Origin of the sequence: Streptomyces sp. NPDC000345 (assembly GCF_042898825.1) — a bacterium.
In the GTDB taxonomy this organism is placed as follows: Bacteria; Actinomycetota; Actinomycetes; order Streptomycetales; family Streptomycetaceae; genus Streptomyces.
In genome coordinates this window covers 23,741-79,472 of the sequence record NZ_JBIAZE010000025.1, presented here as the reverse complement: position 1 = coordinate 79,472, position 55,732 = coordinate 23,741, and the positions used below count along the sequence as shown (strand labels likewise).

Here is a 55,732-nt window from a genome sequence, read left to right as displayed (position 1 = left end):
ATCGGGGAACGCGTAGTAGACACGGTCCGGGTCGCTGGTGAGTTCGACGCGGGCGAGAGGGAGGTGGCGCAGCGTCACACGGCGGGCGACCTCCCCCTCCTCGACCGCCAGGAGGGGCGCGGCCCGCTCGAGGTGGACGTCCTCCAGGAAGTCCGGAAGGGCGGCGTCGGCGCCGGTCAGCTCCGCGGTGCGCCACTGCCCCTTCTTCAGCTTGCTGAACGGCGGGTACACCGGCGGGATCTCGTCGACGGAGGGGGTGTGGGTCACGACGCCCTCGGTCCACACGGTGAAGCGGCCGGTGCCGCCGCACTCCTCGTGCCGGAGGCGTTTCGCCCCCTTGCACGCGCCGCACCCGGCGAACCCGGTCCCCTTGCAGACGGTGCAGGTGATCTGTCGTTCCCCCAGGCACTTCGGGCAGGCCACGTCCGGTCGCCGGCAGCGTTTGCAGGCGGCCCGTTCCCTGCCGTCCTCGGGGCGGGCGCGGGCCGCCCGGGGGCGGCGGGTGCGCGGATGGCCCGTACCGTCGCACTCCCAGCACGCGTCGGGGCCGCCGTGGCACGCGTCGCACTCGAGGTGACGGGGGCAGGCACGGCCGCCCCGGCCGGCGCAGGCCGCGCAGTCCTTCCTGCCGTCCACGCAGTCACCGCACGGCTCCTGCGCGAGGGAGTCCTCCCGGACGAGTTCGAGCCGCCGGGGGGTCGCCGGATCAGCGGGCGGCTTCACCGGGTACGCGCCGAGATCGGTGTACGTCGGCCGGTTCGCGAGGCCGCTCGGCCGGCCCTTGACCCGCCGTCCCCGCTCCACCCGCCGCTCGATCGACCGCACGATCCGGCACGCGAACACCGACTGCCAGGACAGCGCCGCGGCGCCCGGCACGGTGAGCCGGGTGGTGACGCCGGGCCGGGACACCCGCCGTTCGACGGCCCGGAGCACCTCTTCGTCGGACGGCGCCGTGGCCAACGCAGCTCCCCCCTCGCCGACGGGTGACACACGTGGGAAGAGCAGGGTAGGAGGCCCCCCGGCCGGCGACAAGGGGGCCTTGGTCCGCCTACGCGGCGCGCGGCTCCCGTACGACCACGACGCCGCCCGGGGGCACCGGGACCGAGCCGTCCGTCACCGGTGTGCCGCCGAGGAGTTCGACCGCCTGGTCCGCGACGGCGACCCGCGCCCCCGCCCCGCCGTGGTCGATCAGGAAGAGGTAGTCGGCGTCGGCGCCCCGCCGCCGCACCGCCTCCACACCGGGCGGCAGCACTGCGTCCACCACCGGCCGCACGCCCGACTCCGCCCTGATCCGGTCCAGCAGCGCGGCCAGGGTCTCCGGGTCCGGCAGGGTGGCGACATACCAGGCGGTGCCCGTGCCGTAGCCGTGACGGGTGATCGCCGGGCCACCCGCCAGGGGGCCTTCGGTGTACGAGGACACGACCTGCGCACCGGCCGGCCGGACCCGCTCCGACCACAGCGAGCCGCTGCCGCCGGCGTCCAGGCCGACCGTCTCGCCGGGCAGCAGCGGGAACAGCTCGTCCGTCCGCACGCCCAGCGCCTCCCGGAACGCGCCCGGGTAACCCCCGAGCCGCACATGGCAGTTCTCGTCCACCGCCCCGCTGTGGAAGCCCACCACCAGCGTGCCGCCGCGCTCGGCGAAACCGGTGAGGTTCGCGGCTCCCGCGTCGTCCACCAGGTACAGGCTCGGGGCCAGGACCAGGCGGTACGCCGACAGGTCCGCGTCCGGGCGTACGAAGTCCACGGCGACGCCCGCCCGCCACAGCGGCTCGTACCAGGAGCGGACCAGCTCCAGGTACCGCACCCGCTCGCTGGGCTGCGAGGGCATCTCCAGCGCCCACTTCGCGTCCCAGTCCCACACGATCGCCGTCTCGGCGGTGCCCGTGCTGCCGCGCACCTCGGCCAGTGCCCTCAGGTCCGCGCCCAGCGCCACCACGTCCCGCCAGATCGCGCTGTCCGTGCCCGCGTGCGGCAGCATCGCCGAGTGCCACTGCTCGGCGCCCGCCTTCGCCGCCCGCCACTGGAAGTACGCGATGCCGTCGGCGCCGCGCGCCACATGGGCGAGCGCGTTGCGCCGCAACTCGCCCGGTGTCTTGGCCCGGTTGACGGGCTGCCAGTTCACCGCGCCCGTCGAGTGCTCCATCAGCAGCCAGGGGCCGCCCGCGAGGGAGCGCACGAGGTCACCGCTCAGCGCGATGTCGATCTCCGACTCGGGGTCGGTCGACCGCAGGTAGTGGTCGTTCGAGACGATGTCCAGCTCCGGCGCCCAGCGCCAGTAGTCCAGCGCGTCGAAGTTGTACATCACCATGAAGTTGGTCGTGGCCGGGACGGCCGGTGCCGCCTCCGCCAGGATCTCCCGCTCGGCCTTGTACAGCGACAGCAGCTCGTCGCTGCAGAAGCGGCGCCAGTCCAGCCGGTGGGTCGGGTTCGGCACCGCGCCCGTGGCGCGCGGCGGGACGATCTCGTCCCAGTCGTAGTACCACTGGCTCCAGAAGGTGGTGCCCCAGGCGTCGTTGAGCGCCGCCAGGTCGTCGCCGTACCTGGCCCGCAGCCAGCGGCGGAACGCCTGCGCGCTGGTGTCGCAGTGGCACTCCGCGTTGTGGCAGCCGTACTCGTTGTGGATGTGCCACATGACGACGGCGGGATGGCCGGCGTAGCGCTCGCCGAGCGCGCGGACGATCCGCAGGACGGCCTCGCGGTAGGCGGGGCTCGACGGGCAGAACGTCTGCCGGCTGCCGTACGACAGTCCGCGGCCGTCCCGGTCCACCGGCAGTGCCTCGGGGTGGGCCTTGAAGAACCAGGCCGGCGGGGCCGCCGTCGGGGTGGCCAGGTCGGCGGCGATGCCGTGGGCGTACAGCATGTCGAGGACGCGGTCGAGGCGCGAGAAGTCGTACTCGCCCTCGGCGGGCTCCAGCAGCGCCCAGGAGAAGATATTGACGCTGACCATGTTCACCCCGGCCTCGGCCATGAGGCGCACGTCCTCGGCCCAGACCTCCTCGGGCCACTGCTCGGGGTTGTAGTCACCGCCGTACGCGATACCGGGGACCTTCAGCGCGCGCTCCATCACTCGCCTCCCGACAGCAGACGGCGCGTGGTGTCCACGCCCCACACGTCCAGGGAGAGCAGCCGGTCGCTGGACGCCATCAGGCCGCCCGTCGCCTCCACGTGCGCCGCCCACCGCTCCCGGGTCTCCACCGCCGGACGGGCCATCAGGCAGTCGGGGTCGTTGATCCAGAGACGGCCGTGCTGCCACTGGCGGGCGGCACCGGTGAACTCGGCGGCGTCCTGCCCGGGCCGGCTGTGATCGCCGGCCTCGGGGCGGCGGTGCGGTGCCGTGTCGGAGCTGACCCGCATGGCGTCGAACAGGCCGAGCGAGGGGAGGACCGGAGCACCGCAGCCCAGGAGGTAGGAGTCCGGGCCGATGGCCTCCCGGATCAGCGCGACGCCCTCACGGTACGCGGTGAGCGCGTCGACGGACGCGTGCCGTACGCCGTCCAGCGCGCCCGCGTAGAGGAAGTCGACCTTGAAGTAGTCGTAGCCCTCGGCGCGCAGGGTGCGGAAGACGTCCGTGAGGTACGCCGCCGCCCCGGGGTGGGTGGTGTCGAGGACGCGCAGGTCGTGGCCCCAGTTGCGGCCGGCGTGCGCGAAGCCGGCGTCGGCCGAGCGGACCAGCCAGTCGGGGTGTCCGGCGGCGAGGTCGCTGCCCGGGTCGACCAGGAAGGGTGCCGTCCAGATGCCGGCGCGGCGGCCCCGGGCGCGGATGGCGTCCGCGATCTGCGCGCGGGAGCGGAAGCGGCCCGAGAGGGTGAGCCAGTCGCCGAGCGCCTTCTGGTAGCCGTCGTCGATCTGGACCACGTCGACGGGCAGGTCGAGGGTGTCCATCGCGCGGAGGTTCTCGTGGATGTCGTCCTCGGTGACCTCGGTGAAGTACTCGTACCAGGAGCACCACACGGTGGGCGCCGGGCGGGGGGCCGCGAGGCCGAGGCCGGTGGCCCAGTCGGCGAGCAGCGCCTGGATGTCCGTGCCCGTGTACTCCTTCACCGGGCCGTCGGCGCTGATCTCCGCCACCGGTCCGGCCGGCACGAGGCGGATCGACGGCACCTCGCGCACCGGGTCCGGGGCGGCCCACAGGCGGACCGGTGAGCCGTCGCCGGGGTCGAGGGCGAGCAGGCCCTCCCCCTGGAAGACCCCGGCGGGGACGGTGACCCCGGGGCGGTGGCAGACGGTCGCCCAGTTGGCGTTGGCCGGGCGGTGGGGGCGCGCGTCGAGGGCGTACGCGCCGCTCGGGCTCCAGGACTGCCAGCCTTCCTCGTGGACACGGGCACGCCGCGGGTCCACGGGGACGGAGGCCACCGGGGTGAAGGGGTGGTGCACGGGGGTCTCTTTCGCGAAGGGGGGCGTCAGCCCTTGTTGGCGCCGAGGGTGAGGCCGCTGACGAACTGGCGCTGGAGCGCGAAGTACACGATCAGGGTGGGGATCGCGGTGAGCAGGGCACCGGCGGCGACCAGGTTGGGGTCGGTGAAGTACTGACCCGAGAGGTTGTTGAGGGCCGAGGTGATCGGCATGTTCTCGCCGGTGGAGATCAGCACGATCGCCCAGAAGAAGTCGTTGTAGATCCAGATGGACAGCAGGGTCGCCAGGGCGGCCATCGCGGGCCTGCACAGCGGCAGCACGATCTGCCAGTACAGGCGCCACACGGAGGCGCCGTCGACGAGGGCGGCCTCGGTCAGCTCGTGCGGGAGCATGCGCATGTAGTTGCTCAGCACGAAGGCGCAGAAGCCGGACTGGAACGCCACGTGGATGAGGACCAGGCCGAGCGCGGAGTCGTAGAGCTTGCCGCTCATGGTGATGCCGGGCAGGTCGATGAGCAGGTACATGCGGTACAGCGGGGTGATGATCACCTGCTGCGGGAGGAGGTTGCCGGCCGTGAAGACCAGCAGCAGGAAGAGGTTGACCCGGAAGTCGAAGCGGCTGACGTAGAAGGCGACCATCGACGACAGCAGCAGTGTCAGCAGCACCGCAGGGACCGCGATGAGCAGCGTGTTCCCGAAGTAGTGCAGCATGTCGGACTGCTGGAAGGCGTTGGTGAAGTTGTCCGGGCTGAGTTTGTCGGGCCAGGAGACATAGCCCTTCTCGCTGGTCTCCGCGTAGGGGCGCAGGGCCGCGAACAGCGCCCACAGCAGCGGGGCCAGCCAGGCCAGGGCCGTCACGACGAGGAAGGCGTGCAGCAGGATCCGGGCGGGGCGCACGGGTGTGCGCTTGGTCAGGGTCACGGTGGTGCTCATGCGCTCCGCTCCTTCCGGAAGGTCGAGATCAGGTAGGGGATGATCACGGCGAGGGAGATCACCAGCAGGACCACGGCGATCGCCGAGCCGTATCCGATGCGGCTGGACTCGCCGATGATGTTGTTGGTGACCAGGATCGAGAGCAGTTCGGTGCCCTGGGCGCCCTTGTTGAAGACGAAGACCAGGTCGAAGGCGCGCAGCGCCTCGATGATCGTCACCACGAGCACCACCGTGTTCGTGGGGCGCAGGGTCGGGAAGATGACGTTCTTGAACGTCTGCCACTCGTTGGCGCCGTCCAGCGAGGAGGCCTCGCGCAGGGACGGATCGACGCCCTTCAGGCCGGCCAGGTAGAGGATCATCATGTAGCCGGTGTGCCGCCAGCAGGCGGCGACCAGGACGGCCCACAGGTTGAGGTTCGGGTCGCCGATCCAGTCGATGTAGTGGCCGGGCCTGTTGGCCCCGATGATGCTGTTGATCAGGCCGGTGTCGGGGTTGTAGACCAGCTGCCAGACGAACCCGGTGACCGCGAGCGAGACCACGACGGGCAGGAAGAACGCGGTCTGGTAGACGCGGCTGAAGCGGATCTTCTTGTCCAGCTGGACGGCGAGGAAGAGCCCGAGCGGGGTCGGGATCAGGATCAGCACGACGAACCAGACGACGTTGTGCTGGACGGCGGGCCAGAACTGCGGGTTGTTGGTGAACAGCTCCTTGAAGTTGTCCAGCCCCACCCACGTGATGGAGTCGAAGCCGATGCCGTCCCAGGTGGTGAAGGCAAGGGCGATGGAGGCGAGGGCCGTGACCCAGACAAGGGTCACGTGCAGGATCGTCGGCACACCGGCCATCAGGCCGAGCGTGAGCCGGTCGCGGCGGGTCAGCAGGCGCCGGTGGCCCTGCGCGACCCGCTTCTTCGGGGATGCGGCGCCCGGAGGCGGCACGGCGGCCGCCTCCTGGGTCTTCGTGGTGTCGATGCTCATGTCGCTGGAAGGACCCTCGCTCACGAGGATGCGAAGATCGTCTTCTTCTGGCGCTCGATCGAGGTGAGCAGGCTGTCGATCCCCTTGGGGTCGCGGACGAACTTCTGCAGGGCCGGCTGCATCACCGTGGAGGTGAAGTCCGGGCGGCTGTCGCGGTCCATGAACTGCGTGAGGCTCTTCGCCCCGCTGATCATGTCGTACGCCTTCTTCTGCAGGGCGGTGTACGAGGAGGTGTCGGCCTTGCTGGAGGCGGCGACGACGCTGGAGTCGGCCTTGAGGTAGATCGACTCGGCCTCCGGGGTACCCAGGTACTCCAGGAGCTTGGCGACACCCTCCTTGTTCTTCGGGCTCTTGCTGACCATGAAGCCGTCGGTGGGCGCCTCGACGGTGTCCTGGCCGAACTCCGGGTTGATCTCCGGGAAGGCGAAGAAGTCCAGGTCGTCCAGGTCTGCCTTGTTCGTGAACTGCTGCGCCACGAAGGAGCCCAGCAGGTACATGCCCGCCTTCTTCGACACCAGCGTCTGGGCGGCGTCCTGCCAGGTGCGGCCGAGCGAGCCCTCCTGGTGGTACGGCAGCAGCTCGGCCCAGTGGTCGAAGGCGGCCTTCACCTTGGCGTCGGTCCAGGAGGCCTTGCCCGCCATCAGCTCGACGTGGAAGTCGTAGCCGTTCAGCCGGAAGTTGATCTGGTCGAAGGTGCCCATCGCCGGCCAGGCGTCCTTGTCGCCGAAGGCGATCGGGGTGAGCCCGTCCTTCTTCATCTGCTTGCACAGGGCGACGAGCTGGTCCCAGGTGGTGGGGACGGTGTAGCCGTGCTGCTCGAAGACGCTCTTGCGGTAGAAGAGCGCCCAGGGGTACGTGTACAGCGGCACGAAGTAGTACTTGCCGTCCGCGCCCTTGCTGAGCTTCTTCATCGCGTCGGGGAAGTTGTCCCCGATCTTCGCCCACACGTCGTCGATGGCGGTGGTGAGGCCCTTGGCCGCGAAGAACTGCATCCGGTAGCCGGCGAACCAGTTGAACACGTCGTCCGGGGTGCCCTGGAGGTAGGAGTTGATCTGCTCCTGGAACGTGTTGTGGTCCTTGGTGTTCACGTCGACCGTGATCCCCGACTGCTTCTTGAAGGCCGCGTAGATCTCGGCGAAGGCCTTCTTCGGGACCGCGTCGGACGCGTTGGAGCCGAGGGTGACCGTCTTCGGGTCGGAGGAGGTGCCGCTGCCGCCGCAGGCGGACAGCAGCGGTATGCCGGCACCGAGGACGGCCGCGCCGCCTATGCCGCGCAGGAGGGTGCGGCGGCTCGGGGAGGGGAGGGCGAGGCGGCCGGAGGGGGAGAGGTCGTGCATGTGCGGCTCCTGACAGCAAGGTTCGGCCATGAGGGCTGGCTGAAGACTTCCGGTCTTAATCGACCAGAAATCAACTTGACCGAACATCGGGTGGCGCAATAACAGCCGTATGTCCGGTCATGCGTCAAGAGCAGTCGGCTTCATTTGTCGAAACGTAATCGACACACCTTGATCGTCCGATTGATCACCTACGACCGACTCCCTTGATCACTTGAGGGCCGCGAACGCCTTCGAGAACGCGGAGTCGCCCTGGACGATCGAGCTGCAGGTGGCGTCTGCCTGGTTCTTGGCCCCGCCGGGGCACTGCCTGTCCCGCGTCGCCGACCACATCGACAGCCACGCGAGCCCCTTCGACTTCGCGAAGGCGACGAGCTGGGTGGCGTCCTCGACCTTGAAGACCTCGGTGGCGACGTCGTTCACCCCGATCATGGGGGTGACCGCGACCGCCTTCCAGGCAGCGCTGTCACTCAGCCCGAACACGCTCTTGACCTGTGCCTGCGTCGCGGTGGCCGCCTGTTCGGCATATGTGCCCATATCGCCGCTGTAAGCCGGACCGTAGTCCATGGCCATCACATTCACAGTGGCGACCTTCACACCGTTGGCCTTCGCGGTGGAGAGCAGACTCACTCCGTCCTGGGTCAGACCCTCGGGCATGACGGGGAGGGTGAAGGAGACGTCCAGCCCCGGATGCTGCTGCTGGAGCTTGGCGACGGCCTGCGCCCGGCGTGTGTTCGCCGCGGCGTTCGGCAGCGCCCCGCCCTCTACGTCGAAGTCGACCTTGGTGAGCCGGTAGGCGTCCACGACCTTCCCGTACGCCGCCGCCAGCGCGTCGGCCGAGGAGCAGGTGGTGGCCAGCTCCGAGCCGCTGGCGCCACCGAAGGAGACGCGGACGTCGCCGCCCTTGGCCCGCAGCGCGCCGATCTGGGACGCCACCCCGTCGGACGCGAGGTCGGTCACCCCGCCCCACTTCGGCGTGCAGCCGCCGCCGTCGGTCACGAAGGCCAGGTTGTAGTCCTTGACGCCGGTCGCGGCGGCGCTCGCGAGAAGGTCGAAGGCGGGGTGGAGGGAGGTGTCGACGTAGGGCGCGAAGCCGGCGGAGGCGGTGGTGCCCGTGCCGGGCCCGGCGCTGGTGCCGGGCCCGGGCCCGGGGTCGGCGCTCGTGCTCGTGCTCGGCGCGGGAGAGGCGGTGACCGTCCGGCCCGGCGTGGGCGTCGGGGACTGCGTGGGCCGCCCGCTCGGCTCGGGCGTGGCCCCCTGGTCCGCCGAGCACGCGGCCCCGTCGACGCGACAACCCACCGGATCCCCGGCCCCGTCGACCACGAACCCGACGGTGACCGACTCCCCCGCGGCCAGCCCGTCGGTGTCCCACTTCGGCGGGGTCACCGTGACGTGCCGGCCGCTCACCCGTGACTCGCCGTTCCAGAGAGAGCCGAGTCCCGAGCCCGACGGCAGATCGAACTCCAGCTTCCAGTCCGCCTTCGCGCCACCGCTGTTGTTGGTGACGACGTACTGCGCGGTGTACCCCGTGGACCAGTCACTGGTCCGGGTGTACGCGGCGCCGACCCCGGCCGCCTGCGCGGTCCCGGCGACGAGGACGGCCCCGCCGCCCACGACGGCCGCGGCGACGGCACCCCCGATGACCTTGTTCCTGCCACTGATCTTGCGCCGATGCGTGCTCATGACGTGCCTGCCTTCACTGCTCAGGGGTGGGGTGCGGCAGCACGCTAGCGAGCCCGAAGGGGGCAAAACGCCTGATACGGGCGGGGGTTGGGGATCTTAGGGCGCGCTTAAGCAAGGCATCGGGGGCGGTTAAAGGTCGAGCCCCGTCAGGCGTCCCCGGACGTCCAGCCGTTCCCGCCCGCGGGGTTCACGCGCATCGCCATCGAAGTCGATCTCCCCGCGCCGCTCTCCGGCGTCACCGGACCAGTACCCGTCTGCGGCGGCGGACGGTGCCCCGGTGTCCTCTGCGCACGGGCTCGCGGCCGTCCAGCTGTATCCAGATCCGCACCTCGGTGCCGCCCAGCACCGACGAGCCGATGCGCACGTCCCCGCCGGTGGACTCCGCGAGGCGGCGGACGATGTCCAGGCCGAGGCCGGTCGAGCCCTCGCTGCCCGAACCGCGGCCGCGGGCCATCGCCGCCTCGGGGTCGGGGATGCCGGGGCCCGCGTCGGAGACCAGGACGATGACCGCGTCCTCGCCGTTGTGCACGTCGACCGCGAAGGCGGTGCCCTCCGCGGTGTGGCGGAAGACGTTGCCGAGGAGGGCGTCCAGGGCGGCGGCCAGGTCGGCGCGGGCCACGGGTATGCGGACCGGGCGGTCGACACCGGCCGTGCGGACCTTGCGGCCCTCGTCCTCCGCGAGCGCCGACCAGAACGCCATCCGCTCCCGGACCACTTCGGCCGCGTCGCAACCGGCGCCGGGCCCGAGGGCCGTCGTCTGCGGCTTGGCCTCCCGAGCCGTGCGGATGATCGCGTCGACCTCGCGCTCCAGCTGGGCCACCGCCGTCCGGGTCTGCTCGGCCGCCGGGGAGTCGCCGAGCGAGGCCGCGTTGAGCCGGAGCACCGTCAGGGGGGTGCGCAGACGGTGGGACAGGTCGGCCGCCAGCTCACGCTCGTTCGCGAGGAGTTGCACCACCTGGTCGGCCATCGCGTTGAACGCCACCGCCGCCAGGCGCAGTTCGCTCGGGCCCTCCTCCGGGACCCGGGACCCCAGCTTCCCCTCCCCCAACTCTTGCGCCCCCTCGACCAGTCGTCGCGCCGGCTGCACCATCCGCACGCCCAGCCGGTCGGCGACCGCGACCGAGCCGACGACCAGCGCGACCCCCACGGCGGCCAGCACCGCCCACGCCGTGCCGACCCCGTTGGTGACCTCGGACTCGGGGACGTACACCTCGATGACCACGGTCCCCAGGCTCAGCGCGACCGGCTGGAGCAGCGCGGAGCCGCCGGGCACCTCGGCGGTGGAGACGCGGCCCAGCTTCCGCACGGCGGCGATGTCGGCGTCGGCGGCACGCTGTCGGCCCAGGTCGACGGCGGTCCGGCCGTCGCCCGCCGGCAGGTGCACGGCCATCCCGTCGTCCGAGCCGGCGGAGGCGACCACCCGCTCCAGCTGGTCCCGGTCGGTGGTGATGGACAGGGCCGGGACCAGCACGGCGGCCTCCCGCTCGGCGTTGGAGAACGCGCGGTCGCGGGCCATCTCCTTGACGACGAGACCGAGGGGGACGGCGAAGGCGACCACGACCATCGTGGTGACCGCCAGACAGACCTTGACCAGTGCCCATCTCATCGCGCCGGCCCCGCTTCCCCCGGTGGTTCGAGCTTCACGCCGACGCCCCGCAAGGTGTGCAGATAGCGGGGCCGGGCCGCGGTCTCCCCCAGCTTCCGCCGCAGCCAGGACAGATGGACGTCGATGGTCTGGTCGTCGCCGTAGGACTGCTGCCACACCTCGGCGAGCAGCTCGCGGCGCGGGACGACGACACCCGGGCGGCCCGCCAGGAAGGCCAGCAGGTCGAACTCGCGGCGGGTGAGGTCGAGGCGTACGCCGTCCAGGTCGGCCTGGCGGCGCAGCGGGTCGACGGTCAGACCGCCGACCCTCAGGACGCTGGAGGGCGCGGCCTCCGCGGCGCCCGACCGAGACCGCCGCAGGACCGCCGCCATCCGCGCCGACAGGTGCTCCACCGAGAACGGCTTGGTCAGATAGTCGTCCGCGCCCGCGTTCAGCAGGCGGACGATCTCCGTCTCGTCGTCGCGTGCGGTGGCGATGATGACCGGCACGTCGGTGAGGCCGCGCAGCATCTTCAGGGCCTCGGAGCCGTCCAGATCGGGCAGTCCGAGGTCCAGGATCACCACGTCGAACCGGAAATGGGCGACCTCGCGCAGCGCCTCCAGCGCCGTCCCGACGCTGCGCACCAGGTGCGAGGCGTCGGTCAGATGCCGGATGAGCGCCGAGCGGACGAACTGGTCGTCCTCGACCACGAGCACACTTGCCATGCGCCGCACCGTACGCCATGCCGAGGAGCCCGGCCGGGGCCTGTGGACAACTCCCCTTCCGTGGACGACCGGTGGGCCGCCCCTGCGACACCCGTGGGGCGGGTGAGGCAAGATGGCCGCGATGCGCAGAGGACTCGTACACGTACTGGCCTGGTCGCTCGCCACGGGCGCGGCGGTCACGCTGTCGTGGTGGGGTGTCCACACGGTGATGGCGGGCACGGCCTACGACCCTCCGCGGGCCCTGCCGCTGACGGCGGGGGAGGCGACCTCGGCCACCCGGAACTCCGGGCCCCTGCCCTCCCCCAGCGCCAGCCCGTCCTCCTCGCCCACCCCGTCCCGGTCGGTCCCGTCCCCGAAGCCGAGCCGCACGCCCGTCGCCCCGGACCCGTCGGAGAGCGCCTCCTCCGGCACCGTCAAGAGCTACGAGACCGACGGCGGCCGGGTCGTCCTCGACCTGGACCGGACCTACGCGACCCTCGTGTCCGCCACTCCTGCGGCCGGCTGGTCGGTCCAGGTGTGGAAGACGGAGTCCTGGATCCGGGTGGACTTCTCCTCGGGCGCGCAGCGGGTCTCGGTCTTCTGCACCTGGCACGACGGTCCGCCCCGGGTCGACGTACAGACGTTCTGACAGCCGGAACCCAACAAAACCCACCACGCCGGGCCCGCCGGCCGGGCCCGCCCCGTGTCTTCGGTACGGTCCGCCGGACAGTCGTCGGTGCGATACCGCCGGACAAGCCCTAGCGGAACACCGACGGCGGTGGCGCCGGGGAGGCGACCGCGGCGGCGTCCGTCACCGGGACGGCACCCCCGGTGAAGTCGGTCAGTGCCCTGCCGTGCTCGACCCGGCCGGGGTGCGGGTCGGAGGCGGCCCGGCGGGTCAGTTCGGCGACCGGCAGGGGGAGGTCGGAGGCGAGGAGCACGGCGTTGCCGAACCGTTTCCCCCGGAGCACGGTCGGGTCGGCGACCAGGGCGAGCTCGGCGAAGCGGGCGGCGGCCGTGGCGATCTGGCCGCGCAGATGGGCCAGGGGCGGGCCGTCGGCGACGTTGGCGGCGTAGAAACCGCCGGGCTTCAGCGCCCTGCGGACCTCGTCGAGGAACTCGGCCGAGGTGAGGTGGGCGGGGGTGCGGGCGCCGCTGAAGACGTCGGCGACGACGAGGTCCGCCCATCCGTCCGGCACCTTGCCGAGCCCTTCCCGCGCGTCGGTCGACCGGACCCTGATCCGCGCCCCCGGGTCCAGGGGAAGTTCCCGGCGCACCAGCCGGACGAGGGCCGCGTCCCGCTCGACGACCTGCTGGGTGGAGCGGGGGCGGGTGCCGGCCACGTACCGGGCGAGCGTGAACGCGCCGCCCCCGAGGTGGACGACGTGCAGCGGCCGGCCGGGGGGTGCGGCGAGGTCGACGACATGGCCGAGACGGCGCTGGTACTCGAAGGAGAGGTACGCCGGGTCGTCGAGGTCGACGTGCGACTGCGGCGCACCGTCGATGAGCAGCGTGAAGGCGCGCGCCCGGTCCCGGTCGGGCAGGAGCTGCGCGAGTCCGCCGTCGACGGCCTCGACGACGGCAGCCGCGTCGGCGCCGCGCTCACGCCGGGTGTTCCTGGACTTCGCCATGGGGGCATCTTCGCAGGCGGCGGGGTCTCCGCGCGCACCCCCGGCGGAGGTCCGGCGCCCTGCGTCTGCGGCCCTGCGTAAGTGGGGGAGCCGGCCCGCGGGCGGGCTCACCGGCAGCTGTCCGCCGCCTCGATCATCCGTGCCGCCTCGCCCAGCGCCCGCCGCAGCACCGCCGGGTCCGTCGCGAGGTCCGCCTCACCGGGCGGCACCAGCCAGTCCGGGCCCTCCACCGGGGGCCCGGGGTCGGGTCTCAGCCGGTGCCCGTCGGTCTCCGTGCAGATGCTCCCCGGGACGTCCCAGGCGGCCGCGGTGCCCAACGGCACCAGGAAGCAGAGGGTGTCGTCGCCGTCGTCGTGCAGGACCGGTCCCACCGTCTCCCCCGCGCCCCGGCGCAGGATGTCGACCGCCTCCAGCCCCTGCCGGGTCGGCACCGTCACGAGGTCGCACCCCGTGCCCGACGGCACCGCCGCCGACGGCGTACGAGGATCGTTGCTCTGGCTGGTGTCCATCCCGGCCTCCACCGCGCAGCCCGCTTGTCGTCCACAGCATTCAACGCACCACCGCGTCAACGGCTACGGCGGAAGTCAGCCACAAAGGATGGCAGTTCATGGCAGATCCGGGATGAGAAATCCGGTTTGTAGCCAAACACAGCATGGCGGGCCGAACGCAGCAGGTACGTTCTTGCTCGCCGGACATCAGGGTGATCACCGCCGAAATGCGGTGAACTCATCCTGATCCCGGCATGGTTCGACGGTTCGCACGAGAGGACCCGGCCATGGCGTCGTCAACGGTGACCCCACCCCGGCCCAACCGGCCACCACGGCCCAACCTCGCCTTCCGGCACCTGCGTGGACAGCGCTCGCCGGCCGAGTTCGCCGCACTGGTACGACGGGCCGCGCGCGAGATCGGCGAGCGGGTCAGCTGCGACGCGCGCTACATCGGGCGGGTCGAGGCGGGGGAGATCCGCTGCCCCAACTACGCGTACGAGCGGGTGTTCCTGCACATGTTCCCCGGCCGCACGCTCACCGACCTGGGGTTCGCGCCCCGCGCGTCGGTCCGCGGACGCGGGGCCCGTGGCGCCGACGACGCGCCCTGCGCGCACCTCACGACCCCGGCGCTCACCCTCGGTGAGGCGCGGGAGGCCGGTGAGACAGGCGGGGCGTGCGAACCGTATGACACGCAGGACCCGTACGACACGCACCACAACCACGAGGAGAGCGACGTGCTGCGTCGCGCATTCATGACCGGCGGAGGCGCCACGGTGGCCGCCGCCTCGCTGGGCCCGCTGGGGCTCGGGCTCCCCCACTCCCGGCTTCGCGCGAGCGGGGAGACCCCCTTCGCCCCGGCGGCGGAGCGCCGTGCGCGCCGCGTCGGGTCGAGCGAGGCGGGCGCCCTCGAAGAAGCGGTCCGCAGGATCCGCCTGCTGGACGACCGGCACGGCGCCGACGGCCTCTACCGGCGCGCGGCCGCCCCGCTGCGCGCGGCCTACGCACTCCTCGACGCCGGCACCACCCGGCAGGCCACCGCCGACCGGCTGCACTCGGGGGCCGGGGAACTCGCGATCTCCGTGGGCTGGCTGGCGCACGACTCGGGCCGCTTCGACGACGCCCGCTCGCACTACGCGGAGGCCCTCGCCACCGCGCGGGTGACCGGCGACGAGGCGCTGGAGGCGCACGCGTTCTGCAACACCTCGTTCCTCGCGCGCGACGCGGGGCGCCCCCGCGAGGCGGTGCGCGCCGCGCAGGCCGCCCAGCGCGTCGCACGTCCCCTGGGCTCACCGCGTCTGATGTCGCTGCTCGCGCTGCGCGAGGCGGGCGGCTGGGCCGGGCTCGCCGACCGGGCCGGCTGCGAACAGGCCCTGGTCCGGGCGCACGCCCTCTACGAACGGGGCTCCTTGGACACCGATCCCGAGTGGATGAGCTTCTACGGCGAGGCCGAGCTGGCGGGTCTCGAGGCGCAGTGCTGGTCCACGCTGGGCGACTGGACGCGTGCGGCACGGCACGCCAGGCGGGCGGCGGATCTGCAGGACCCGCACTTCACCCGCAACATCGCGCTGTACACCGCCGAGCTGGCGGACGACCTGGCCCGGGGCGGCCGGCCCGACGAGGCCGCGGTGGCCGGGATGCGGGTGCTGGACCTGCTGGGCCAGGTCCAGTCGTCGCGGATCCAGGGGATGCTGGCGGGCACGGCGAGGGTGCTGGCGCCGCACCGGCGGGCGAGCGGGGTGCAGGAGTTCCTGGAGAGACACGCGTCGTCGCCGCGTCAGGCGTGACCGCGGGCAGCCGGGCCGCTGGGGCGAAGGGGTGCCCCTCCGGGAGAGGCGCGGCGGCACCCCGCCGGCGCGGGCAGACGAACCCGACCCCCCGGCGGCGACGAGTGAGCGTCCGTCACCCCGCCAGGTGCCCCGAGTCGTTCCAGCTCTCGATGGCCGGCTCTCCGTAGGCCCACCCCAGCACCGACAGCGACGTCGGATTCAGCCGGATCCGCGCCGCGAAGTCCAGCGGCAGCCCCAGCCACCGCGCCCCGATGGACCGGAGGATGTGCCCGTGCGCGAAGACCAGGACGTCCCGGTCGGCCGACCGCGCCCAGGCGACGACCTCGTCCGCGCGGGCGGTCACCTCGGCCAGGGACTCCCCCTCGGGAACGCCGTCGCGCCAGATGAGCCAGCCGGGCCGGGCCTCCTGGATGCGGGCCGGGGTCATGCCCTCGTACGCGCCGTAGTCCCACTCCATGAGCGTGTCCCAGCGCTCGGCCCGCTCACCGAAACCGGCGAGTTCGCACGTCTCGCGCGCGCGTGCCAGCGGGCTGGTGCGCACCTCGACGTCCGGGAGCCCGTCGAACGGCGCCCGGTGCAGCCGCTCGCCGAGCAGTTTCGCCCCCCGCCGCCCCTCCTCCAGAAGGGGCACGTCGGTCCTGCCGGTGTGCTTTCCGGACAGCGACCACTGCGTCTGTCCGTGCCGGGCCAGCAGGATGCGCGGTGCCATGGGGGACCTTTCCGGGGAAACCCTGGGACGGATCAGGGAAGAAAACAGAGGCGGAACCCCTCCATCATCGCTCACCCTGAGACGGGGCAACCCGGCGGGCGATCCCAGCGTCTTTGAGGGCCGGGGGCGCCCCGAGAGGGCGCGCACATACGCCGTAAAGTGACACGTCCCGCGCCACGGGAACCGCAGCGACCAGTCAGCGACACGAAGGGGGAGGCGATCGGATGCCGCAGACCGAGACACCGGGCACCGAGGCGGCCCCGAGGATCCGGCTGCGGTGGTGGACCGAGCTGCCCCTGATCCTGCTGGTGTACGCCTGCTACTCGGCGGGCCGGCTGCTCGCGCGCGGGGACGTCGGCACCGCCGTCGACCACGGCCTGGCGATCCTGCGCATCGAGAAGGTCCTGCACATCAACGCCGAGCACCCGCTGAACCGCCTGTTCCGAAGCGAGGCGTGGATCGGCGTCCCGGCCGACTTCTGGTACGCGTCGCTGCACTACCTGGTGACCCCGGTGATCCTGGTCTGGCTGTTCCGCTCCCGCTCCCTGCACTACCGGGCGGCCCGCACCTGGCTGATGGCGTCCACGTTCATGGGGCTCATCGGCTTCACCCTCCTGCCCACCTGCCCGCCCCGCCTGCTCTCGGCGGAGCACGGCTTCGTGGACACGATGGCCCAGTACAGCTCGTGGGGCTGGTGGGGAGGCGAGGCGAGCGCACCGCGCGGGCTCGGCGGGATGACCAACCAGTACGCGGCCATGCCGAGTCTGCACGTGGGCTGGTCCCTGTGGTGCGGAATCATGCTGTGGCGCCACGGCCGCACACGCGCGGCGAGGACGGCGGCCGTGCTCTACCCGCTGCTGACGACGATCGTGGTGATGGGCACCGCGAACCACTACTTCCTCGACGCGGTCGCGGGCGCGGCCGTGATGGCGGCCGGGCTGCTGCTGACGCCGCTGGTGACGCGGACCTCGGACCGGCTCCGGACGGCGTTCGCGGCCCGTGTCCCCGCCCTCTCGGCGTCCCTCTCGGGAGGTGCCCCGTCCCCGGCCGCGGCCGCCGTCACGGTGGACTCCCGGGGCACACCTGCCTCGATTGTCAGTGGCGGATGCCAGACTTCGACGGGTGAGCGAATTCCATGGCAGCGCGAGTCACGGTTCGGGCCAGGAACCGACCCGGGTGCCTCCCCCTCGGACGCGGGGGACGGCGCTCCGGCGGCGGCTCGCTGAGCTGCGCGGCCCCGACGTACCGGCCAAGGCGCTGGACGCCCGTGCCCTCGCGGCCCTCGCCGCGAACCCCGGCTGCAAGCGCCGCGCCATCCTCGACGGCGCCGGGGTGAACAAAGCGGCGCTGGCGGGGGCCCTGGGCTCCCCGGCGGCCTTCGGACAGTCCCAGTTCGCCCTCACCCGGGGCAACGCGTTCGAGGCGAAGGTGAAGGCGGACGGCGGCGCGGAGCTGCTGCGGCTGGTCCACGAGCGGCTGGACCCCGGCGCCGAGCCGCCCGCCACCGCGAGCACCCCCGACCTCGCCGCCGCGGGCCCCGAAGGCCGCACGGCGCGTACGGCGCTGGCGCTGCGCGAGGCCACCGAGCACGCCCTCGGCACCTGGACGTTCCTCGACCACCCGATGCTCGCCCTCGACGTCGCCGGCTCCCCGGCCTTCCTGGAGCCGGACGCGGTCGTGGTGCACCCGGACGGCAGCTGGACGGTCGTGGAGATCAAGTCCTTCCCGATGCTGGACGGTTCGGCGGACCCGGCGAAGGTGGGCGCCGCCGCCCGCCAGGCCGCCGTGTACGTGCTGGCCCTGGAGGAGGTCGCCGCCCGCCTCGACCCGGCGCCCAAGGTCCGCCACCGGATCCTCCTCGTCTGCCCCAAGGACTTCTCCAACCTGCCCACCGCCTCCGCCGTGGACATCCGCAAGCAGCGCGCGGTCACCAGCCGCCAGCTGGCCCGGCTCACCCGCATCCAGGACATCGCCGACGCCCTCCCCCAGGGCACCTGCTTCTCCCCCGAGCTGCCCGCCGAGCAGCTCACGGCGGCCGTCGAGTCCGTGCCGGCGACCTATGCGCCGGAGTGCCTGGCCGCCTGCGAGCTGGCGTTCCACTGCCGAGACCGCTCCCGCGGGGCCGGCGCCGTGACCACGCTGGGCCGCTCGGTCCGCGCCGACCTGGGCGGCCTGACCACCGTCGAGGACGTCCTGGCCGCCGCGCGCGGCGAGAGCGGCGACCCGGACGACCCGGCGGTGGCGGCGCTCCGGAGAGCGGCCGCGCTGCGCGCCGAGGCACTGGGCCGTGTGACGGCGGGAGGTACCGCCCGGTGACCCTCGCCGTCCGTCGCCGGGGCGCCCGCCCGGAGGTGCCCCCGTGTCGCTGATCGCCACCCTCGCCCGCCTCGAGGCCGTGGCCACCGGCCGCGCCCAGCCCGCCGCCACCGTCCGGCACCGGCATCTGTCCGGCCGGCCGCTGGTCCTCGTGCCGCTCACCACCGCCGGTGAGGCCGGCGCCCCGCTCGGCGCACTGGTCGGCACCGACCGGGACGCGCCGCGCCTGCTCGTCGTACCGCAGCCCCGCGACCGCGACCTCAGGTTCGCGTTCCTGGCCGAACTGGCCGACGTCGTCCTGCCGTACATCGACTCCCACGCCGAGGCCGTGGAGGCCGCCGAGCGCAACGAGACCGACCCGGAGACCGGCAAGCGCGTCAAGGTCGAGGTCGAGCTGTGCGCCGACGCCCCCCAGCTGATCGTCCCGAGCCGCGCGGGCGTCGACTACGTACGCCTCCTGGGCCGCTCCATGCGCTTCCGGCGTACGGCGGAGCAGGACCCGGAGACGCCGCATCCGGCGCCTCCGCGCGTGCCGCTGCTCGGCCGGTGGCTGACGCACTTCGGGGAGCGGGCCCGGGTGCCCGGCTCGTCGCTGCTCCTCGCGCTCACCGAGGTGCTCGGCCGGCACTGGGCGACCGGGCAGTCCACCCTGGAGGACCAGCACCTGGGGGCGCTGCTCGCCTGGATCGACCCGCCGGAGGGCGAGCGGGGCGATGAGGCCGCCCAGCGGGCGGAGCTCGCCCGGGACGCCGCCGGGCAGTTGCTGTGCCCGCCGGCCGGTCCGGCCACCGACCCGGCCTTCGACAACAAGCTGCTCGCCCCGGCCATCGAGCGCTATGACCGCGCGCGCACCGCCCTCGCGGCCGCGGAGGACGGCCTGGAGGCCGACGGCCGGCTGGGCGCGCTGACCGCCGCCGAGCAGGAGATCCGTGACCTGGTGCTGAGCCGGACGCTGCCCACCTGGGAGGCGGTGTGGCGGGGCCTCGACCTGCTGCGGGAACTGCCCGAGGGGGCGCATGTCGAGGAGCGGTGGACGCGCGACCGCTGGTCGTTCACCGGCCACCGCGACCGGGTCGTGGCGGGGGAACCCCCGCAGCCGCGCCGCGACGACGCGGTGACCGCCGCGAACAAACTGGCGACGCGCGAGCGTGAGCAGGCCCGGCTCGAAGCCCAGGAGGCCCTGGACGACCCGCTGGTGATGGCGGGGCGGCGGCTGGCCGGGGAGGCGTTCGCGGGCGAGGTCGTCGACGTCGTCATGGCGTACAGCGAGAGCAAGCGGCCCAGCCCGCGCCCGCTGGTCACCGTCCGCACGGACGACCGGCCGCATCTCGGGGAGCGGGCGAAGGTGTACCGGTCGCTGGGCGGGAAGCCGCAGGCGGCCGAGTTCGTGGAGCAGGCGGACGAGGGCCTGGTGGTGCTGCGCGTCGTCGACAGGATGGGGCGCGGCAAGGAGCCCGAGGAGGGGTCGGTGCCCGAGAAGGGCGATCTGCTGTGCTTCACGCTCTTCGAGCACGAGCAGCGCGGCGGCGCCCGGCTGCCCGACCCGGAGGAGACGCCGTGGACGCACGGCGGACCGCCCGGCGAGCAGACGCCCGAAGCCCCCGACTCCGTCACCCAGGAGGACCTGCTGTGACCACCGAGGCCGTCTTCGACCCCGGTACCGCCGCGACCCGCGCCACCGACGCGATCCTGCGCGACACCTTGCACGGCACCGCGCGCGGGGTGGTCGTCGACTCCCCGCCGGGCGCGGGCAAGTCCACGCTCGTCGTCCGGGCGGCACTGGAACTCGCCGACGCGGGGCGCCCGTTGATGGTGGTCGCGCAGACCAACGCGCAGGTCGACGACCTGGTGCTGCGGCTCGCCGAGAAGAGCCCCGAGCTGCCGGTGGGCCGGCTGCACAGCAGCGACGCCGACCCGTACGACAAGGCGCTGGACGGGCTGCCGCAGGTGAGGAAGTCGGCCAAGGCCGGGGAGCTGGCCGGCCTTCCGGTCGTCATCTCCACGGCGGCCAAGTGGGCGCATGTGAAGGTCGACGAGCCGTGGCGGCACGCGATCGTGGACGAGGCGTACCAGATGCGGTCGGACGGGCTGCTGGCCGTGGCCGGGCTGTTCGAGCGGGCGCTGTTCGTGGGCGACCCGGGGCAGCTGGACCCGTTCGCGATCGTGGGCAGCGAGCAGTGGGCGGGCCTGTCGTACGACCCGTCGGCCTCGGCGGTGACGACGCTGCTGGCGCACAACCCGCAGCTGCCGCAGCACCGGCTGCCGGTGTCCTGGCGGCTCCCGGCGTCGGCGGCCCCGCTGGTCTCGGACGCCTTCTACCCGTACACCCCGTTCCGCAGCGGCACCGGCCACGGCGACCGCCGACTGGCCTTCGGTGTCCCCTCGGACGGCTCCGGTCCCGACCGGGTGATCGACGAGGCGGCGGAATCGGGCTGGGGACTGCTGGAGCTGCCCGCGCGGCACACGCCCCGGACGGACCCCGAGGCGGTACGGGCGGTGGCGACGGTCGTACGGCGGCTGCTGGACCGGGGCGGCGCGGCCGTCTCCGAGCGCTCGCCGGAGCCGACGCCGCTGACCGCCGGCCGGATCGCCGTGGGCACCGCGCACCGCGACCAGGCGGCGGCCGTGCGGGCGGCGCTGGCCGAGCTGGGCGTCCAGGACGTCACGGTGGACACCGCGAACCGTCTCCAGGGGATGGAGTTCGACGTCACGGTGATCCTCCACCCCCTCTCCGGCCGCCCCGACGCCACCGCCTTCCACCTGGAGACGGGCCGCCTGTGCGTCCTGGCCTCCCGGCACCGGCACGCGTGCGTCGTGGTCTGCCGGGCGGGGGTGAGCGACCTGCTGGACGACTATCCGTCGACGGAGCCGGTCCAGCTGGGCACGCTCGTGAAGTTCCCGGACGGATGGGAGGCGAATCACGCGGTGCTGGCGCATCTCGGGGAACATCGCGTGGCGTGGAAGCCTTGAGACTCCGGGGCCGACGGCCTCTTGCGCCACCGGGGGACAATGGAAGGCGGTCGGCATCCGAACCGTACGAGGAGGAGAAGACATGGCGGAGCCCACGCCGCGTCGGAACGAACCGCGGCTACGCCCCGCGCCCCTGCTCTTCGAGCCGGCGGAGGCGGCCGGTGATCCTGAGCACTTCTTCGATCTGGAGTCGATCGACGACCCGGGCGCGCTGCTCGCGCGCGCGACGGAGCTGACGGTGGCGTTCCAGGCGGCGGCCGACCGGGCGGTGGAGTTCCAGGCCGTCGCGGCGGCCCAGCTCGCCGATCCGCGCCGGTTCGACCGGCTGACACCGGCGGACATCGCCGAGCGGGCCGAGTGGACCGAGGACTACGCCAAGAAGATGGTCGAGTTCGGCCGGGATCTGCTGCGCGGGGACGTGGAGGGCCGGGGGCACGTCGACCCGGTGTGACGTGTGGGACGCGTGGGACAGGGGTGACCGCACAACCTCACCCGGCATATGCCAGGCGGGCAAGATACTCGCCCTCCCGGCCCCCTGTCCCGCTTTTCGGCAACTCTCGGGAATCGCCTCCTCACAGCCGGTAGACCGGTCGGCATGAGCAGCGCATGTGTCACCGCGGACGGCGCCGTCTGGCTGGCCTCCGCCGGAACGTATCCGCGCAGCACCCTCGCCCTCTGGGACGAGCGGCCGCACGCCCCGGTCGTGCTGCCCTGCGGCTCGGTGTTCGACGTCGTCAGCGCGCCCGCGATGTTCGGGCGGCTGATGCTGGACCGGCTGTGGGACGAGGGGCCGGGCTCGGGACCGGTGGCGGCGTTCCGCGGGCGGATGCTGATGTTCGCCGCGCCGGGCACGGCCCAGCGGCTGCCCTCCCTGCTGGATTGGGAGGAGTGGGGCGCCCACGGCCGGCGGGACGGCCGTACGGGATCCGTGCCGCCGCTGCTGTGCCACGGCACCGGGGACGCGGTGACCGTGCCCGCGCTCACCCCGGCGCGGGAGCACGGCCCCACCCGCTGGGTGGTCGCCCCGGACTGCCGTCAGCCCTGGCTGCCGGGCCCCGAGGTACTGCTCTGGGCGGCCGTCCGGGCGGCCCGCGCGGCCGTGCGGATATCGATTTTTCCTCCCGCCGACCAGGATGCTAAGGTCTACGACGTCAGCAGGCGCCGCTAGCTCAGTTGGTTAGAGCAGCTGACTCTTAATCAGCGGGTCCGGGGTTCGAGTCCCTGGCGGCGCACAGACGGCAAAGGCCCCTCGCGAAAGCGGGGGGCCTTTCGCATGTCTAGGACCTGGGCCCGGTGATCTTCACCGTCCAGGCTCCGGAGGGGGTGCGGTCCTCCACTTCCACGCGCACGTCGTCGCCCGGGACCGTGAAGGTCTCGCCGAGGGCGACCGGGGCGTCGGCGAGGGGCGGATAGACGGAGGACTCCCAGCAGGCCTCGGTGCCGGGGTGGGCGTCGATCACCTCGACCGGACCGCGGCCGGACTGGGCGTCGCTGCTGACGCGGTAGACGAGGATGCCGGCGCGGCAGGCCGCGTGGTCGTTGCCGACGGGCCCGCGCGCCTCGAAGGCGAGGGCGGTGCCGGGGCCGGTGCGGACCACGGCCAGTTTGACGCCGTCGCCGAGCCCGAACGCGGGTGCGCCGGAGGCGTCGGCGACGGGGACGCCCGGTCCGGCGCCGAGCGGTTCCAGGGTGAGCCGGGTCGGCTCCGCGCTCCACACGCACACCACCTGGCGCGGCGCCAGCCAGCCCAGCTTCCACTTGTGCCAGGCGAAGAGATCCGGGGCGAGGCCGAACTGGCTGCCCATCAGGTCCCAGTCGCCGACGTAGGTGTCCCAGTCCCCCTTGCCGTCGACCGGGCGGTGGTAGAGGTCGGGCAGGTCGAAGACGTGCCCGGTCTCGTGGGCCAGCACGAGCCGGTCCGGGGGGTGCTTCTCGAAGACCGTGACGACACGGCGGATGTCCGTGCCGTCGGCGTGCAGGGGCACCTCCAGGTTGACGACCTTCGTGGCGTCCGAGTCCACGCCGGGCGCGTCCGGGTCGGCGACGAAGTACACGACGTCGTAGCGGGAGAAGTCGACCTCGCCGTCCGCGGCGGCGAGGGCGTCGTGCAGGTAGGCGGCGCGGCGCTCGGCGTTCCAGTCACGCTGTATGGCGTACGCGGTGGACGGCTTCGGCATGCCGATCCAGTGCTGCAGGGGGTGCGCGCGCAGGGCGAACCTGCCGTAGGAGGCCTCTTCGAAGAAGCGGCTGGTGGCCGGGAAGTGGTCGGCGGCCAGTTCGGCGGGGGTCGTCGCCGGGGCCCCGTCCGGGAAGGACAGGAAGATCATCACCGCGTCGAGGGCGCGGGTGGGGCGCGGGTAGGCGGTGTTCCAGGTGTCGAGGCCCTCGGAGTGGTGGGCGTCGGTGCGCTCCAGCGCGCAGGGCTCGGTCGAGAAGGGCTCCGCGATCGAGGGGCCGGTGCCCAGGGAGATCGCGGCGAGCGCCGACAGGGTGGTGCACATGGCCGCGGTGGTGCGCAGCCGGGGGCGCGGGAAGAGTCGCGGCACTTCGGACCTCCGGGGGCGGTTCACGGGACACCGCCCTCAGCCTGTGGGAATTTGTCCCACTACGCCCTGTTTGCCTGCCCCGGAAGAGTGAGGAGGGGGAAAGCGGGCATCAATTCCGACACCCCCGGAATTCTCACGGAACGTCACAAGCGGTCGGCCGCCCGCAGAACCGGTCCACCTGCGGGCAGAAACGATCTGTCAGAAGGGTGGGGTGTTCCGGGACACTGGGCAGTGGCTGCGCAACTCCGGGGGCAGCATCTATGATCGGCACACTTTCCTGCCAGGACAGCGATCGAGTGCACTGCGGGAGCGAGCGGTGAGCGGAACGTCCGAAGGGCCGACGCCCGCGGCAGACCTCGACCGGTCCGCCGTCACGGAGCGTGACAGTCAGGCAGCTACTTGTGCGGAGAGCCTGGAGGGATCCGACCCCCCGGCCTACCGTTCCGTGTTCGCGGCTGCGCCCCTCGCCATGGCCCTCGTCGATCGCGAGGGCCAGGTCGCGGATGCCAACCAGGCGCTCGGCGACCTGCTCGGCGGCGAGGGCGCGGGCCTGGTCGGGCGGGTCGCCGCCGATCTGCTCGACCTCGCCTCCGACGCCCGCACCTGGCACGCCTATCGCGAGGTGCTCGGCGGCCGGCAGGCGAAACTGCGCTGCATCCGGCGCCTGAAACACCCCGACGGGCGCTCGCTCTGGGCGCAGGTCACCGTGTCCCCGCTGGACGACGGCATGCCCGGGGTGCTGCTGTCGGTCGCCGACGTCAGCGACCGCCGCGACCTCGAGGCGAGGCTGCGGCACCTGCAGATGCACGATCCGGTGACCCGGCTGCCCAACCGCACCCTGTTCTTCGAGCGGGTGTCGGCCGCGCTGGAGGCGGAGTCGTACGAGCAGAGCGGAACCGGCCGGATCGGCCTGTGCTATCTCGACCTGGACGGCTTCAAGGCGGTCAACGACACTCTCGGCCATCGTGTCGGCGACCGGCTGCTCGCCGCCGTCGCCGACCGGCTCACGGACTGCGCCAAGGAGGCCGGGCAGAACCGGCCGAGCGTGCCGCTGGTGGCCAGGCTGGGCGGCGACGAGTTCGCCCTGCTGGTGGAGGACTCCACGGGCACCGAACAGCTCGCCGACCTCGCCGAGTCCGTGCTGAAGTCGCTGCAGGCGCCGTTCGACCTGTCCGGGCAGCGTATGAACGTCTCCGCGTCGATCGGGGTCGTCGAGCGGCACGCGGCCGGGACCACCGCGACCGGTCTGATGCAGGCCGCCGACACCACGCTGTACTGGGCGAAGGTGGACGGCAAGGACCGCTGGACGCTGTTCGACCCGGAGCGCAACGCGCATCTGATGACCAGCCAGGCCCTCGCCTCCACCCTCCGGCCCGCCATCGAACGCGGTGAGTTCCGCCTGGAGTACCAGCCGCTGGTCGGCATGGCGGACGGGCAGCTGCGCGGGGTCGAGGCGCTGGTGCGCTGGGACCACCCCCGGTTCGGCTCCCTGCCGCCGAATCGGTTCGTCGCGCTGGCCGAGGAGGACGGCTCGATCGTCCCGCTCGGCCGCTGGATTCTGGCCACCGCCTGCCGTCAGGCCCGCGCCTGGCAGCTGGACCGCCCGGACGAGCCGCCGCTGTTCGTCAGCGTCAACGTGGCGGTCCGTCAGGTGTGGGACTCCGACCTGGTCGCTGACGTGGCGGAGATCCTCGCGGAGACGGGCCTGCCCCCGCATCTGCTCCAGCTGGAGCTCACCGAGTCGGCGGTCATGGGCTCGGCCGGACGGCCGCTGCAGGCCCTGCAGGCGCTCAGCGACATGGGCGTGCACATCGCCATCGACGACTTCGGGACCGGCTACTCCAACCTCGCCTATCTGAGCAGGCTGCCGGTGTCGGTGCTCAAGCTGGACGGGTCGTTCGTGCGCGGCTTCCAGTACGAGGGCACGGGCGCGGCGCCCAATCCGGCCGACGAGGTCGTCGTCGAGGCGATGATCGACCTCGCCCACCGGCTCGGACTGACCGTCACCGCCGAATGCGTGGAAACCGCCGCCCAGGCCAACCGCCTGCGCAGCATCGGCTGCGACACCGGGCAGGGCTGGCTGTACTCCCGCGCGGTGTCCCCGGACCGCATCTCCGAACTACGAGCCTCGGGCCCGGACCGCCAGGCGGTCGGCAACCCGTAGGCCCGGGGCGGGCGCGCGGTCGGCGTCCCGTAGGCCCGGCGGGCCGTAGGCCCGGCGGGCCGTAGGCCCGGGGCAACCCGTAGGCCCGGGGCGGGCACGCGGACGGTATCCCGCAGGCCCGGGGCGGGGAGGCCGACGGCAAACGGGAAGCCACCGGATCGGCCGGCGGAAGGATACCCGGGGGCGCCGGTTCGGCGCGCGACCGGCGAGCCGGGAGCGCCGGGAAGCGAAGGGGGCTGGGCACTCCATGGGCGCCGGTCGGTCGGGCGCCCGGCGGCCGGAGCCGGCAGCGCACCACCCACCCGGCAAACCAGCAGTCCCAGGACATCAGGCGCGCACGGCGATCCAGGCCCGCACCTCCCCCGGGGACGGGTCGCCCTCGTGCCGCGAAAGGCACCGGACTGGCCGTCACCCGGCGACCGGAGCCGCCGACTCGCCAGACACGGCGCCCGGGAACCCGTTGACCGCCCTTCGTCCGGCGCGCCCGGCAACCCCGCAGTCACCCGCCGATCGTCCGGCGCGGCGCCCGGGAGCCCGGTGGCCGCCCGATTGTCCGGCGCGGCGCCCGGGAACCCACTGGCCGCCCGTCCGGCGCGGCGCCCGGGAACCCGTTGGCCGCCCGATCGGCCGGCGCGCCCGGCCGCCGCAGCCGCCGGTTCGGCAGGCGGACGGCAGGCGGACGGTCGTCGGCCGGCTGCCGAGACGGTGGGCGGTCTCGGCCGTCCGCGGCCGTCCCACCGGTGGGCGGCGTATCGCGCCGGGCGTCAGGTGGTGGGCAATCCGTAGGCGTTCGCGACGAGTTCGTAGGAGCGCAGGCGCAGTTCGCCGCGGTGGGCGTGACTGGTGAGCATCAGTTCGTCGGCGCCGGTGCGCTTGTGCAGGTCGTCGAGGCCGGTGCGGACCTCGTCGGCGGTGCCGTGGACGATGTTGGCCGTCCAGGAGTCGACGAACTCCCGCTCCAGCTCGCTGAACCGGTGGGCCTCCGCCTCCTCGGGGGAGGGGAAGAGACCCGGGCGGCCGGTGCGCAGCCGGACCATGTTCAGCCCCGTCGCCAGGACCTGCCGGCGGGCCTCGTGTGCGTCGTCGGTGGCGAGGACGGAGACGCCGATCAGGGCGTAGGGCTCGGAGAGCACCGCGGAGGGACGGAACGACTGCCGGTACAGGTCGAGGGCCGGAACGGTGTTCTGCGCGGAGAAGTGGTGCGCGAAGGCGAAGGGCAGACCGAGGAGTCCGGCCAGGCGGGCGCTGAAGCCGGAGGAGCCGAGCAGCCAGACCGGCGGGCGGTGCCGGGACTGGACGCCTCCGGGGGAGGTCGCCTGGACGGGGCCGGGCACGGCGTGGACACGGCGGTAGGGGTGCCCGTCGGGGAAGTCGTCGTCCAGGAAACGGATCAGCTCGGAGAGCTGTTCGGGGAAGTCGTCCGCGCCCTCGTTCAGGGTGTCCGTACGACGCAGGGCGGCCGCGGTGGCCCCGTCGGTGCCGGGGGCGCGGCCGAGGCCCAGGTCGACGCGGCCCGGGGCGAGCGCCTCCAGGGTGCCGAACTGTTCGGCGATGACGAGGGGCGCGTGGTTGGGCAGCATGACGCCGCCCGAGCCGAGCCGTATGCGGTCGGTGTGGGCGGCGAGGTGGGCGAGGATCACCGCGGGCGAGGAGGAGGCGACGCCCGGCATCGAGTGGTGCTCGGCGACCCAGTAGCGGTGGAAGCCGCGGGACTCGGTGAGCCCGGCGAGGTCGACGCCGGTGCGCAGGGCGTCCGTGGCGGTGCGGCCGGAGCCGACGGTGACCAGGTCGAGGACGGAAAGGGGGGTGGGGGCGCTGCCGAGGGCGGCGCCCCGGATCCCGTCCGAGGCCGCCCGGTCCCGTACCGTTCCGGCAGCCGTCTCGTCCGCCAACTCGTCTGCCGCCACGGGGGCCTCCTGTTCTCGGGCTTGCGCTGTCCGCACCCGGCTAACAGGAGGGTGTCCCCGTTTATTCCCGGCCGCTCACACCTGCACGATCGGCTCCCTGGTGAACAGCGCGCCCAGCCCCGGCGCGTTCACGCGGCGGTCCGTGAGCCGCAGCGCCTCCCAGACGGTCACCTGGTTGGCGGTGAGGACGGGCTTGCCCAGCTCCTTCTCCAGGGCGGGGACGCAGGCGACGGTGTGCAGGGCGGTGTCGGGCAGCAGGACCGCCTCGGCGCCGGCGTCGTCGGCGGCCCGTGCGAGGGCGAGCACCTCCGCCTCGCCGAGGGCGCCGGCCTCGGCCGCCGTGGCGATCCCGGCGCTGTGCACCGCGGTCACCTCCACGCCGCCAGCCCGCAGGAACTCCGCGAACCGGGCGGCCACCTCCCGCGGGTACGTCGCCCCGACGGCGACCCGCGCCGCCCCCAGCTCCCGCGCCGCGTGCACGAAGGCGAAGGAGGTGGAGGAGGCCGGCATCCCGGCGGTCGTGGCCAGGGTGCGCACCTGGTCGTGGGCGCCCTCCCAGCCGTAGCCGAAGCTGCCGCTCGTGGAGGCCCACACGACGGCCTCGGCGCCCGACAGGCGCAGTCGTTCGACGGCCGCGGCGATCCGGTGGGGGGCGCCCAGCCGCAGCAGCGCGTCCCCCTGGTGCGCGTCCTCGGCGAGGTCCGTACCGGGGTCCGTGCGGACGAGGTCCACCCGGATGTCACTGCCCAGGAGCTGCTCGATTCGGGGGTAGTCGTCCTCGGCCGAGTGGCCCGGGTGGAGAAGTCCGAGTGCGGTCATGTCCAGCCTTCCTGCTGCTGCTGTTCTTCCGGCAGTACCCGGGTACCCAGTCGGCGCAGCCCACCGTCGGCATCCTCACCTGGTTGGCGGTCCGGCCGTGTTGACGGTCGTGGGCGGGGGTGCGACCGTGTTCCGTCCGCGCACGTCAGGCCCTTGGTCACGGAGAAGGCACCGGATGGCCGCCGTTCCCACGCTCCTCGTCCTCGACGCCGATCCCCTCCCCCGCCTCGGCCGTCTCACGGGCCGGGTGCGGGTGCTGCACTGCGACGGCGCGGCGCTCGGCGAACTCCTGCCGGGGGCCGATGTGCTGCTCGTGTGGGACGTCACCTCGCACGCGGTGCGCGCCGCCTGGCCGGGCGAGGGGCCGCGGCCCCGCTGGGTGCACACGGCGAGCGCCGGCGTGGACCATGTGATGTGCCCCGAGCTGGCCGCGTCCGGCACGGTGGTGACGAACGCCCGGGGCGTCTTCGAGGAGCCGGTCGCCGAGTACGTCGCCGCCCTGGTCCTGGCGATGGCGAAGGACCTGCCGCGCACCTGGGAACTCCAGGGGCGCGGCGAGTGGCGGCCCCGGGAGAGCCGGCGGGTGGCCGGCACCCGGGCCGTGGTCGTCGGGTCGGGCCCGGTCGGCCGGGCGATCACCCGTGTCCTCAAGGCGCTCGGCATGACCACCGCGCTCGTCGGCCGCGTCCCGCACACCGGCATCCACGGCCCCCAGGACCTGGACCGTCTCCTCGCCCGCGCCGACTGGGTGGTCGCGGCCGCCCCGCTCACCGAGCAGACGTACGGCATGTTCGACGTCCGCCGCTTCGGCGTGATGCAGCCGTCCGCCTGTTTCGTGAACGTCGGCCGCGGTGGTCTGGTCGTCGAGGAGGCGCTCGTACGGGCGTTGCGCAGCCGGTGGATCGCGGGTGCCGCCCTGGACGTGTTCGCCACCGAACCCCTCCCTCCCGACAGCCCGTTGTGGCAGGTCCCGGGCCTGCTGGTGTCCCCGCGCATGAGCGGCGGCACGGTCGGCCGGCACGACGAACTCGGCGCGCAGTTCGTGGAGCTGTTCGAGCGGTGGGCGGCGGGCAGACCGCTGAAGAACGTGGTCGACAAAGAGCGCGGATACGTGCCCGGCCGCTGACTCTCCCCACATTCTCCTCACAGGACGCTCCCGCATAACTCGGATGGCCCCGGGTAGCCGCGCCGCCATGGCTCCACCGAACAGACAATCCGGAAACCTCGAGAACCCCACCCGTCGGTCGCTGCTCGCGGGGGTGGCGGCGCTCGGCGCGCTGGGCGCCGCGGGCTGTTCGCGCGTGGCCACGGCGTCCACGGCGGACGGCGGCGACCTCCTCGACCGGCTGCGCGCCGCGGGGGTCGTACGGCTGGGCATCGCGGGCGAGATCCCGTTCGGGTACATCGACAAGGACGGGCAGCTCACCGGCGAGGCGCCCGAGCTGGCGAAGGTGATCTTCAAACGGCTGGGCGTGGACAGGGTGCAGCCCGTGCCCACCGAGTTCGGTTCGCTGATACCCGGGCTGAACTCCCAGCAGTTCGATGCCGTGGCGGCGGGGATGTACGTCAACCCCGAGCGCTGCGAGCAGGTGATCTTCGCCGACCCCGACTACCAGATGCTGGACGCGTTCATCGTCCGCAAGGGCAACCCGATGGGGCTGCACAGCTATCAGGACGTCGTGAAGAAGGGCGCGAAGTTCGCCACCGGCACCGGCTACGCCGAGATCCAGTACGCCGTGGACGCGGGGTACGAAGAGAGCGACATCCTCATCGTGCCGGACCAGGTGGCCGGGCTGAACGCGGTCGAGGCGGGCCGCGTCGACGTCTTCGCGGGCACGGCCCTCACCGTCCGCGAGATCGTCAAGAAGTCGGGCAGGACCGAGTCGACCAGGCCCTTCGCCCCGCTCGTGGACGGCAAGCCGCATGTCGACGGGGGCGCTTTCGCCTTCCGGCGGACCGAGACGCGGCTGCGCGACGCCTTCAACGCCGAGCTGCGGAAGCTGAAGAAGAGCGGGGAGCTGTTCCGGATCCTGCGGCCCTTCGGGTTCACGAAGGCCGAGATGACGGACCTGACCGCGAAGGAGCTCTGCGGCGGATGACCTCGGGACTCTGGGAACTCGTCCTCAAGGGGGTCTGGACCACCGTCCAACTCCTCGTCCTCAGCGCCCTGCTGGGGGCCGTGGTGGCCTTCGCCGTGGGGATCGCGCGCACCCACCGGCTGTGGATCGTCCGCTTCCTCGCGGGCTTCTACACCGAGGTGTTCCGTGGGACCTCGGCGCTGGTGATGATCTTCTGGGTGTTCTTCGTGCTGCCGCCCGCCTTCGGCTGGCAGCTGGTGCCGATGTGGGCGGGCACCCTCGCGCTCGGCCTCACCTACGGGGCGTACGGCGCGGAGATCGTGCGCGGGGCGCTCGCCGCCGTGGACCCGGCGCAGCGGGAGGGCGGGATCGCGCTCGGCTTCACGCCCGGCCAGCGGATGCGGAAGATCCTGTTGCCGCAGGCGGTGCCGGAGATGATCCCGCCGTTCTCCAACCTGCTGGTCGAGCTGCTGAAGGGCACCGCCCTGGTCTCGGTCATGGGCATGGGCGACCTGGCCTTCAGCGGCAACCTGGTCCGGCTCGCGCTCCAGGAGAGCGCGCAGATCTACACGTACGTCCTGCTCCTCTACTTCGTGATCGCGTTCCTGCTCACGCGGCTGATGCGCGGTCTTGAGAACCGGCTGAAGGCGGTGGTCCGATGAACTGGGACTGGAGTGCCGTGAGCGACTTCATGCCGCTGTTCTGGGAGGGGCTGCTGGTCACCCTGCAGGCGCTCGCCCTCGGATCGCTGATCTCGTTCACGCTGGGGCTGGTGTGGGCGCTGCTGATGCGGACGCCGACCAGGTGGGTGCAGTGGCCCGTGGGGATCGTCACGGAGTTCGTCCGCGACACCCCGCTGCTGGTGCAGCTGTTCTTCCTCTTCTACGTGCTGCCCGAGTGGGGGGTGACCCTCTCGGCGATGACCACCGGAGTCCTGGCGATCGGGCTGCACTACTCGACGTACACGATGCAGGTCTACCGGGCCGGCATCGACGCCGTGCCCGCCGGCCAGTGGGAGGCGGCGACCGCGCTGAACCTGCCCAGGGGCCGGACCTGGCGTGTGGTGATCCTGCCGCAGGCGGTCCGCCGGGTCGTGCCGGCGCTCGGCAACTACGTGATCGCCATGCTCAAGGACACCCCGATGCTGATGGTGATCACCGTGCTGGACCTGCTCGGCCGGGCGAAGCTCTTCTCCCAGGAGCACTTCCAGTTCACCGAGCCCCTGACGGTGATCGGCGTGGCCTTCATCGTCATCTCCTCTCTCGCCTCCCTCCTTCTGCGCACCCTGGAGCGACGCCTTGTCCGTTGACACCACCCCCGCCCTGAAGAAGCAGCAGACCAGCGAGCTGATACGACTGGAGCAGGTCACCAAGAGGTTCGGCGACCACACCGTCCTCGATCACCTGGACTTCTCCGTGGAGCCGGGCAGGCACGTCACCCTGATCGGGCCGTCCGGTTCCGGCAAGACCACCATCCTGCGGATGCTGATGACCCTGACCAGGCCCGACGAGGGCACGATCACCGTGGACGGGCAGCGGCTGTTCCCGGCGCCCCCCCAGCAGGTCCGCGAGGTCCGCAAGAAGATCGGGATGGTGTTCCAGCAGTTCAACCTGTTCCCGAACATGAGCGTGCTCAGAAACGTCACCGAGGCGCCGGTGACCGTGCTCGGGCTGTCCAGGGACGAGGCGGAGGCGCGGGCGCGCGAGCTGCTGGAGCTGGTGGGGCTGGCCGACAAGTGCGACGCGAAGCCGTCCCGGCTGTCGGGCGGGCAGCAGCAGCGGGTGGCGATCGCGCGGGCCCTGGCGATGCGGCCGCAGATCCTGCTGCTCGACGAGGTGACCTCCGCCCTGGACCCCGAGCTGGTCGCCGGGGTCCTCGACGTCCTCAGGGACATCGCCCGCAGCACCGACATCACGATGCTGTGCGTGACCCACGAGATGAACTTCGCCCGGGACATCTCCGACCAGGTACTGATGTTCGACGCGGGCCGGGTCGTCGAGGCGGGTCCGCCGGAGAAGATCTTCAGCGCGCCGGAGGAGGAGCGGACGCGGGAATTTCTGAGCGCGGTGCTGTAAGGGGGCAGGTCCGGCCGGGGTTCCGGTGGCGGGACATGACTTAGGCATATGCCAGAGGGCCAGTGTCGCAGTTGAGAGGTCCGAAGGTGCAACACATTCTCGCCAACAACCCCTTCCTTCCGCCCCCTTGGCCGTTATGGTGGAGATGATTCGCTGCCAGGATCACGGATCATGGTTCATGGTTCATGGGCCATGGACACGGCCAGAGAAGCGACCAGGGGGGACCGTGGCGCTGAAGCACGAGCCGACCACGCCGTACCACTCGACCCAGGACGCGCTGCGCGTCCTGGAGACGGTGGCCCGGCACTCCACCGGCGTCACCGACGCCGAGCTCGCCCGCCAGACCGGCCTGGGCGCGGAGCGACTGACCACGCTCCTGCGCATGCTGCGCCGCGAGGGCTACGTCGAGCAGGTGACCGACGGGGCGTACGTCGCGGGTGACGCGCTGGCCCGCCTGGGGTCCGCCCAGGGCCATCAGCAGGCCCTGCGCGACCAGCTCCAGCGCACGCTCGACCGGCTGCGCGACTCGATCGGCGCCGCCGTCTACGTCAGCCGGTACGTCGACGGCGAGGTCACCATCGCCCAGTACGCCGACAGCCCCGCCACGCCCGCCGTGCACGAGTGGGTCGACTTCCGCTTCTCGGCCCACGCCACCGCGCTCGGCAAGAGCCTCCTCGGCCAGCTCGACCACAACGGCCGGCGGGACCATCTCTCCCGGCACAAGATGGCCCGCCTCACCTCGCGCACCATCACCAGCGACCGGCTGCTGCTGTCCCGCCTGGAGTCCCAGCCGCCCACGGTCCCGCACCTCGACCTCCAGGAGTACGCGGTCGGCACGGTCTGCGCGGCCGTCCCGATCACCGCCGGCTCCTCCGTCGGCTGCCTCGCCCTGTCCCTGCCCGTCGCCCACGTGCACCGCCTCCGCCAGGCCGCCGACGCGCTGAACAGGAACGCGGCGCCGGTGCTGCTGTCCCTGGCGATCTAGGGGGTCGGAAACGTGGTCGGAAGCACCCCCGCGGACCGGGTAGTATTTTCTCTGTCGCCGGCCGCCACAGAGCGGAGGGCGAGAGTCATGCGCCGCTAGCTCAGTTGGTTAGAGCAGCTGACTCTTAATCAGCGGGTCCGGGGTTCGAGTCCCTGGCGGCGCACGATGACGATGGCGGCTCCTGTTCGCGGAAAGCGCGGACACGAGCCGCCATCGTCGTATCCGCGCCCCGCACGGTGGGGGCTCCGCCGCCCACCTCCGTCACGAAGCGCCTCCCCTGCGCACAAGGGGCCCTTCGGCCTCGTCCCGGGCGACCTTCTCGGCTTCCTCCCGGGTGAGCCGTCGGTACGTCTCCTCCCCCGGCGGCCGCCACCACACCGGGTCGGCGCACCGCACCCCTTCCCGTCTGAGCAGCGCCCGGTGGATCTTGTTCGTGGCGGTGACCGGCATCCGCCCGGCCACGCGGACGAACCGGGGTGCCATCTTCGTCCCCAGGTCCGGCTGGGCCCGCAGGAACGCGGCGAAGGCGCGGGGCTCGAAGCGCCCGGCGATCGCCGCCATCACCTGGTCGCCGGTCACCGGATCGGGCACCGCGTACACGGCGACGGCGTCCGCGCCCTCGTACCGGGCGAGGATGTTCTCGATCATCGCGGCGGCCAGGTTCTCGCTGTCGACGCGGAGGCGGTCGTCGGTCCGGCCGGCGAAGTAGAGGTAGCCGTCGGGGTCGCGGTAGAAGAGGTCGCCGGTCCAGTACAGGCCGTCGCGGCGCCGCTCGGCCTCGGCCTCGGGATTGCGCCAGTACCCCTCGAACGGGTTCGGCCCGCGATTGACCAGCTCACCGATGGCCTCGTCCCCGTTCAGCAGCCGCCCGGCGGCGTCGAGAACGGCCGGCGGACACTCCCGCCGCGTCTCCGGATCGAGGACGGCGAGCCCGGGCCCCGCCCGCCCCACCGCCCCCGCGGGTGTCCCCGGCGTCCACTGCACGGCCGCGCCGCCCTCCGAGGAGCCGTAGCCCTCCACCAGCCGCACCCCGAACCGCCGCTCGAAGGCCGCCGCGTCCACCACCCCCGCCTCCGTCCCGAAGCCGAGCCGCAGCGCGTGGTCCCGGTCGTCGGGGCCCGGCTCGGTGGCCAGCAGGTACTGGATCGCGCGGCCGACGTAGGTGAAGTACGTGGCCCGGTAGCGGCGTACGTCCGCCAGGAAGCCGGAGGCCGAGAAGCGCCGCCGCAGCGCCACCCCGGCGCCGGCCGCCAGCGCGGGCGCCCAGTCGGCGATCACGGCGTTGCCGTGGAACATCGGCATGCAGACGTAGTGCACGTCGTGCGGTGTCACGGAGAACTGCGCGGCCAGGGACCGCGCCGCGGCGGCCAGCCGGCCCTGGGTGCAGATCGCGGCCTTGGGCGCGCCGGTCGAGCCGGAGGTGAAGTAGAGGAGGAGCCGGTCGGCGGGGGCGGCCCGGGACGGGTCCGGGCGGGCGGCCGCGTACGGCGCGAGAAGAGCGGCGTACTCCTCGGTGTCCGTCACCAGGACGCGGACCCCGGGGAGGTCGAGGCCGGCGAGGAGGGGGAGGTGGGTGTGCTCGGTGATCAGCAGCCGGCACTCGGTGTGCAGGATGTCCCGGGCCAGCTCGGGGCCCCGCCGGGTGGGGTTGATCCCGGCGACCGCCGCACCCGCGAGCGCGGCGGCGGACAGCCACAGCGGGAACTCCGGGGTGTTGTCCAGCAGCACCCCCAGGTGCCGCGGGGCGCCCGCGGGCAGCAGGTCGGCGAGGAGCGCGGCCCGGGCGGCGGCTTCGGCCGCGACCTCGTGGTGGGTGAGGACGGAGTTCTCCGGGTCCCCGCACCACAGTCCCGGCCGGTGGTCGTCCCAGCGTTGCGCTACGAGCTCGGCGACGGACTCCATGAGGGCGCACGGTAGCTGACGCAGCGTCAGATGACTACGGCCGGACCTCGTCCCAGACGGAGAACGCGGCGTCGACGGAGATGATGAAGCCGACGCAGAAGGCGAGCGCCACCCCGAGGAAGACCAGCAGACAGCCCGACTCGGCGAAGAGCCGCCCGTGCGCCGGGGGCCTGGCCGTGGCCTGCTCGGGCCGGTCGGCCGGATGGAACACGGTGACGATGTCACCTTCCAGGATCGTCCCCGGGCCGTTCTCCTCCTCGAACCGCACCGTACGGCCGTCCCGGGTGGTGAACTCGTAGACGTGGTGCAGGGTCGTCACCACCCGCCGGTGCTCACCCCCGGTGGTCCTGGTCGTCGTGTACGTCCGCAGACAGCGCGCCTCGGCGGTGAGCCCGCTGCCCCAGGCCCGGGTGGCCCGGCGGGAGCGGCTGATCACCGTGTACATCGCGAGCAGGATCACCGCGATCATGAACGACGGGATGATGTAGAAGAAGATTTCCACGTGAGTCCCCCGAACTCCGAACACCGGCCTGCGCGGTCGGCGTGCAGGGAACGTACCCCCGCGGGGAGCGGGGGCGACTCAAGGGAAGCTCAGAAGTCAGGGCGTGGTGACCAGGAGGTGGATCATCACGGCGATGCCCGATCCGAGGACGAGCAGGCCGAACACCATGGCCGCCGTGTCCTTGCCGGGCTGCGGCGCGAACGCCGTGGCGCGCTCGGGGTCGTCCGGCGAGTAGTGGACGACGGCCTCGTCACCGGCGCCGCGGTCGCGCGGACCGCCGCCCTCCTTGAAGCGGACGGCGCGGCCGTCCCGGGTGGTGTAGTCGTACTCGTGCCACTGCACCTGCCGGGCCACGTTGTTGACCACCTGCGTGGTCCGCCAGGCCCGCACCACGCGGCCCGGCGCGGTCAGCCCGCTCTCCCAGGCCGCCCGCCGCTGCCGGGTGCGGCGCACGATCGCGTACCCCGCCACGACGAAGCCGACGATGAGCAGGACGAAGAACATTCTGGCGGCCTGCATATGAGGCGTACCCCCGTACGTCGGTGTCAGGACCCGTGTGCGCCGGCCCCGGACGACCCCGGTTCCGGCGCACGCGGACCCTATCCGACGACCTCTCAGAACGTGACGTCGGAGCAGGCGTAGAACGCGTTGCCGGTGTCGGCGACCGTCCAGACCGCGAGGATCACGTGGTGCCCGCTGAGCCCCGACGGCAGGGTGCCGCTGTGGGAGAGGGTGGCGGGCGGACGCCGGCCGCCGTAGGGGACGGTGAGGAAGGGGGTGAGGTTGAGGTCGGAGCGGGCCAGGTTGTGGTTCTGGTTCCAGCCCTGCTTGGTGACGTAGTAGGTGAAGTCGGTCGTGGCGTGCATCGCCGTGAACTGCCAGCGGAAGGTGTAGCTCTGACCGCCGGTCACCCTCGTGGCCGGCCATGCCCCGCCCGACGGTGTCCTCGGACTGTCGAGCTGGGCGAAGCGGGTGTTGTTCGCGGAGCAGATCCGCCCGTCGGCCGCGCCGGTCGCCGGGAAGCCCTTCGGGCCTTCGACGCTCTGCGGCTCCCACTGGATGTCGCCGCAGTCGGTGACGGTGCCGTTCTGGCAGAGCTTCTGCCTGCTGACGGGGAGGTCGGTGTAGCCGTGGCTGCCCGCGCCGCCGGCCGGGAGCACGACGGCTCCGGCGGTGGCGAGGCCCACCACGGCGGCGTAGAGCCTGGTCCTTGTGCGCATGCTGCCGCTCCTGGAGAACGTGGGGAGTTCTTCGGGCCGGAGAGCCCGTGAGCCGTGCAGGTCTAGACCAAGTCCGAGATTATGACCGCCGCTTGTACATGTCCATACCAATCGCGGGACCTGTTCGAGGGACCGTCAGGGCGCCTGCTCCCCGCGCCCCGCGCAGAACGCCACCGTCAGGTCCTTCACCAGCGCCTTGCGCTCGTAGTCGTCCAGTTCCACCAGGCCCCGCATGGTCAGCCGGGTCACCGTGTCCTCCACCGAGTCGACGACCGAGGTCAGCACGGTCGCCCGGTGCTGGGCGTCGAGGGCGGCGATCCGGCGGCGGTGCATCGCGGCGGCGACCTCCGGGGCGTACTCGATCCGCAGCGGCTGCACCGAGTACACCTCCAGACCGATCGCGCCCGCGTCCCGCGCGACCCGCCGGGTCAGCGCCTCCCCCGCCGCCTCCACCGAACCCCGGCCCGCGCCCGGCGGCTCCACCGGGATCCGGGCGAGGGCCGCCTCGACACAGTCCCGCAGATACGTCTCGTGGTCCTCGACGCCCAGCACGGCCCGCGCGGTGTCCCGCACCCGCCACACCACCAGGACGACCACCCGCAGCGCGACCCCGCTGCCGTCGGCCGCCGGCATGGGCTCACTGCGCCAGTGCCGCAGCCGTACGTCGACCCGGCGGCGCAGCAGCAACGGATTGACCCACAGCAGTCCGGTGCGCCGGACGGTCCCCCGGTAGCGGCCGAACAGATTGAGCACCCAGGCCCGCCCGGTGCGCCCCCGCGCCAGCCCGCCGAAGCCGAACAGCCCCAGGGCGCCCGCGCCCGCGTACGCCGCCCACTGCGCCGGACCGAGACCGGTCCCCGCCCACACCGGCAGCCGCAGCGCCTCCCCCACCAGCGGCGGCAGCACCCCCGCCCACCAGGTGGTGGCCACGCATCCGGCCGCCCCGCAGGCCCCGGCGAGCACACCGGCCCCGCCGGGCAGCACCCGCGCCGGCCGCTCCGCCAGGGCGGGGTCGACCTCGGCCAGGGGCCGTGCCTTCGCCGCCACCGGCCGCCGCAGCCTCGGCTGCTCCCCGGTCGCCGCCCGGCTCCCCACCACCGCGGGCCCGACCGGCACCGCCCGCGGCTCGGCCTCGTCCCGGAACAGCAGATGGACGGGGATCTCGGTGGTCGCCTCGTTGTGGATGAGCCGTGCGGGCCGGCCCTGCGCGGCCTCGGACGCGTCCCCCCGGGCCGGCTGCTCGGCCTGCCGTTCGCCCGCCCTGCCGGCCGGTCCGGTCCGGGAGTCCCGCTCGGGCCGTTCACTCCCGGCACCGGACGCCTCGTGCGTCTCCCCCGGTACCGCGGACCGGGACGGCTCCCCGGCCGGGCCCTCCGTCGCGGTTTCCCCGACCGGTCCGGACGGCGTCTCGGGCTCGGGTGTCTGTGAAGTGGTCGTGTGCATTGCGTGCCTCCAGCCTCCGCGCCAGATACGCATGACAGTCGTGCGGTGACAGTGGGTCGGGTTACGAGAAGAGCCGCCGCCAGGTCTCCGGGCCCGGGTGGCCGTCCGCCGCGCCGCCACGCCAGCCCTGGGCGCGCTGGAACGCCTCGACGGCACGCCGGTCCGCCTCGGTCCAGCGCGGCCCCGGGCCCTGGGCGTAGTACCTGCCGAACCCCTTCTTCACCAGTTGCCTCCCCAGCTGGGTGACGTACGCGTTGTGCGCGCCGGGGCGGAACAGGTTCCGGCCGGGGAAGGCCGGGACGCGCGGGGGCGAGGAGGGAGAAGAGGGCGAGGTGGCCGGCGGGCCCGCGCCGCCGGTCGCGGGCGGCGGTGCGGTAGGGGTGGCGGGCGGTCCGCCCGCCTCGACGTCCTTGCCCTGCCCCGTGACCAGGAGCCGCCAGGTCCCCGGTCCCGGCAGTCCGTCCGCGTCGGAGCCGCGCCAGCCCTGGGCCTGCTGGAAGGCCTGGGTGGCCCGGCGGTCGGCGTCCGACCAGCGCGGGCCCGGCCCCGAGACGTAGAAGGGGGCCGCGCCGCGCGCCACGAGGAGCCGGCCCAGCTGGGTGACGTACGCGTTGTCGGCCCCGGGACCGAAGAAGGACCGCCCGGGATACGGGGTCGCCGACGCCTCGGCTCCCGCGCCCGTGCCGCCGCCCGCCGCGAGCCCCTTGTAGCGGTAGGCGACATAGCTGTCCGAATGACTCCAGTAGGCGTACGGGGTGGCCTGACGGCGGGCCGCCGGGCGGGTCTCCTCGTAGGCGATGTAGTAACTGCGGGTGTAGTCGGTCCAGCCGCCGAAAAGGACGACGTGCGAGCCTTTCTGCGGGTCGGCGGGATTGTGGAAGAGGAGAATGTCGCCGGGCTGGAGTTCCTCCTTGGAAATACGCGTCCCGTACTGGTCGAGGGTGCCCGTCCACTCGTTCCCGGGCAGATGCCAGGCCATCGAGACGAAGCCCGAGCAGTCCTGCCGGTAACCGTCGGACCAGTAGGCGCTCATGCTGTACGGCACCCGCGCCGCGACCCATTCCCTGGCCCGCCGGATGATCTCCGCGCGGGTGGTCACCGGTGTCCCGGCGACGCTCGGGGGCTTCGCGGGCTGTCCGCCCGGGCCGTGCAGCGGCGCCGTGCCGCCCTGCGGGGTCTCGGGCTCGTCACCTTCGGGAACACCCGGTGGGGCGGGGGCCTGCGAGGCGGCGGGCGCGGACCCGGCGGGACCGGCACCGACCGCCGCGGACGCCGCCGCCGCGACGACCAGAGCCCGCCGGGCGGCGGGACGGCCGCCGAACCGGGCGGATCCCGGGGAAGGGGAATACGGGCTCACCCGGCGCCCGTGAACGCATCCGGGGCAGTCGCAGTCACTCGCGGGATCGAATTCCTCGAACACCGGAGTCTCCATGCGATTCCCCTCACACTCCAGATGGAAATGTCCGCGCCTGTGCACGTTCGCCAGTTTCTCAACTGTCGTCCCGGTGCGCATGCTGACGGTCCGAACGATGTAAGCGGACCCCGGGGCGGGAGACGCCCGGGAACGGGTGGTCAGGGGCACCCCCCGGCGTCCTGTAGAGTTACGACGTCAGCAGGCGCCGCTAGCTCAGTTGGTTAGAGCAGCTGACTCTTAATCAGCGGGTCCGGGGTTCGAGTCCCTGGCGGCGCACAGACGGCAAAGGCCCTTCGCGAAAGCGGGGGCCTTTCGCGTTGCCCGGTTCAGGTGCGGCCGGTCAGATACGCCGACACGATCACGTTCGCCGTGTAGCTGCGGCTCGCCCGGTCGAAGGTGCCGCCGCAGGTGATCAGCCGCAGTTCGGCGCGGTCGGGCCGGCGGGTGCCGTAGGCCCGCCGGGCGTCGAAGTCGTCGCGCGGGACGACCTCGACCTCGTCGACGGTGAACTCGGCGATCCTGCCGTCGTCGCGGACCACGCGGATCGTCTCCCCCGCCCGCATGGTGCTGAGCTTGTAGAAGACGGCGGGGCGGGTCTCGGTGTCGACGTGCCCGACCATCAGGGCGGTGCCCCGGGCGCCGGGCTTCGCGCCGGCCGCGTACCAGCCGACGACGCCGGACTGGTCGAACGGCGGCGGGTCGATCGCGCCCTCGGGGTCCAGGCCACGGGCGACGACCGGAGCCTGGACGCCCAGTTCGGGGATGTCGATGCGCTGGGGCAGGGCCGCCGCCAGCGGCTTGGCCGCCGGCGGCAGGTCGGCGTCCGCCGGGCGTCCCACGGCGGCCACGTCTCCCGTGGTCGGCGTGGACACGCCCGGCCGTACGTCGGTCACCTCGCGCCCCCACAGCCACAGCCCGAGCAGCAGCACCGCCCAGGCCACTCCGGTGACGAAACGACCGGAGGAGCGTTCGCGGTCGGACATGGCTCAGCCGCTCCTGCGACTCCGGCGGGCGCTGCGGACGCCGCGGTACGCCACCACCGCCGCGGCCACCCCCGCCAGGACCAGCCCGGTGACCGCCTGCGCGGTGCCGGGGCCGTCCACCCGTGCCTCGTCGTCGGCGGCGAGCGGCGCGGCGCCGCCCCCGCCCGCGTGCACCGGGGCGACCGGCGAGGCGTGGCCGGCGGGAGCCGACGGCCGGTCCGGCAGTGGCTGCGACTCAGCCGCTGCCACGACCTTGATCCGGCCCTTCACCTGGAAGTCGACGCAGGTGATCTTCACGTCGTAGGTGCCGGCCTGGATCGAGGAGCGGACCCGGGTCTCGCCGGCCAGCGTGCCGCCCGTGCCCACGAGCCGGGCGTCCGCGACGAAGGCGGCCGAGGCCGCGGTGGCCTTCCTGCCGCCGCAGCCGCTGACCTTCAGCGTGACGTCGGCGCCGGGCGCCGGTGTGGACGGTGTCACGGAGACGCTGCCGCCTCCGCCGTCCTCCCCCGAGGCGTGGACCGTCGGGAGGAGCACCGCGGCGGCAGCCGCGACGCCCGCACAGAGTGTGACTTTGAGTGAACTCATCGTGAACCTCCAGCTCTCTGGAGACTCCCCCGCCGGGACCCCGTCCGCATCCTCTGGCGGGGTCTCGCTGCTCCGTACGGGTGGCTTTCCGTGCCGTCCGTGTTTCAGATCCGGTCGACGAGGTCCGCGATCGAGTCGACGACCTTCGACGGGCGGTACGGGAAGTTCTCCACCTGCTCGGGCCGGGTCAGACCGGTGAGCACCAGGAACGTCTGCATCCCGGCCTCCATGCCGGCCAGCACGTCGGTGTCCATGCGGTCGCCGATCATCGCGCTGGTCTCGGAGTGGGCCCCGATCGCGTTCAGACCGGTGCGCATCATCAGGGGGTTCGGCTTGCCCGCGAAGTAGGGCTGCTTGCCGGTCGCCTTGGTGATCAGCGCGGCCACGGCGCCGGTGGCCGGAAGGGGGCCCTCGGTGGAGGGGCCGGTCTCGTCCGGGTTGGTGCAGATGAAACGGGCGCCGTCGTTGATCAGCCGGACGGCCTTGGTCATCGCCTCGAAGGAGTACGTACGGGTCTCGCCGAGGACGACGTAGTCGGGTTCGTGGTCGGTGAGGATGTAGCCGATGTCGTGCAGCGCGGTGGTCAGACCGGCCTCGCCGATGACGTACGCCGTGCCGCCCGGCCGCTGGTCGTCCAGGAACTGGGCGGTGGCCAGGGCCGAGGTCCAGATGTGGTCGATCGGCACGTCCAGGCCCATGCGCTGGAGGCGGGCGTGCAGGTCGCGCGGGGTGTAGATCGAGTTGTTCGTCAGGACCAGGAACGGCTTGCCCGACTCGCGCAGCTTCTTGAGGAAGGCGTCGGCGCCGGGGATGGGGACGCCCTCGTGGATCAGCACACCGTCCATGTCGGTGAGCCACGACTCGATGGGCCTGCGGTCTGCCATGTGCGGGGTCTCCTGCCGTACGCGGACTGCGTGCGCCCCAGCCTAGCCATACGCCCGATCTTGAGGGAATGGCCGGAATCGAGGCGTCCACTGGGTGGGACCGGCGGGGCTCAGTTGCGTCGGCGTGCGAGCAGCAGAGCGGCGCCGGCGGCCAGCAGACAGGCGGTGGCGGCGAGGAGGACGGGGGTGGCGGGCAGGCCGGAGCGGGCGAGTTCCTCGGCCTGGTCGGCGAGGGAGGGGGCACCGGTGGCCTGGGCCGCTGCGTCGGGAGCGGGCGTGGCCGCCCCCGACGCAGCGGGGGCGGCCGCCGTGGTGGTGGCGGCCGGGTCGGTCTCCGTGGCGCGACCGGCATCGGGGTCGGGATCGGAGTCGGGGAGGGAGCCTCTCTCGACGGCGAAACGGTAGTCGTTCGACTGCCCGACCCAGTCGCCGTCGTCGCCGTGCCGCTGGACGACCGCGGCGTTGGCGGTGATGTCGTTGGGCGCGGTGTCCGAGGTGAGCGCGAGACGCAGCTTGACCGTGAGGGTCTTGTGGGGGCCGACCGTGAAGCCGGCGAACGCGCCGGCCTCTCCCTCGGGACCGTCGGTGAAGGCACCGACCAGCTCTTCCTCGTCGGTCGGTTCGAAGCGGACGGGGTGTGGCCGGCCGTCCGCGTAGAAGTCCAGGTGGGGCTGCGAGGGCCGCAGGGCGCGCTCGGCGTCGACGAGGACGACGACGGGATGGATCCCGGCGCAGGTGAGGTCGGTGGTGTTGGTGAGGTCGAGGTACCAGGTGCCGTAGCCGCCGCCGGCCCGGTAGGAGTCGGGGCCGCCGCGCAGCCGGGTGGTGAGGGGGAAGGCGTCGGCGTCCGAACCGGCACAGGGCGAGCCGCCCTCGGCGTGCGCGGGCACGGGAAGGAGGCCGGCGGCAGCGACGGCGGTGACGGCTGCGGCTGCGGCACGGCGGAGGGCGGCGGGCATGGTCACTCGCATGGTCAAGTGAGCTTGCCCGGGAGGCCGGGCCGACCGGGGACAACACACCGTGCGGTCATATGATCTGCCGCTTTTTCACCTGTTCGGTGCAGCGCGGCACCCGGTACGACCCCACGATGACCGCCGGACCGGCTCGGGCCGGGGGCCGACTCGTGTGGGGGCGACGGCCACCCCACTCCCAAGGCAGGGCGAAGCCACCCGGCCCGCCTGGCGAGGCGACGGCGGACCGGCTCACCCGATGGGGCGAGGGCCGCCCGGCTCACCCGGTGGCGCGACGACCACCCGGCTCACCCCGTGGGGCAACGGCCACCTGGCTCACACGGTGAGGCCACGACGGACCGGCTCGCACGGAGGGGCGACAGCGGCCGGCTCGCGGTGGCCCTACGACCACCCGGCTCCCAGTGGCGCCACGGCCGCCCGGCTCGCGCGATGGGGCGACGGCGGACCCGGCTCGCGCGTGGGGCGACGGCCACCCCCGCTGGCGCGGTGGCGCGACGGCCAGCCCCGCTGGCACGGTGGCGCGACGGCCACCCCCGATCCCACGGCAGAGTGGCAGACACCCCGCTCGCGCGGTGAAGGCGAACCGCTCGTGCGGCGGCCCCGTTCCTCAGCCGTCCCCCCGGCCGAACACCGGTGCGAGCAGCAGTTGGGCCGCGCCATCGGCGACCGTGCGGTCCCCGCCCGGTGCGAGGCGGACGGGGACGGCGCCCTCCGGTGACCCCTCGCGCCGGGCGCGGTCGGCGAGCACCGAGGTGACCCCGCGGACGAACGGCCCCGGTGCCGCCATGACCGTACGGCCGCCCAGCAGGACGAGGTCGATGTCGAGGAGGCCCACGAGGTTGGAGGCGCCCTCGCCGAGCACCCGGGCGGCCTCGCTCACATCCCCCTTGCCCATGGCCGCGAGGCACAGCGCCTCGACACAGCCCCGGTTCCCGCACCAGCAGTGCAGCCCGTCCATCTGGATGACCTGGTGCCCGAACTCGCCCGCGCCGGTGCGCGCCCCCCGGTGCACGGTCCCGCCGATCACCAGGCCGGCCCCGAGCCCCGTAGCGAGGTGGAGGTAGGCGAAGGAGCCGTGCTCACCGCCGACGGCGAGCCCGAGGGCCGCGGCGTTGGTGTCCTTGTCGACGACCACCGGCACCCCGAGACGGTCGGCGAGGGCGTCGCGCAGAGGGAAGCCGTCCCATTCGGGGAACCCGGTGACGCGATGGAGCACGCCGTGGATGTGGTCGAGCGGACCGGGCAGGGCGACGCCGACACCGAGGAGGGAGCCGGCGTGTCCCAGTTCGCCGACCTCCCGCACCACCACCTCCAGGACCGACTCGGCGCCCGCGCCGAGATCCAGGGGGGCGCGCCGCTCCGCCACCACGCTCCCGTCGAGGTCGGCCAGCACGGCCCGCAGCTCGTCCCGGTCCAGATGGACGCCGACGGCGTGCCCGGCCTCGGGGACGAGGCGCAGGAGTGTGCGCGGCTTGCCGCCGGTGGAGGCGCGCTGGCCCGCCTCGGCCGCGAACCCCTCCTCCCGCAGCCGAGCGGTGATCTTGCTGACCGCCTGCGGGGTGAGGCCGGTGCGGTCGGCGAGCTCGAGCCTGCTGATGCCGTCCCGCCCGGCGGAGCGCAGCAGGTCCAGTACCAGTGCGGCGTTGTGGTTGCGCAGGTCCGGCAGGTTCACCCCGGTCGTGCGCCCGCCTCCGTTCGTCCTGTTCACCTCTCCATTCTCCCCCCTGCTTGCACTTTGGCAACAGCGTTGCGAAAGTGGGGGTCATGACTGGACGCAAGACTGGTGAGACAGGCGGGACGACGCTCCGCGTGGGCCTGATCGGATACGGCCTCGCGGGCTCCGTGTTCCACGCCCCGCTGATCGCCGCCACCGAGGGCCTCGCCCTCGACACGGTGGTCACCTCCAACCCCGAGCGGCGGGAACAGGCCCGCGCCGCGTTCCCTGACGTACGGGTCGCCGCCACCGCGGAGGAACTCTTCGCCCGCGCCGACGAACTGGACCTGGTCGTCGTCGCGTCCCCGAACCGGACGCACGTCCCGCTGGCGACCGCCGCCCTGGAGGCAGGCCTGCCGGTCGTCGTCGACAAGCCGGTGGCCGGCACCGCGGCCGAGGCCCGCGAACTGGCCGCCCTCGCCGACGACCGCGGTCTGCTCCTGTCCGTCTTCCAGAACCGCCGCTGGGACAACGACTTCCTGACCCTGCGAAAGCTGCTGTCCGAGGGCGGACTGGGCGACGTCCTGCGCTTCGAGTCCCGCTTCGAACGGTGGCGGCCGCAGCCGAAGGGCGGCTGGCGCGAGTCCGGCGACCCCGCAGAGATCGGAGGTCTGCTGTACGACCTCGGCAGTCATGTGGTCGACCAGGCACTGCAGCTCTTCGGCCCGGCCGTCTCCGTGTACGCGGAAGCCGACGTCCGCCGCCCGGGCGCGGAGACCGACGACGACACCTTCATCGCGCTCACGCACGCGAACGGCGTCCGCTCCCACCTGTACGTCTCCGCCACGGCCGCCCAACTCGGCCCGCGCTTCCGGGTGCTGGGCTCCGAGGCGGGCTATGTGAAGTACGGCCTGGACCCGCAGGAGGCGGCACTGCGGGACGGACACCGTCCCGGGGCCGGCTGGGGAACCGAACCCGAGGAACTGTGGGGCCGGGTGGGCTCCGGGGATTCCCCGTCGACCGGCGGCGGACGACCCGTTCGGACCCTCCCCGGCGACTACCCCGCCTACTACGCTGCGGTGGCCAGGGCACTGATCGACGGCGGCCCCAACCCGGTGACCGCGGTCGAGGCGGCCGCCGCCCTCGACGTACTGGAGGCGGCCCGCCGTTCGGCACGAGAAGGAATGGTGGTGACGCTCTGATGGGCACCCACGAGCTGACCCCGAAGTTCACCCCGGAGATCACCCCCAGCCTGGAGGAGCTCCAGGCCCAGGAACGGCGGCTGGTCTTCCGCCAGTTCACCAACGACGACGCCTGGGCGCTCGGCTCGCTGCTGGTGGAGCTGGCGCGGGAGCGCGAGGCGCCGGTGGCCGTCGACATCCACCGCGCCGGCCAGCAGCTCTTCCACGCGGCCCTGCCCGGCTCCACCCCCGACAACGACGCCTGGATCGCCCGCAAGCGCCGGGTCGTGGAACGCTTCGGCGCGTCCTCCTACCTGGTCGGCACGCGCTACCGGGCCAAGGGCACGACGTTCGAGGACTCCTCCCGTCTGGACCCCGACGAGTACGCGGCCCACGGCGGCTCCTTCCCGATCACCGTGGAGGGCGTGGGCGTCGTGGGGGCGGTGACGGTGTCGGGCCTGCCGCAACTGGAGGACCACCGGTTCGTGGTGGAGGCCCTGGAACAGTTCCTGGAGAAGTACCTCTAGGCGGGAAACGGCAGGGGCGCGGGGCGCTCACGCGTCCTTGAACTCCTGCCGCTGCCTGCCCAGTCCGGGGATCTCCAGCTCGACGACGTCCCCGGCCCGCAGGAACGGCTTGGGGTCAGGCGCCCCCAGCGCCACCCCCGCCGGCGTCCCCGTGTTGATGACGTCCCCGGGGTGAAGGGTCATGAACTGGCTGACGTACCGGACGACTTCCCCCACGGGGAAGATCTGCTCGGCCGTCGTCCCGTCCTGCTTCAGCTCCCCGTTCACCCAGAGCCGCAGCGCGAGATCCTGCGGGTCGGCCACCTCGTCGGCCGTCACCAGCCAGGGCCCCAGCGGATTGAACGTCTCACAGTTCTTCCCCTTGTCCCAGGTCCCGCCGCGCTCGATCTGGAACTCCCGCTCGGACACGTCGTGCGCCACCGCGTACCCGGCGACCCGCGCGAGCCCCTCCTCGGCGGACTCCAGGTAGCGGGCGGTACGCCCGATCACGACCGCCAGCTCCACCTCCCAGTCGGTCTTGGTGGACCCGCGCGGGACGAGCACGGTGTCGTACGGCCCCACGACCGTGTCCGCGGCCTTGAGGAAGATGACGGGCTCGGCCGGCGGCTCGGCGCCGGTCTCCCGGGCGTGGTCGTGGTAGTTCAGCCCGATGCACACGATCTTGCCGATGCGGCCGAGCGGCGGGCCGGTCCGCAGCCCGGTCGCGTCGAGCACGGGCAGCTCGCCGGTGCCGGCGGCCGCGCGGATCCGGCCGAGCGCGGCGTCGTCGGCGAGCAGCGTGCCGTCGATGTCGTCCACGACGCCCGACAGGTCCCGCAGGATGCCGTCGGCGTCGAGCAGCGCGGGGCGCTCCGCGCCCGCCGTTCCGACGCGCAGCAGCTTCATGATCCCCATCTCCCTCGGTCGCGGAGCGTCCGCCGACGGGTGCAGCCATCGGACGACTGGCCGATCCTCCAAGGTCGGCGTCCGCTCCGCAATACCCGGTTCACGTACTGGACCACCGGCGGTCGGCGGTCGGCGGTCAGCGGTAGAGCACCGCCCGTTCGACCGCGCTCCACGTCGAGCTGGTCATGACGTACAGCGCGGCCGCCAGCGGGACGACGGCCACGGTGACCAGGGTGAAGAAGGACAGGAACGGCATGACCTTGGTGACCGTGCCGAGCCCGGGCACGTCCTGGCCGGTGCCGGTCTCGGGGAGCGGGACCCGCCTGGCCCGCAGGTAGTTGAACGTGGCGACGGCCGTGACGACGGCGAACAGCCCGAGATACACCAGCCCCGCCGGCCCGAACACCCCGTCGCCGGTCAGCGCGTCCGTCCAGCGGTCGCCGAGGGGCGCGTCGAGGAGCCGGTGGCCGAGCAGCCCGTTGGCCTCGCCGCCGATCGAGGAGCTGGAGAAGAGGTGGTAGAGGAGGAAGAAGGCGGGCGCCTGGCAGAGCGCGGGCAGCAGCCCGGACAGCGGCGACACCTTCTCCCGGGTGTGCAGCTCCAGCACGGCCTGCCGCAGCTTCTCCGGGTTCTTCGCGTGCTTCCGCCGCAGCTCGGCGATCTTCGGCTGCAACGCCGTACGGGCCTTCTGGCCCCGGGCCGCCGCGCGGGACAGGGGATGCACCAGGAGGCGTACGGCAGCGGTGAACAGGACGATCGCGGCGGCCGCGGCGGAGGCGCCGAACAGCGGCTGGAGCAGGTCGGCGAGGTGCTCGACCAGGGTGGCGAAAACGGACATGGGTGAGGAGCCCTCCGGGGGTCTCGTCGTGCCGGGACAGCGGGGATTGCGGCATGACGACCCGCGCGGGGTCACGGGGGTGAAGGAGTGTGCCCTACGCGGCGGTCGCCGGGAGGGCGCGGCCGGGTGCCCGGGGTCGGGGCCGGCCGGAGGCGTCCGGGTCGCGCTGCGGCAGGAAGGCCGTACGGCGGGCGCGGTCCCTGATCGCCGTGCGCACCCGGGTGGGCGGGACGGCGGGGGCGCTGCGCGCGGCGACGAGGGAGCAGACGGCGAGCGCGGAGGAGACGGCGGCCGTCGCGGCGAGCGCGACGGTGGCCGGGAGGCTGCCGGGGTCGAGGAGGAGGACGTCGAGGACGAGGAAGAGGAGGAGCGGTGTGGCACGCGGGGTGAGCCGGTCACGGATCACGCGCCCCCGCCCTCCCTCACTCGCCGCTCGCCCGTTCACTGTCCCACTCGCCCATTCGCCCGCTCAATCACCGGGATTCCGTCGCTCACTGAGACTGACGCCGTTCGCGCCCGGTCGGTTCACGCCGGAGCGGTCCCGATCGGTTCCACCGGACACGGGACCGCGCGAACACCCGCTTGTATCAAGCGTTTGACACAAGATGCGGCCCACGGCATCTTGTACTCACCGCTTGATACAAAGACCGACCCGGGGGCCCCATGCTCGACACCGTCTCGCCCGAAAGACTCCTGGCCCGTGCCGATCTCTGTGCCCGCTGGGCCGGACTGACCCTGGGCGCCGGGGTCGCCCAGGCGTTCGCCACCATGGACAGCGACGAGATGGCCATGCCCTTCGTCTCCGCCGTCACCTCCTTCGGACTGTGCGCGGTGGGCGGAGTACTGCTCGGGGACTCGCTCACCCCCGCCCCGCGGGAAGCGGTCCGCACCGCCGGCCTCGCCCCGCGCCGGGTCCGGGACCACGTACCGCCCCGGATGGCCCCGTTGCTGGTCTTCCAGACGGCGTGCCTGGTCCTCCTGCTGGCCGTCGGGGTCGCGGTGGCCGACGCCGACGGCCAGGACCGGAGCGGCCGGGCCCTCGCCGTCACCTGCGCCATCGGCGGCACCCGCCGCCTCGGCCCCTGGCCCGGCCTCTTCTACGCCACCCCGGTCCTCGTCTCCCTCGCCCTCGGCACCGCCGCCTGCTTCTGGGCCCTGCGCCGCATCACCCACCGCCCCGGCGACAACCAGCAGCGCCACGACCGCAGCTGGGCGATCACCGCCGCCTGGGGACTGCTGGTCTCCAGCCAGTTGCTGCTCGTCCTGGGGATGATCGGCCGGGTGCTCTTCTACTCGAGATGCGCGGGAATGCTCGGCAACATCACCGCCCTGGTCATCTACCCGCTGGGCCTGCTGAGCCTGTTCACCCTGGGCTGGTGCCTGTTCACCATCGTCGTCCCCCGGGCCGTGGACGATGAATGACCCCGCCGTCCGCGTCGACACCACCAGCCAGGTACCGCCGTACGAGCAGATCCGCGCCCAGCTCGCCGCGCTGATCCTCACCGGCCGGCTGCCCGAGGGCGAACGCCTGCCGACCGTACGCCAGCTCGCCGCCGACCTGGGCCTGGCACCCGGCACCGTCGCCCGCGCCTACCGCGAACTGGAGGCCGCCGAGCTGATCCGCACCCGCCGCGGCGCCGGCACCCGGGTGGCCGCCCTCCCCTCGGAGCCGGCCGGCTTCCACCCCGACCGACTGACCACCCTGGCCCGCGACTTCGCCTCCGCGGCCCGCGCCCTCGGTGCCGATCCCGAGGCCATCCTGGCCGCCGTGGGCGAGGCACTGGAGCAGCAGGCGTAGACGGGTCACTGCAACCGCGGGCCCCTTCCGCCGCCTCTCCCTCACCATGCACGGGATCAAGGGCCACGCCAGAACGTTCATCCGGCAGCTCGCGCACTTCGGCTGGCTGCAGGCGCGCTGCTGCGCCTTCGCGGCCGCGCTGTTCGGCGGCATGGCGGTCTCCACCATGCTCCCGCACCTGCCGGTGGCCCGCTACGACCTGCTGCTCGCCTACGGTGTGCTGCTCACCGGCGTCGGCTACCTGCTGAAGTGGGAGACCCGCCGGGAGGTCGCGGTGGTGGCCGCCTGCCATGTGCTCGGGTTCGCCTTCGAGGTGGTGAAGGTGCGGGTCGGCTCCTGGAGCTACCCCGAGCCGGCGCTGGCCAAGGTCGCCGGGGTGCCGCTGTACGGGGGGTTCATGTACGCGGCCGTCGGCAGCTACGTCTGCCGGGCCCGGCGGCTGCTCGACCTCTCCGTCACCGGCTACCGCGCCCGCGCCACCGCCGCCCTGGCCGTCGGCCTGTACGTCAACTTCCTGAGCCACCACTGGCTGCCGGACCTGCGCCTGCCGCTCGGCGCCCTGCTGCTGGCCGCGACCTGGGGAACCCTCGTCCACTACACGGTCGGCGTCCGCCGGTACCGGATGCCGCTGGCCCTGGCCTTCACCCTCATCGGCTTCTTCCTCTGGGTGGCGGAGAACCTCGCCACGTACCTCGGGGCATGGCGCTACCCGCACCAGCTCCACGGCTGGGAGCCGGTCTCCGTGTCCAAGTGGGTCTCCTGGGCGCTGCTGATCAGCGTCACGTTCGTCATCTGCGGGGCGCGCCGGGGCGACGGGGCGCGGACCCGTACCGCCGCACCGGCTCACGGCGGGGCGCTAGCCCCGGGGCCGCGTGGCGGTCAGCTTCCCCCACACCACCAGCCGGAACCGCGAGGTGTACTCGGGCGTGCAGGTGGTGAGGGTGAGATAGCGGCCGGGGACGGAGTAGCCGTGGGCGGGCCTGGTGAGGGAACGGGGCACGGGCCGGACGACGCCCGAGTCGCGGGGTGAGGTCTGCGGCAGGATCTTGTCGACGGTGTAGGTGTACATCGCGTTCCTGGTCTCCACCTCCACCGTGTCGCCCTTCTCCAGGCGGTTGAGGTACCGGAAGGGTTCGCCGTGGGTGTTGCGGTGCCCGGCGACCGCGAAGTTGCCTTCCTGTCCCGGCTGCTGGGTGTGGGCGTAGTGGCCGGCGTACCCCTTGTCGAGGACCTTCTGCTTGCTGGTGCCCTCGGCGACGGGGACGCGGAGGTGCAGGCGCGGGATGCGCAGGACGGCGTAGGCCTGGGAGGGGACGGGGGTGGCGGAGGACGTCGTGGTGGTGCCGCCGGACCGGCCGGATCCGCGGCCCCCGCCGGAGCCGGAGCCGCCGTCGACGTCACCGTCGCCGCCGCTCCCCCGGCCGGAGCCACCGGCACCGGCCTCGGTCCCGGCGGCGCCCCACTCCCGCTCCAGCGCCTCCACCGTCCGCTCGGCGCCCTCCCTCGCCTCCCGGTTGGTCCACCACAGCTGATGGACGACGAGGAGCAGCACCAGCACCCCGGCGGTGACGAGGAGTTCGGCACCGCTCCAGAGCACCCGCCGGTACCGGGCGCGCCGCCGCCGGGTGCTGTGCTGTACGAGGGGGATCCGCACGCCGGGCACCATAGGGCGAGCGGGCCGAGGTCTCCAGAGCCGTACCCGCACGACCGGATCCCGTTCTGTCCCGTTCGCCCCGCCGAACCCCGGCCCGCCCTTTCTCCATAGGTTTGAGAAAGGGCTGTCAGAACCCTCGACAATCCCACACGCCACACCCGATGCTTCGTGTCGGCCGAACGGGACCGGCCATGACTCGGAGCGGAGTAGCCATGATCCGACGCAGGACACTGCTGGCCGCCACCGGCGGCGCGCTGTTCGGAAGCGCGCTGGCGACGGGCACCGCCCACGCCGACGCGACGATTTCCGTCAACCCGTCGACCAGCTACGGCACCTGGGAGGGCTGGGGCACCTCGCTCGCCTGGTGGGCGAACGTCTTCGGTGGCCGGGACGACTTCGCCGACGCCTTCTTCACCACCAAGTCGGTGACCTACAACGGCACGAGCCTCCCCGGCCTCGGCCTGAACATCGCCCGCTACAACCTCGGCGCCTGCAGCTGGAACACGGTGAACGGCGAGTCGATGGTGGCCTCCCCCAACATCCCCGCCTTCAAGCAGATCGAGGGCTACTGGCAGGACTGGAACAACGAGGACCCCACGTCCTCGGCCTGGGACTGGACGGCGGACGCCACCCAGCGCGCGATGCTGCAGAAGGCGGTGGCGCGCGGCGCGACGACCGAGCTTTTCGCCAACTCCCCCATGTGGTGGATGTGCCTCAACCACAACCCCTCCGGCGCCTCCGGCGGCGGCAACAACCTCCAGTCCTGGAACTACCGCCAGCACGCCTCCCACCTCGCCGCCGTGGCCCTCTACGCCAAGAACAACTGGGGCGTGAACTTCGCGACGGTCGACCCCTTCAACGAGCCCTCGTCCTCCTGGTGGACGGCGACCGGCACCCAGGAGGGCTGCCACATGGACGCGACGGTCCAGTCGGCCGTACTGCCGTACATGCGCAGCGAGCTCGACAAGCGCGGCCTGACGGCGACGAGGATCTCCGCTTCGGACGAGACGAGCTACGACCTGGCCCGCACCACCTGGAACTCCTTCTCGTCGACGACGAAGGGCTATGTGAACCGCGTCAACGTCCACGGCTACCAGGGCTCGGGCGGCCGCAGGGACCTGCTCTACACGGACGTCGTGACCACGGCCGGCAAGGCACTGTGGAACTCGGAGACCGGCGACAGCGACGGCACCGGCTACACGATGGCCTTCAACCTCCTCTACGACTTCCGCTGGCTGCACCCGACGGCCTGGGTCTACTGGCAGGTGATGGACCCGTCGACGGGCTGGGCGATGATCGCGTACGACCAGAGCACCCTGCAGCCGACGACCGTTCAGACGAAGTACTACGTGATGGCCCAGTTCAGCCGTCACATCCGCCCCGGCATGAAGATCCTCGACACGGGCGTCAGCTACGCGGCGGCCGGCTACGACGCGTCGGCGAAGCGCCTGGTGATCGTTGCCCTGAACACCTCCTCCTCCGCCCAGACCCTGACCTTCGACCTCTCCCGCTTCACCACGGTGAACGGCGGCTCGGGCGGCGTGGTCCCCCGCTGGAGCACCCTGACGACGGGCGGCGGCGACCTGTACACCGCCCGCTCCGACACCTACCTGAGCGGAAAGACGGTGGCCGTGCCGTTCGCCGCGAAGGCGGTGCAGACACTGCAGGTGGACGGGGTGACGATCTAGAGCCCGCCGGTGAACGTGCCGGTCGCAGCGTCTCGTGGAGGACTGTGACCGGCACGGTCGTTCGGCCCCGGGGCGGCAGGTGGCCGGTCAGCGCACGAGCAGGTCGACCACGCCCGTCAGGTCCTCCTCGCCGCCGCCCTCCGCCAGGCGTCGGCGCATCAGCTCGAAGTAGGGGCTGAGCAGTTCCGGGCTGACGCCCTGCTGCTCGGCGGTGCTCAGGAAGGTCGGCGTACCCGCCACCTGCATGGCGAGGTGGGAGACGACACCCTTGGTGTAGTCGCCGCTCCGCAGCTGGTCGGCGGTCTGGTGCACCGCCGGAGCCATCGCGACGAGCCAGTCGGCGAGCAGCGGGGCGAGCGCCGTGGGGTCGATGTCCTCCTTGCGGATCAGGGCGAAGGCGTGCGCGGCACCGGCGAACATTCCGTACATGGCGCTGAGCAGGGCCACGTCGTACAGGGCCGCGAAGCCCGCGTCCTCGCCGACGTAGGTGGTGCCGGCCGGGACGGCCAGGGTCTCCTCGTGCCGCTCGAACACCTCCCGCGAGCCGCTGTAGAAGACATAGCCGCCGGCTTCCGGGACGCCGATCATCGGAGGGACGGCCATGATCCCGCCGTCCAGGTAGCGGGCGCCGCGCTCGCGGGCCCACTCGGCGCGGGCGCGGGCCTGGGCGGGGGTGCTGGTGGTCAGGTTCACCAGATCCCGGCCGGCCAGGTCGGCGCCGGCCAGCGCCTCGCCGACCGAGGCGTCGTCCAGCAGACACACGACGATCAGGGTGTTCGCCGCGACCGCCTCGGCGGCGGTGTCGGCGACCCGCGCACCCTCGGCGGCGAGTGCCGCGGCGCGGGCCGGGGTGCGGTTCCAGACGGTGAGCGGGTGGCCGGCGGCACGCCAGGTCCGGGCCAGCGCGCTGCCCATCGCGCCGAGGCCCAGCAGCGTGACGGAAGTCTTCTCAACAAGGTTCTGTGTCATGCCGATTAGGCTGGTCACAGGTCCTGAGGTGATCAAGTACGCACTTGGCGGTAGGTGGTTACCCCGGGGTGAGCGAGCACGTCGGAAGGGTGGGGCATGACGACGCTGAACCGGCCGGGCGCACCAGACGGACACGTCTGCGGGATCGACACCGCGATGGAGGTGATCGGCGGCAAGTGGAAGGTGCTGATCCTCTGGGCGCTCCACGAACACCCCTACCGACGCTTCGGCGAGCTGCGCCGGCTGCTTCCGGGGATCACCGAGAAGGTGCTGGCCTCACACCTGCGCGAACTGGAAGCGGACGGCGTCGTGCACCGCGTCTCCTACGACGAGGTGCCGCCCCGCGTCGAGTACTCGCTGACCGAGGACGGCATACGCCTCAACGCCGCACTCCAGCCGCTGGCCGACTGGGGCCGCGCGCGGCCGGCCACGCGGGGGCTGGAGGAGACGGCGGTCCAGGGCATGAGGGATCCACTTCCGCACCCGACCTCGACGTCGGCGTCGGCGTCGGCGTCGGCGTCGGCGTCGGCGTCGGCGTCGGCGTCGGCGTCGGCGTCGGCGTCGGCGTCGGCGTCGGCGTCGGCGTCGGCGTCG

The 55,732-nt window shown here is 72.9% G+C and carries 52 protein-coding genes, 3 tRNA genes and 1 pseudogene (1 of these 56 only partly in view); 25 read left to right on the top strand and 31 right to left on the bottom strand.

Features of this window, described 5'->3' with window-relative positions:
* The 9 genes from ACFY30_RS38080 to ACFY30_RS38040 form a co-directional block, all read right to left on the bottom strand.
* Positions 1–960, bottom strand: the 5' portion of a protein-coding gene (locus ACFY30_RS38080; RefSeq protein ID WP_390849726.1) for a hypothetical protein. 120 nt of this gene lie to the left of the window's left edge; only the first 960 of its 1,080 coding nucleotides appear in the window; it begins with the start codon at positions 958–960; its stop codon lies off the left edge, out of view.
* Between the two features lie 88 nt (positions 961–1,048).
* Positions 1,049–3,064, bottom strand: coding sequence for a beta-galactosidase (locus tag ACFY30_RS38075; RefSeq protein WP_390849725.1), 2,016 nt, complete (start codon positions 3,062–3,064; stop codon positions 1,049–1,051).
* Positions 3,064–4,374 (bottom strand): glycoside hydrolase family 36 protein, encoded by a 1,311-nt coding sequence (locus ACFY30_RS38070; RefSeq protein ID WP_390849724.1) that lies wholly within the window; start codon positions 4,372–4,374, stop codon positions 3,064–3,066. Before ACFY30_RS38070 ends, ACFY30_RS38075 begins: the two co-directional genes overlap by 1 nt.
* 26 nt (positions 4,375–4,400) lie before the next feature.
* Positions 4,401–5,285, bottom strand: a complete 885-nt coding sequence (locus tag ACFY30_RS38065) for a carbohydrate ABC transporter permease (RefSeq protein ID WP_390849723.1) — start codon at positions 5,283–5,285, stop codon at positions 4,401–4,403.
* The gene (locus tag ACFY30_RS38060) at positions 5,282–6,259 is read right to left on the bottom strand and encodes a carbohydrate ABC transporter permease (RefSeq protein WP_390849722.1); all 978 of its coding nucleotides are present in this window, start codon (positions 6,257–6,259) and stop codon (positions 5,282–5,284) included. The genes ACFY30_RS38065 and ACFY30_RS38060 overlap by 4 nt, the downstream gene beginning before the upstream one ends.
* Positions 6,260–6,279: 20 nt before the next feature.
* Positions 6,280–7,596: an ABC transporter substrate-binding protein gene (locus ACFY30_RS38055; protein WP_390849721.1), complete on the bottom strand. Its 1,317-nt coding sequence runs from the start codon at positions 7,594–7,596 to the stop codon at positions 6,280–6,282.
* Between the two features lie 207 nt (positions 7,597–7,803).
* Positions 7,804–9,276 carry a cellulose binding domain-containing protein gene (locus ACFY30_RS38050; protein WP_390849720.1) on the bottom strand — a complete coding sequence of 491 codons (1,473 nt, stop codon included), beginning with the start codon at positions 9,274–9,276 and terminating at the stop codon, positions 7,804–7,806.
* A gap of 235 nt (positions 9,277–9,511) precedes the next feature.
* On the bottom strand, positions 9,512–10,882 hold the full coding sequence (locus ACFY30_RS38045) for a sensor histidine kinase (protein ID WP_390849719.1): 1,371 nt from the start codon (positions 10,880–10,882) through the stop codon (positions 9,512–9,514).
* Entirely contained in the window at positions 10,879–11,586 is a 708-nt protein-coding gene (locus ACFY30_RS38040) for a response regulator transcription factor (RefSeq protein ID WP_390849718.1), read from the bottom strand. Before ACFY30_RS38040 ends, ACFY30_RS38045 begins: the two co-directional genes overlap by 4 nt.
* Before the next feature lie 121 nt (positions 11,587–11,707).
* On the opposite strand from ACFY30_RS38040, the gene ACFY30_RS38035 reads away from it, so the two are divergent.
* Entirely contained in the window at positions 11,708–12,214 is a 507-nt protein-coding gene (locus tag ACFY30_RS38035; protein WP_390849717.1) for a hypothetical protein, read from the top strand.
* A gap of 109 nt (positions 12,215–12,323) precedes the next feature.
* On the opposite strand, the gene ACFY30_RS38030 is transcribed toward ACFY30_RS38035, so the two are convergent.
* A complete protein-coding gene (locus ACFY30_RS38030) occupies positions 12,324–13,196 on the bottom strand; it encodes a spermidine synthase (RefSeq protein ID WP_390849716.1) in 873 nt (290 codons plus the stop codon).
* Between the two features lie 107 nt (positions 13,197–13,303).
* Positions 13,304–13,705, bottom strand: a complete 402-nt coding sequence (locus ACFY30_RS38025; protein ID WP_390849715.1) for a hypothetical protein — start codon at positions 13,703–13,705, stop codon at positions 13,304–13,306.
* A 266-nt stretch (positions 13,706–13,971) separates the two neighbouring features.
* Between ACFY30_RS38025 and ACFY30_RS38020 the strand changes: the two genes are divergently transcribed.
* Positions 13,972–15,468, top strand: a complete 1,497-nt coding sequence (locus tag ACFY30_RS38020) for a hypothetical protein (protein WP_390849714.1) — start codon at positions 13,972–13,974, stop codon at positions 15,466–15,468.
* Positions 15,469–15,583: 115 nt separating this feature from the next.
* Here the strand turns inward: ACFY30_RS38020 and ACFY30_RS38015 are convergent, their stop codons facing one another.
* The gene (locus ACFY30_RS38015) at positions 15,584–16,180 is read right to left on the bottom strand and encodes a histidine phosphatase family protein (RefSeq protein WP_390849713.1); all 597 of its coding nucleotides are present in this window, start codon (positions 16,178–16,180) and stop codon (positions 15,584–15,586) included.
* 224 nt (positions 16,181–16,404) lie between these two features.
* Between ACFY30_RS38015 and ACFY30_RS38010 the strand changes: the two genes are divergently transcribed.
* From ACFY30_RS38010 to ACFY30_RS37980, 7 genes are all read left to right on the top strand, one after another.
* Entirely contained in the window at positions 16,405–17,406 is a 1,002-nt protein-coding gene (locus tag ACFY30_RS38010; protein WP_390849712.1) for a phosphatase PAP2 family protein, read from the top strand.
* Positions 17,357–18,496, top strand: coding sequence for a hypothetical protein (locus ACFY30_RS38005; RefSeq protein WP_390849711.1), 1,140 nt, complete (start codon positions 17,357–17,359; stop codon positions 18,494–18,496). The genes ACFY30_RS38010 and ACFY30_RS38005 overlap by 50 nt, the downstream gene beginning before the upstream one ends.
* A gap of 43 nt (positions 18,497–18,539) precedes the next feature.
* Positions 18,540–20,129: a hypothetical protein gene (locus ACFY30_RS38000; RefSeq protein ID WP_390849710.1), complete on the top strand. Its 1,590-nt coding sequence runs from the start codon at positions 18,540–18,542 to the stop codon at positions 20,127–20,129.
* Positions 20,126–21,466, top strand: coding sequence for an AAA domain-containing protein (locus tag ACFY30_RS37995; RefSeq protein ID WP_390849708.1), 1,341 nt, complete (start codon positions 20,126–20,128; stop codon positions 21,464–21,466). The genes ACFY30_RS38000 and ACFY30_RS37995 overlap by 4 nt, the downstream gene beginning before the upstream one ends.
* An 82-nt stretch (positions 21,467–21,548) precedes the next feature.
* Entirely contained in the window at positions 21,549–21,917 is a 369-nt protein-coding gene (locus tag ACFY30_RS37990) for a hypothetical protein (RefSeq protein ID WP_390660119.1), read from the top strand.
* 144 nt (positions 21,918–22,061) lie between these two features.
* A complete protein-coding gene (locus ACFY30_RS37985; RefSeq protein ID WP_390849705.1) occupies positions 22,062–22,634 on the top strand; it encodes a bifunctional DNA primase/polymerase in 573 nt (190 codons plus the stop codon).
* A tRNA-Lys gene (locus ACFY30_RS37980) sits at positions 22,625–22,698 on the top strand. Before ACFY30_RS37985 ends, ACFY30_RS37980 begins: the two co-directional genes overlap by 10 nt.
* Before the next feature lie 45 nt (positions 22,699–22,743).
* Here ACFY30_RS37980 and ACFY30_RS37975 read toward each other — a convergent pair.
* The gene (locus ACFY30_RS37975; protein ID WP_390849704.1) at positions 22,744–24,012 is read right to left on the bottom strand and encodes a M6 family metalloprotease domain-containing protein; all 1,269 of its coding nucleotides are present in this window, start codon (positions 24,010–24,012) and stop codon (positions 22,744–22,746) included.
* 316 nt (positions 24,013–24,328) lie between these two features.
* On the opposite strand from ACFY30_RS37975, the gene ACFY30_RS37970 reads away from it, so the two are divergent.
* On the top strand, positions 24,329–26,176 hold the full coding sequence (locus ACFY30_RS37970; protein ID WP_390849703.1) for a putative bifunctional diguanylate cyclase/phosphodiesterase: 1,848 nt from the start codon (positions 24,329–24,331) through the stop codon (positions 26,174–26,176).
* Between the two features lie 764 nt (positions 26,177–26,940).
* On the opposite strand, the gene ACFY30_RS37965 is transcribed toward ACFY30_RS37970, so the two are convergent.
* Positions 26,941–28,083 (bottom strand): LLM class flavin-dependent oxidoreductase, encoded by a 1,143-nt coding sequence (locus ACFY30_RS37965; protein ID WP_390849702.1) that lies wholly within the window; start codon positions 28,081–28,083, stop codon positions 26,941–26,943.
* Positions 28,084–28,158: 75 nt separating this feature from the next.
* Positions 28,159–28,902, bottom strand: a complete 744-nt coding sequence (locus ACFY30_RS37960; RefSeq protein ID WP_390849701.1) for an aspartate/glutamate racemase family protein — start codon at positions 28,900–28,902, stop codon at positions 28,159–28,161.
* 175 nt (positions 28,903–29,077) lie between these two features.
* Between ACFY30_RS37960 and ACFY30_RS37955 the strand changes: the two genes are divergently transcribed.
* The 7 genes from ACFY30_RS37955 to ACFY30_RS37925 all read left to right on the top strand — a co-directional run bounded on the left by ACFY30_RS37955 (position 29,078) and on the right by ACFY30_RS37925 (position 34,203).
* Positions 29,078–30,028, top strand: coding sequence for a D-2-hydroxyacid dehydrogenase (locus ACFY30_RS37955; protein WP_390849700.1), 951 nt, complete (start codon positions 29,078–29,080; stop codon positions 30,026–30,028).
* 67 nt (positions 30,029–30,095) lie between these two features.
* A complete protein-coding gene (gene ehuB / locus ACFY30_RS37950; RefSeq protein ID WP_390849699.1) occupies positions 30,096–31,001 on the top strand; it encodes an ectoine/hydroxyectoine ABC transporter substrate-binding protein EhuB in 906 nt (301 codons plus the stop codon).
* Entirely contained in the window at positions 30,998–31,642 is a 645-nt protein-coding gene (gene ehuC / locus ACFY30_RS37945; protein WP_390849698.1) for an ectoine/hydroxyectoine ABC transporter permease subunit EhuC, read from the top strand. Before ehuB ends, ehuC begins: the two co-directional genes overlap by 4 nt.
* Complete coding sequence (gene ehuD, locus ACFY30_RS37940; protein WP_390849697.1) at positions 31,639–32,289, top strand: ectoine/hydroxyectoine ABC transporter permease subunit EhuD; 651 nt, start codon at positions 31,639–31,641, stop codon at positions 32,287–32,289. Before ehuC ends, ehuD begins: the two co-directional genes overlap by 4 nt.
* Positions 32,279–33,055, top strand: a complete 777-nt coding sequence (gene ehuA / locus ACFY30_RS37935; RefSeq protein ID WP_390849696.1) for an ectoine/hydroxyectoine ABC transporter ATP-binding protein EhuA — start codon at positions 32,279–32,281, stop codon at positions 33,053–33,055. The genes ehuD and ehuA overlap by 11 nt, the downstream gene beginning before the upstream one ends.
* Positions 33,056–33,281: 226 nt before the next feature.
* Positions 33,282–34,040: an IclR family transcriptional regulator gene (locus ACFY30_RS37930; RefSeq protein WP_390849695.1), complete on the top strand. Its 759-nt coding sequence runs from the start codon at positions 33,282–33,284 to the stop codon at positions 34,038–34,040.
* A gap of 89 nt (positions 34,041–34,129) precedes the next feature.
* Positions 34,130–34,203 (top strand) — tRNA-Lys (locus ACFY30_RS37925).
* Between the two features lie 98 nt (positions 34,204–34,301).
* Here the strand turns inward: ACFY30_RS37925 and ACFY30_RS37920 are convergent.
* The 6 genes from ACFY30_RS37920 to ACFY30_RS37895 all read right to left on the bottom strand — a co-directional run bounded on the left by ACFY30_RS37920 (position 34,302) and on the right by ACFY30_RS37895 (position 40,539).
* Positions 34,302–35,942 carry an AMP-binding protein gene (locus ACFY30_RS37920; protein ID WP_390849694.1) on the bottom strand — a complete coding sequence of 547 codons (1,641 nt, stop codon included), beginning with the start codon at positions 35,940–35,942 and terminating at the stop codon, positions 34,302–34,304.
* A gap of 34 nt (positions 35,943–35,976) precedes the next feature.
* On the bottom strand, positions 35,977–36,444 hold the full coding sequence (locus ACFY30_RS37915; protein WP_390849693.1) for a DUF3592 domain-containing protein: 468 nt from the start codon (positions 36,442–36,444) through the stop codon (positions 35,977–35,979).
* A gap of 96 nt (positions 36,445–36,540) precedes the next feature.
* Positions 36,541–36,963 carry a DUF3592 domain-containing protein gene (locus tag ACFY30_RS37910; protein WP_390849692.1) on the bottom strand — a complete coding sequence of 141 codons (423 nt, stop codon included), beginning with the start codon at positions 36,961–36,963 and terminating at the stop codon, positions 36,541–36,543.
* Positions 36,964–37,058: 95 nt separating this feature from the next.
* Complete coding sequence (locus ACFY30_RS37905) at positions 37,059–37,664, bottom strand: lytic polysaccharide monooxygenase (protein WP_390849691.1); 606 nt, start codon at positions 37,662–37,664, stop codon at positions 37,059–37,061.
* 135 nt (positions 37,665–37,799) lie between these two features.
* The gene (locus tag ACFY30_RS37900; RefSeq protein ID WP_390849690.1) at positions 37,800–39,107 is read right to left on the bottom strand and encodes an SPFH domain-containing protein; all 1,308 of its coding nucleotides are present in this window, start codon (positions 39,105–39,107) and stop codon (positions 37,800–37,802) included.
* A gap of 61 nt (positions 39,108–39,168) precedes the next feature.
* Positions 39,169–40,539, bottom strand: a complete 1,371-nt coding sequence (locus ACFY30_RS37895; protein WP_390849689.1) for a peptidoglycan-binding protein — start codon at positions 40,537–40,539, stop codon at positions 39,169–39,171.
* Between the two features lie 184 nt (positions 40,540–40,723).
* Here ACFY30_RS37895 and ACFY30_RS37890 point away from each other — a divergent pair.
* A tRNA-Lys gene (locus ACFY30_RS37890) sits at positions 40,724–40,797 on the top strand.
* 50 nt (positions 40,798–40,847) lie between these two features.
* Here ACFY30_RS37890 and ACFY30_RS37885 read toward each other — a convergent pair.
* The 5 genes from ACFY30_RS37885 to ACFY30_RS37865 form a co-directional block, all read right to left on the bottom strand.
* Positions 40,848–41,504: a class F sortase gene (locus ACFY30_RS37885; RefSeq protein WP_390821611.1), complete on the bottom strand. Its 657-nt coding sequence runs from the start codon at positions 41,502–41,504 to the stop codon at positions 40,848–40,850.
* A 3-nt stretch (positions 41,505–41,507) separates the two neighbouring features.
* Complete coding sequence (locus tag ACFY30_RS37880) at positions 41,508–42,089, bottom strand: hypothetical protein (RefSeq protein ID WP_390849688.1); 582 nt, start codon at positions 42,087–42,089, stop codon at positions 41,508–41,510.
* A 104-nt stretch (positions 42,090–42,193) separates the two neighbouring features.
* On the bottom strand, positions 42,194–42,973 hold the full coding sequence (locus ACFY30_RS37875; protein ID WP_390660139.1) for an HAD-IIA family hydrolase: 780 nt from the start codon (positions 42,971–42,973) through the stop codon (positions 42,194–42,196).
* 110 nt (positions 42,974–43,083) lie between these two features.
* Positions 43,084–43,932 carry a hypothetical protein gene (locus ACFY30_RS37870; RefSeq protein ID WP_390849687.1) on the bottom strand — a complete coding sequence of 283 codons (849 nt, stop codon included), beginning with the start codon at positions 43,930–43,932 and terminating at the stop codon, positions 43,084–43,086.
* A 619-nt stretch (positions 43,933–44,551) separates the two neighbouring features.
* The gene (locus ACFY30_RS37865) at positions 44,552–45,652 is read right to left on the bottom strand and encodes an ROK family protein (RefSeq protein ID WP_390849686.1); all 1,101 of its coding nucleotides are present in this window, start codon (positions 45,650–45,652) and stop codon (positions 44,552–44,554) included.
* Positions 45,653–45,708: 56 nt separating this feature from the next.
* Here ACFY30_RS37865 and ACFY30_RS37860 point away from each other — a divergent pair, with 56 nt between their 5' ends.
* Both ACFY30_RS37860 and ACFY30_RS37855 read left to right on the top strand, forming a co-directional pair.
* Positions 45,709–46,800, top strand: a complete 1,092-nt coding sequence (locus ACFY30_RS37860) for a Gfo/Idh/MocA family oxidoreductase (RefSeq protein WP_390849685.1) — start codon at positions 45,709–45,711, stop codon at positions 46,798–46,800.
* Positions 46,800–47,306 carry a heme-degrading domain-containing protein gene (locus tag ACFY30_RS37855; RefSeq protein WP_390849684.1) on the top strand — a complete coding sequence of 169 codons (507 nt, stop codon included), beginning with the start codon at positions 46,800–46,802 and terminating at the stop codon, positions 47,304–47,306. The genes ACFY30_RS37860 and ACFY30_RS37855 overlap by 1 nt, the downstream gene beginning before the upstream one ends.
* A 27-nt stretch (positions 47,307–47,333) precedes the next feature.
* Here ACFY30_RS37855 and ACFY30_RS37850 read toward each other — a convergent pair whose 3' ends face one another.
* The 3 genes from ACFY30_RS37850 to ACFY30_RS37840 all read right to left on the bottom strand — a co-directional run bounded on the left by ACFY30_RS37850 (position 47,334) and on the right by ACFY30_RS37840 (position 49,435).
* Positions 47,334–48,191, bottom strand: coding sequence for a fumarylacetoacetate hydrolase family protein (locus ACFY30_RS37850; RefSeq protein ID WP_390849683.1), 858 nt, complete (start codon positions 48,189–48,191; stop codon positions 47,334–47,336).
* A gap of 136 nt (positions 48,192–48,327) precedes the next feature.
* Positions 48,328–49,029 carry a YidC/Oxa1 family membrane protein insertase gene (locus tag ACFY30_RS37845; RefSeq protein ID WP_390849682.1) on the bottom strand — a complete coding sequence of 234 codons (702 nt, stop codon included), beginning with the start codon at positions 49,027–49,029 and terminating at the stop codon, positions 48,328–48,330.
* Between the two features lie 94 nt (positions 49,030–49,123).
* A complete protein-coding gene (locus ACFY30_RS37840; protein ID WP_390849681.1) occupies positions 49,124–49,435 on the bottom strand; it encodes a DUF6412 domain-containing protein in 312 nt (103 codons plus the stop codon).
* Positions 49,436–49,692: 257 nt separating this feature from the next.
* Between ACFY30_RS37840 and ACFY30_RS37835 the strand changes: the two genes are divergently transcribed.
* From ACFY30_RS37835 to ACFY30_RS37825, 3 genes and pseudogenes are all read left to right on the top strand, one after another.
* Positions 49,693–50,451, top strand: coding sequence for a hypothetical protein (locus tag ACFY30_RS37835; protein WP_390849680.1), 759 nt, complete (start codon positions 49,693–49,695; stop codon positions 50,449–50,451).
* The gene (locus ACFY30_RS37830; RefSeq protein WP_390849679.1) at positions 50,444–50,827 is read left to right on the top strand and encodes a GntR family transcriptional regulator; all 384 of its coding nucleotides are present in this window, start codon (positions 50,444–50,446) and stop codon (positions 50,825–50,827) included. Before ACFY30_RS37835 ends, ACFY30_RS37830 begins: the two co-directional genes overlap by 8 nt.
* 46 nt (positions 50,828–50,873) lie before the next feature.
* A pseudogene (locus tag ACFY30_RS37825) lies at positions 50,874–51,662 on the top strand (DUF817 domain-containing protein); the annotation flags it as partial.
* A gap of 21 nt (positions 51,663–51,683) precedes the next feature.
* On the opposite strand, the gene ACFY30_RS37820 reads toward ACFY30_RS37825, so the two are convergent.
* Entirely contained in the window at positions 51,684–52,493 is an 810-nt protein-coding gene (locus ACFY30_RS37820) for a class E sortase (protein ID WP_390849678.1), read from the bottom strand.
* A gap of 200 nt (positions 52,494–52,693) precedes the next feature.
* On the opposite strand from ACFY30_RS37820, the gene ACFY30_RS37815 reads away from it, so the two are divergent.
* Positions 52,694–54,169 (top strand): beta-1,6-galactanase, encoded by a 1,476-nt coding sequence (locus ACFY30_RS37815; protein WP_390849677.1) that lies wholly within the window; start codon positions 52,694–52,696, stop codon positions 54,167–54,169.
* An 87-nt stretch (positions 54,170–54,256) separates the two neighbouring features.
* Here ACFY30_RS37815 and ACFY30_RS37810 read toward each other — a convergent pair whose 3' ends face one another.
* Positions 54,257–55,138 (bottom strand): NAD(P)-dependent oxidoreductase, encoded by an 882-nt coding sequence (locus ACFY30_RS37810; RefSeq protein ID WP_390849676.1) that lies wholly within the window; start codon positions 55,136–55,138, stop codon positions 54,257–54,259.
* Between the two features lie 96 nt (positions 55,139–55,234).
* Between ACFY30_RS37810 and ACFY30_RS37805 the strand changes: the two genes are divergently transcribed.
* A partial coding sequence (locus ACFY30_RS37805) for a winged helix-turn-helix transcriptional regulator (RefSeq protein WP_390849675.1) occupies positions 55,235–55,732 on the top strand: 498 nt, incomplete at its 3' end.

Coding starts and splice junctions, on each gene's coding strand:
- ACFY30_RS38075 (WP_390849725.1), bottom strand. CDS start 3,064: ATGGAGCGCGCGCTGAAGGTCCCCGGTATCGCGTACGGCGGTGACTAC.
- ACFY30_RS38065 (WP_390849723.1), bottom strand. CDS start 5,285: ATGAGCACCACCGTGACCCTGACCAAGCGCACACCCGTGCGCCCCGCC.
- ACFY30_RS38060 (WP_390849722.1), bottom strand. CDS start 6,259: ATGAGCATCGACACCACGAAGACCCAGGAGGCGGCCGCCGTGCCGCCT.
- ACFY30_RS38055 (WP_390849721.1), bottom strand. CDS start 7,596: ATGCACGACCTCTCCCCCTCCGGCCGCCTCGCCCTCCCCTCCCCGAGC.
- ACFY30_RS38050 (WP_390849720.1), bottom strand. CDS start 9,276: ATGAGCACGCATCGGCGCAAGATCAGTGGCAGGAACAAGGTCATCGGG.
- ACFY30_RS38045 (WP_390849719.1), bottom strand. CDS start 10,882: ATGAGATGGGCACTGGTCAAGGTCTGTCTGGCGGTCACCACGATGGTC.
- ACFY30_RS38040 (WP_390849718.1), bottom strand. CDS start 11,586: ATGGCAAGTGTGCTCGTGGTCGAGGACGACCAGTTCGTCCGCTCGGCG.
- ACFY30_RS38035 (WP_390849717.1), top strand. CDS start 11,708: ATGCGCAGAGGACTCGTACACGTACTGGCCTGGTCGCTCGCCACGGGC.
- ACFY30_RS38030 (WP_390849716.1), bottom strand. CDS start 13,196: ATGGCGAAGTCCAGGAACACCCGGCGTGAGCGCGGCGCCGACGCGGCT.
- ACFY30_RS38025 (WP_390849715.1), bottom strand. CDS start 13,705: ATGGACACCAGCCAGAGCAACGATCCTCGTACGCCGTCGGCGGCGGTG.
- ACFY30_RS38020 (WP_390849714.1), top strand. CDS start 13,972: ATGGCGTCGTCAACGGTGACCCCACCCCGGCCCAACCGGCCACCACGG.
- ACFY30_RS38015 (WP_390849713.1), bottom strand. CDS start 16,180: ATGGCACCGCGCATCCTGCTGGCCCGGCACGGACAGACGCAGTGGTCG.
- ACFY30_RS38010 (WP_390849712.1), top strand. CDS start 16,405: ATGCCGCAGACCGAGACACCGGGCACCGAGGCGGCCCCGAGGATCCGG.
- ACFY30_RS37990 (WP_390660119.1), top strand. CDS start 21,549: ATGGCGGAGCCCACGCCGCGTCGGAACGAACCGCGGCTACGCCCCGCG.
- ACFY30_RS37985 (WP_390849705.1), top strand. CDS start 22,062: ATGAGCAGCGCATGTGTCACCGCGGACGGCGCCGTCTGGCTGGCCTCC.
- ACFY30_RS37960 (WP_390849701.1), bottom strand. CDS start 28,902: ATGACCGCACTCGGACTTCTCCACCCGGGCCACTCGGCCGAGGACGAC.
- ACFY30_RS37955 (WP_390849700.1), top strand. CDS start 29,078: ATGGCCGCCGTTCCCACGCTCCTCGTCCTCGACGCCGATCCCCTCCCC.
- ehuB (WP_390849699.1), top strand. CDS start 30,096: ATGGCTCCACCGAACAGACAATCCGGAAACCTCGAGAACCCCACCCGT.
- ehuC (WP_390849698.1), top strand. CDS start 30,998: ATGACCTCGGGACTCTGGGAACTCGTCCTCAAGGGGGTCTGGACCACC.
- ehuD (WP_390849697.1), top strand. CDS start 31,639: ATGAACTGGGACTGGAGTGCCGTGAGCGACTTCATGCCGCTGTTCTGG.
- ACFY30_RS37920 (WP_390849694.1), bottom strand. CDS start 35,942: ATGGAGTCCGTCGCCGAGCTCGTAGCGCAACGCTGGGACGACCACCGG.
- ACFY30_RS37910 (WP_390849692.1), bottom strand. CDS start 36,963: ATGCAGGCCGCCAGAATGTTCTTCGTCCTGCTCATCGTCGGCTTCGTC.
- ACFY30_RS37905 (WP_390849691.1), bottom strand. CDS start 37,664: ATGCGCACAAGGACCAGGCTCTACGCCGCCGTGGTGGGCCTCGCCACC.
- ACFY30_RS37900 (WP_390849690.1), bottom strand. CDS start 39,107: ATGCACACGACCACTTCACAGACACCCGAGCCCGAGACGCCGTCCGGA.
- ACFY30_RS37895 (WP_390849689.1), bottom strand. CDS start 40,539: ATGGAGACTCCGGTGTTCGAGGAATTCGATCCCGCGAGTGACTGCGAC.
- ACFY30_RS37885 (WP_390821611.1), bottom strand. CDS start 41,504: ATGTCCGACCGCGAACGCTCCTCCGGTCGTTTCGTCACCGGAGTGGCC.
- ACFY30_RS37880 (WP_390849688.1), bottom strand. CDS start 42,089: ATGAGTTCACTCAAAGTCACACTCTGTGCGGGCGTCGCGGCTGCCGCC.
- ACFY30_RS37875 (WP_390660139.1), bottom strand. CDS start 42,973: ATGGCAGACCGCAGGCCCATCGAGTCGTGGCTCACCGACATGGACGGT.
- ACFY30_RS37870 (WP_390849687.1), bottom strand. CDS start 43,932: ATGCCCGCCGCCCTCCGCCGTGCCGCAGCCGCAGCCGTCACCGCCGTC.
- ACFY30_RS37860 (WP_390849685.1), top strand. CDS start 45,709: ATGACTGGACGCAAGACTGGTGAGACAGGCGGGACGACGCTCCGCGTG.
- ACFY30_RS37855 (WP_390849684.1), top strand. CDS start 46,800: ATGGGCACCCACGAGCTGACCCCGAAGTTCACCCCGGAGATCACCCCC.
- ACFY30_RS37850 (WP_390849683.1), bottom strand. CDS start 48,191: ATGAAGCTGCTGCGCGTCGGAACGGCGGGCGCGGAGCGCCCCGCGCTG.
- ACFY30_RS37845 (WP_390849682.1), bottom strand. CDS start 49,029: ATGTCCGTTTTCGCCACCCTGGTCGAGCACCTCGCCGACCTGCTCCAG.
- ACFY30_RS37835 (WP_390849680.1), top strand. CDS start 49,693: ATGCTCGACACCGTCTCGCCCGAAAGACTCCTGGCCCGTGCCGATCTC.
- ACFY30_RS37830 (WP_390849679.1), top strand. CDS start 50,444: ATGAATGACCCCGCCGTCCGCGTCGACACCACCAGCCAGGTACCGCCG.
- ACFY30_RS37820 (WP_390849678.1), bottom strand. CDS start 52,493: ATGGTGCCCGGCGTGCGGATCCCCCTCGTACAGCACAGCACCCGGCGG.
- ACFY30_RS37815 (WP_390849677.1), top strand. CDS start 52,694: ATGATCCGACGCAGGACACTGCTGGCCGCCACCGGCGGCGCGCTGTTC.
- ACFY30_RS37810 (WP_390849676.1), bottom strand. CDS start 55,138: ATGACACAGAACCTTGTTGAGAAGACTTCCGTCACGCTGCTGGGCCTC.